This window comes from Actinomadura sp. NAK00032, assembly GCF_013364275.1.
Lineage (GTDB): Bacteria > Actinomycetota > Actinomycetes > Streptosporangiales > Streptosporangiaceae > Spirillospora.
This window is the reverse complement of sequence record NZ_CP054932.1, coordinates 2,375,733-2,431,459: the sequence shown is the minus strand read 5'-3', so window position 1 is coordinate 2,431,459 and position 55,727 is coordinate 2,375,733. Positions and strand designations below refer to the sequence as shown.

General features: G+C 72.4%; 53 protein-coding genes and 2 pseudogenes (2 of these 55 cut by a window edge). 20 read left to right on the top strand and 35 right to left on the bottom strand.

Annotation, left to right across the window (positions count from 1 at the left end; translation table 11 throughout):
- Positions 1 to 1,838 carry the 3' portion of an endonuclease/exonuclease/phosphatase family protein gene (locus HUT06_RS11380; protein ID WP_254715118.1) on the top strand. It extends 34 nt beyond the left edge of the window, so the window shows 1,838 of its 1,872 coding nt (coding positions 35-1,872); the start codon falls outside the window, past its left edge; its stop codon occupies positions 1,836 to 1,838.
- 128 nt (positions 1,839 to 1,966) lie between these two features.
- A complete protein-coding gene (locus HUT06_RS11375) occupies positions 1,967 to 2,152 on the top strand; it encodes a hypothetical protein (RefSeq protein WP_138640502.1) in 186 nt (61 codons plus the stop codon).
- A gap of 260 nt (positions 2,153 to 2,412) precedes the next feature.
- Here HUT06_RS11375 and HUT06_RS11370 read toward each other — a convergent pair whose 3' ends face one another.
- From HUT06_RS11370 to HUT06_RS11355, 4 genes are all read right to left on the bottom strand, one after another.
- Positions 2,413 to 2,955, bottom strand: coding sequence for a Clp protease N-terminal domain-containing protein (locus tag HUT06_RS11370; protein ID WP_176195691.1), 543 nt, complete (start codon positions 2,953 to 2,955; stop codon positions 2,413 to 2,415).
- A complete protein-coding gene (locus tag HUT06_RS11365) occupies positions 2,952 to 3,179 on the bottom strand; it encodes a helix-turn-helix domain-containing protein (RefSeq protein ID WP_176195690.1) in 228 nt (75 codons plus the stop codon). Before HUT06_RS11365 ends, HUT06_RS11370 begins: the two co-directional genes overlap by 4 nt.
- Positions 3,180 to 3,245: 66 nt before the next feature.
- Positions 3,246 to 5,741: a hypothetical protein gene (locus HUT06_RS11360; protein WP_176195689.1), complete on the bottom strand. Its 2,496-nt coding sequence runs from the start codon at positions 5,739 to 5,741 to the stop codon at positions 3,246 to 3,248.
- A gap of 111 nt (positions 5,742 to 5,852) precedes the next feature.
- Complete coding sequence (locus HUT06_RS11355; RefSeq protein ID WP_176195688.1) at positions 5,853 to 6,425, bottom strand: DUF1707 domain-containing protein; 573 nt, start codon at positions 6,423 to 6,425, stop codon at positions 5,853 to 5,855.
- Between the two features lie 205 nt (positions 6,426 to 6,630).
- On the opposite strand from HUT06_RS11355, the gene HUT06_RS11350 reads away from it, so the two are divergent.
- Together HUT06_RS11350 and HUT06_RS11345 are read left to right on the top strand one after the other, a co-directional pair.
- Positions 6,631 to 7,215 carry a Uma2 family endonuclease gene (locus tag HUT06_RS11350; protein WP_176195687.1) on the top strand — a complete coding sequence of 195 codons (585 nt, stop codon included), beginning with the start codon at positions 6,631 to 6,633 and terminating at the stop codon, positions 7,213 to 7,215.
- A gap of 2 nt (positions 7,216 to 7,217) precedes the next feature.
- On the top strand, positions 7,218 to 7,913 hold the full coding sequence (locus tag HUT06_RS11345) for a cupin domain-containing protein (protein WP_254715117.1): 696 nt from the start codon (positions 7,218 to 7,220) through the stop codon (positions 7,911 to 7,913).
- An 8-nt stretch (positions 7,914 to 7,921) separates the two neighbouring features.
- On the opposite strand, the gene HUT06_RS11340 is transcribed toward HUT06_RS11345, so the two are convergent.
- The 14 genes from HUT06_RS11340 to HUT06_RS11275 form a co-directional block, all read right to left on the bottom strand.
- Positions 7,922 to 8,926: a sugar phosphate isomerase/epimerase gene (locus HUT06_RS11340; RefSeq protein WP_176195686.1), complete on the bottom strand. Its 1,005-nt coding sequence runs from the start codon at positions 8,924 to 8,926 to the stop codon at positions 7,922 to 7,924.
- Between the two features lie 2 nt (positions 8,927 to 8,928).
- A complete protein-coding gene (locus HUT06_RS11335; protein ID WP_176195685.1) occupies positions 8,929 to 10,068 on the bottom strand; it encodes a Gfo/Idh/MocA family protein in 1,140 nt (379 codons plus the stop codon).
- A 103-nt stretch (positions 10,069 to 10,171) separates the two neighbouring features.
- Positions 10,172 to 11,233 (bottom strand): ABC transporter substrate-binding protein, encoded by a 1,062-nt coding sequence (locus HUT06_RS11330; RefSeq protein WP_176195684.1) that lies wholly within the window; start codon positions 11,231 to 11,233, stop codon positions 10,172 to 10,174.
- 88 nt (positions 11,234 to 11,321) lie between these two features.
- Positions 11,322 to 12,344, bottom strand: coding sequence for an ABC transporter permease (locus HUT06_RS11325; RefSeq protein ID WP_254715116.1), 1,023 nt, complete (start codon positions 12,342 to 12,344; stop codon positions 11,322 to 11,324).
- 101 nt (positions 12,345 to 12,445) lie between these two features.
- On the bottom strand, positions 12,446 to 13,954 hold the full coding sequence (locus tag HUT06_RS11320; protein WP_176195683.1) for a sugar ABC transporter ATP-binding protein: 1,509 nt from the start codon (positions 13,952 to 13,954) through the stop codon (positions 12,446 to 12,448).
- A 12-nt stretch (positions 13,955 to 13,966) separates the two neighbouring features.
- Positions 13,967 to 15,154: an ROK family transcriptional regulator gene (locus tag HUT06_RS11315; RefSeq protein ID WP_217711282.1), complete on the bottom strand. Its 1,188-nt coding sequence runs from the start codon at positions 15,152 to 15,154 to the stop codon at positions 13,967 to 13,969.
- Positions 15,155 to 15,405: 251 nt separating this feature from the next.
- Positions 15,406 to 16,005 (bottom strand): ATP/GTP-binding protein, encoded by a 600-nt coding sequence (locus HUT06_RS11310; protein WP_138641007.1) that lies wholly within the window; start codon positions 16,003 to 16,005, stop codon positions 15,406 to 15,408.
- A complete protein-coding gene (locus HUT06_RS11305; RefSeq protein ID WP_176195682.1) occupies positions 15,986 to 16,375 on the bottom strand; it encodes a DUF742 domain-containing protein in 390 nt (129 codons plus the stop codon). The genes HUT06_RS11310 and HUT06_RS11305 overlap by 20 nt, the downstream gene beginning before the upstream one ends.
- A 1-nt stretch (position 16,376) precedes the next feature.
- Positions 16,377 to 16,823: a roadblock/LC7 domain-containing protein gene (locus HUT06_RS11300; protein WP_176195681.1), complete on the bottom strand. Its 447-nt coding sequence runs from the start codon at positions 16,821 to 16,823 to the stop codon at positions 16,377 to 16,379.
- Positions 16,820 to 19,468: a nitrate- and nitrite sensing domain-containing protein gene (locus tag HUT06_RS11295; RefSeq protein WP_176195680.1), complete on the bottom strand. Its 2,649-nt coding sequence runs from the start codon at positions 19,466 to 19,468 to the stop codon at positions 16,820 to 16,822. Before HUT06_RS11295 ends, HUT06_RS11300 begins: the two co-directional genes overlap by 4 nt.
- Positions 19,469 to 19,605: 137 nt before the next feature.
- Positions 19,606 to 20,244, bottom strand: a complete 639-nt coding sequence (locus tag HUT06_RS11290) for an ATP/GTP-binding protein (RefSeq protein WP_176195679.1) — start codon at positions 20,242 to 20,244, stop codon at positions 19,606 to 19,608.
- Positions 20,225 to 20,605, bottom strand: coding sequence for a DUF742 domain-containing protein (locus HUT06_RS11285; protein WP_176195678.1), 381 nt, complete (start codon positions 20,603 to 20,605; stop codon positions 20,225 to 20,227). The genes HUT06_RS11290 and HUT06_RS11285 overlap by 20 nt, the downstream gene beginning before the upstream one ends.
- 13 nt (positions 20,606 to 20,618) lie before the next feature.
- On the bottom strand, positions 20,619 to 21,074 hold the full coding sequence (locus HUT06_RS11280; RefSeq protein WP_254715115.1) for a roadblock/LC7 domain-containing protein: 456 nt from the start codon (positions 21,072 to 21,074) through the stop codon (positions 20,619 to 20,621).
- On the bottom strand, positions 21,071 to 23,599 hold the full coding sequence (locus HUT06_RS11275; protein ID WP_176195677.1) for a sensor histidine kinase: 2,529 nt from the start codon (positions 23,597 to 23,599) through the stop codon (positions 21,071 to 21,073). The genes HUT06_RS11280 and HUT06_RS11275 overlap by 4 nt, the downstream gene beginning before the upstream one ends.
- Positions 23,600 to 23,976: 377 nt before the next feature.
- Here HUT06_RS11275 and HUT06_RS11270 point away from each other — a divergent pair, with 377 nt between their 5' ends.
- A complete protein-coding gene (locus tag HUT06_RS11270) occupies positions 23,977 to 24,819 on the top strand; it encodes a sirohydrochlorin chelatase (RefSeq protein ID WP_176195676.1) in 843 nt (280 codons plus the stop codon).
- A 218-nt stretch (positions 24,820 to 25,037) separates the two neighbouring features.
- Here the strand turns inward: HUT06_RS11270 and HUT06_RS11265 are convergent, their stop codons facing one another.
- The gene (locus tag HUT06_RS11265) at positions 25,038 to 25,835 is read right to left on the bottom strand and encodes an enoyl-CoA hydratase/isomerase family protein (RefSeq protein ID WP_176195675.1); all 798 of its coding nucleotides are present in this window, start codon (positions 25,833 to 25,835) and stop codon (positions 25,038 to 25,040) included.
- Positions 25,836 to 25,839: 4 nt separating this feature from the next.
- Entirely contained in the window at positions 25,840 to 26,742 is a 903-nt protein-coding gene (locus tag HUT06_RS11260) for an SDR family oxidoreductase (protein WP_176195674.1), read from the bottom strand.
- 212 nt (positions 26,743 to 26,954) lie between these two features.
- Here HUT06_RS11260 and HUT06_RS11255 point away from each other — a divergent pair, with 212 nt between their 5' ends.
- Entirely contained in the window at positions 26,955 to 28,022 is a 1,068-nt protein-coding gene (locus tag HUT06_RS11255) for a dihydrodipicolinate reductase (protein WP_176195673.1), read from the top strand.
- Between the two features lie 3 nt (positions 28,023 to 28,025).
- On the opposite strand, the gene HUT06_RS11250 is transcribed toward HUT06_RS11255, so the two are convergent.
- Positions 28,026 to 28,709 (bottom strand): DedA family protein, encoded by a 684-nt coding sequence (locus HUT06_RS11250; RefSeq protein ID WP_176195672.1) that lies wholly within the window; start codon positions 28,707 to 28,709, stop codon positions 28,026 to 28,028.
- Between the two features lie 147 nt (positions 28,710 to 28,856).
- Between HUT06_RS11250 and HUT06_RS11245 the strand changes: the two genes are divergently transcribed.
- The 6 genes from HUT06_RS11245 (at position 28,857) to HUT06_RS11220 (ending at position 36,487) form a co-directional block, all read left to right on the top strand.
- A complete protein-coding gene (locus tag HUT06_RS11245; protein WP_176195671.1) occupies positions 28,857 to 29,765 on the top strand; it encodes a glutathione S-transferase family protein in 909 nt (302 codons plus the stop codon).
- 60 nt (positions 29,766 to 29,825) lie between these two features.
- Complete coding sequence (locus HUT06_RS11240; RefSeq protein WP_176195670.1) at positions 29,826 to 30,497, top strand: AIM24 family protein; 672 nt, start codon at positions 29,826 to 29,828, stop codon at positions 30,495 to 30,497.
- Between the two features lie 319 nt (positions 30,498 to 30,816).
- Positions 30,817 to 34,524 carry a multifunctional oxoglutarate decarboxylase/oxoglutarate dehydrogenase thiamine pyrophosphate-binding subunit/dihydrolipoyllysine-residue succinyltransferase subunit gene (locus HUT06_RS11235; RefSeq protein WP_176195669.1) on the top strand — a complete coding sequence of 1,236 codons (3,708 nt, stop codon included), beginning with the start codon at positions 30,817 to 30,819 and terminating at the stop codon, positions 34,522 to 34,524.
- Positions 34,525 to 34,666: 142 nt separating this feature from the next.
- Complete coding sequence (locus tag HUT06_RS11230; protein WP_138638061.1) at positions 34,667 to 34,846, top strand: DUF6104 family protein; 180 nt, start codon at positions 34,667 to 34,669, stop codon at positions 34,844 to 34,846.
- Positions 34,847 to 34,934: 88 nt separating this feature from the next.
- A complete protein-coding gene (locus HUT06_RS11225) occupies positions 34,935 to 35,759 on the top strand; it encodes a DUF4097 family beta strand repeat-containing protein (protein ID WP_176195668.1) in 825 nt (274 codons plus the stop codon).
- Between the two features lie 5 nt (positions 35,760 to 35,764).
- Complete coding sequence (locus tag HUT06_RS11220; protein ID WP_176195667.1) at positions 35,765 to 36,487, top strand: PadR family transcriptional regulator; 723 nt, start codon at positions 35,765 to 35,767, stop codon at positions 36,485 to 36,487.
- A gap of 30 nt (positions 36,488 to 36,517) precedes the next feature.
- On the opposite strand, the gene HUT06_RS11215 is transcribed toward HUT06_RS11220, so the two are convergent.
- Positions 36,518 to 37,486, bottom strand: a complete 969-nt coding sequence (locus HUT06_RS11215; protein ID WP_176195666.1) for a zinc-binding dehydrogenase — start codon at positions 37,484 to 37,486, stop codon at positions 36,518 to 36,520.
- 86 nt (positions 37,487 to 37,572) lie between these two features.
- On the opposite strand from HUT06_RS11215, the gene HUT06_RS11210 reads away from it, so the two are divergent.
- Positions 37,573 to 38,136 (top strand): hypothetical protein, encoded by a 564-nt coding sequence (locus HUT06_RS11210; RefSeq protein WP_176195665.1) that lies wholly within the window; start codon positions 37,573 to 37,575, stop codon positions 38,134 to 38,136.
- Between the two features lie 26 nt (positions 38,137 to 38,162).
- Here HUT06_RS11210 and HUT06_RS11205 read toward each other — a convergent pair whose 3' ends face one another.
- The 7 genes from HUT06_RS11205 to HUT06_RS11175 form a co-directional block, all read right to left on the bottom strand.
- Positions 38,163 to 38,630 (bottom strand): hypothetical protein, encoded by a 468-nt coding sequence (locus tag HUT06_RS11205; protein WP_176195664.1) that lies wholly within the window; start codon positions 38,628 to 38,630, stop codon positions 38,163 to 38,165.
- A gap of 286 nt (positions 38,631 to 38,916) precedes the next feature.
- Positions 38,917 to 39,303, bottom strand: coding sequence for a hypothetical protein (locus HUT06_RS11200; protein ID WP_176195663.1), 387 nt, complete (start codon positions 39,301 to 39,303; stop codon positions 38,917 to 38,919).
- A 41-nt stretch (positions 39,304 to 39,344) separates the two neighbouring features.
- Positions 39,345 to 39,899 carry a hypothetical protein gene (locus HUT06_RS11195; protein WP_176195662.1) on the bottom strand — a complete coding sequence of 185 codons (555 nt, stop codon included), beginning with the start codon at positions 39,897 to 39,899 and terminating at the stop codon, positions 39,345 to 39,347.
- Entirely contained in the window at positions 39,896 to 40,471 is a 576-nt protein-coding gene (locus HUT06_RS11190) for a MauE/DoxX family redox-associated membrane protein (protein WP_368407026.1), read from the bottom strand. Before HUT06_RS11190 ends, HUT06_RS11195 begins: the two co-directional genes overlap by 4 nt.
- A gap of 258 nt (positions 40,472 to 40,729) precedes the next feature.
- Positions 40,730 to 41,482, bottom strand: a complete 753-nt coding sequence (locus HUT06_RS11185; RefSeq protein WP_176201292.1) for an amino acid ABC transporter ATP-binding protein — start codon at positions 41,480 to 41,482, stop codon at positions 40,730 to 40,732.
- 94 nt (positions 41,483 to 41,576) lie between these two features.
- A complete protein-coding gene (locus HUT06_RS11180) occupies positions 41,577 to 42,491 on the bottom strand; it encodes an amino acid ABC transporter permease (RefSeq protein ID WP_176195660.1) in 915 nt (304 codons plus the stop codon).
- A 3-nt stretch (positions 42,492 to 42,494) separates the two neighbouring features.
- A complete protein-coding gene (locus HUT06_RS11175) occupies positions 42,495 to 43,406 on the bottom strand; it encodes an ABC transporter substrate-binding protein (RefSeq protein WP_176195659.1) in 912 nt (303 codons plus the stop codon).
- A 358-nt stretch (positions 43,407 to 43,764) separates the two neighbouring features.
- Between HUT06_RS11175 and HUT06_RS11170 the strand changes: the two genes are divergently transcribed.
- From HUT06_RS11170 to HUT06_RS11160, 3 genes are all read left to right on the top strand, one after another.
- Positions 43,765 to 44,955 carry an NADP-dependent malic enzyme gene (locus HUT06_RS11170; RefSeq protein WP_176195658.1) on the top strand — a complete coding sequence of 397 codons (1,191 nt, stop codon included), beginning with the start codon at positions 43,765 to 43,767 and terminating at the stop codon, positions 44,953 to 44,955.
- A 366-nt stretch (positions 44,956 to 45,321) separates the two neighbouring features.
- Positions 45,322 to 46,092, top strand: a complete 771-nt coding sequence (locus HUT06_RS11165; RefSeq protein ID WP_254715114.1) for a protein-L-isoaspartate O-methyltransferase — start codon at positions 45,322 to 45,324, stop codon at positions 46,090 to 46,092.
- Between the two features lie 107 nt (positions 46,093 to 46,199).
- Positions 46,200 to 46,724, top strand: a complete 525-nt coding sequence (locus tag HUT06_RS11160) for a GNAT family N-acetyltransferase (protein ID WP_176195657.1) — start codon at positions 46,200 to 46,202, stop codon at positions 46,722 to 46,724.
- Between the two features lie 63 nt (positions 46,725 to 46,787).
- Here the strand turns inward: HUT06_RS11160 and HUT06_RS11155 are convergent, their stop codons facing one another.
- The gene (locus HUT06_RS11155; protein WP_176195656.1) at positions 46,788 to 46,997 is read right to left on the bottom strand and encodes a hypothetical protein; all 210 of its coding nucleotides are present in this window, start codon (positions 46,995 to 46,997) and stop codon (positions 46,788 to 46,790) included.
- A gap of 283 nt (positions 46,998 to 47,280) precedes the next feature.
- Here HUT06_RS11155 and HUT06_RS11150 point away from each other — a divergent pair, with 283 nt between their 5' ends.
- From HUT06_RS11150 to HUT06_RS11140, 3 genes and pseudogenes are all read left to right on the top strand, one after another.
- Positions 47,281 to 48,135, top strand: coding sequence for a helix-turn-helix transcriptional regulator (locus HUT06_RS11150; RefSeq protein ID WP_176195655.1), 855 nt, complete (start codon positions 47,281 to 47,283; stop codon positions 48,133 to 48,135).
- Positions 48,132 to 48,380, top strand: coding sequence for a DUF397 domain-containing protein (locus tag HUT06_RS11145; RefSeq protein ID WP_176195654.1), 249 nt, complete (start codon positions 48,132 to 48,134; stop codon positions 48,378 to 48,380). Before HUT06_RS11150 ends, HUT06_RS11145 begins: the two co-directional genes overlap by 4 nt.
- Before the next feature lie 79 nt (positions 48,381 to 48,459).
- Positions 48,460 to 49,138: pseudogene (locus HUT06_RS11140) on the top strand (transposase family protein); the annotation flags it as partial.
- Positions 49,139 to 49,731: 593 nt separating this feature from the next.
- Here HUT06_RS11140 and HUT06_RS11135 read toward each other — a convergent pair.
- Positions 49,732 to 50,549, bottom strand: a protein-coding gene (locus tag HUT06_RS11135) for an IS5 family transposase (protein WP_176195653.1) whose coding sequence is annotated in 2 segments (ribosomal slippage) — positions 49,732 to 50,207 and positions 50,207 to 50,549 — 819 coding nt in all. Because the reading frame shifts where the segments join, the coding sequence is not laid out codon by codon here.
- Between the two features lie 187 nt (positions 50,550 to 50,736).
- On the opposite strand from HUT06_RS11135, the pseudogene HUT06_RS11130 reads away from it, so the two are divergent.
- A pseudogene (locus HUT06_RS11130) lies at positions 50,737 to 51,506 on the top strand (transposase family protein).
- Positions 51,507 to 51,512: 6 nt separating this feature from the next.
- On the opposite strand, the gene HUT06_RS11125 reads toward HUT06_RS11130, so the two are convergent.
- The 4 genes from HUT06_RS11125 to HUT06_RS11110 all read right to left on the bottom strand — a co-directional run.
- Positions 51,513 to 52,874 (bottom strand): HNH endonuclease signature motif containing protein, encoded by a 1,362-nt coding sequence (locus tag HUT06_RS11125; protein ID WP_176195652.1) that lies wholly within the window; start codon positions 52,872 to 52,874, stop codon positions 51,513 to 51,515.
- Positions 52,875 to 53,754: 880 nt separating this feature from the next.
- Positions 53,755 to 54,408: a response regulator transcription factor gene (locus tag HUT06_RS11120; RefSeq protein WP_176195651.1), complete on the bottom strand. Its 654-nt coding sequence runs from the start codon at positions 54,406 to 54,408 to the stop codon at positions 53,755 to 53,757.
- Positions 54,405 to 55,541 carry a sensor histidine kinase gene (locus HUT06_RS11115; protein WP_176195650.1) on the bottom strand — a complete coding sequence of 379 codons (1,137 nt, stop codon included), beginning with the start codon at positions 55,539 to 55,541 and terminating at the stop codon, positions 54,405 to 54,407. Before HUT06_RS11115 ends, HUT06_RS11120 begins: the two co-directional genes overlap by 4 nt.
- On the bottom strand, positions 55,538 to 55,727 hold the final stretch of the coding sequence (locus HUT06_RS11110) for a metal transporter (protein WP_176195649.1). Its footprint extends 332 nt past the window's final position; the window shows 190 of its 522 coding nt (coding positions 333-522); the start codon falls outside the window, past its right edge — the gene reads right to left on this strand; it ends in the stop codon at positions 55,538 to 55,540. Before HUT06_RS11110 ends, HUT06_RS11115 begins: the two co-directional genes overlap by 4 nt.

Genomic DNA, 55,727 nt, shown 5'->3' with positions numbered 1-55,727 from the left:
CGGCGCTCGCCGCGCCCGTCGCCCTCGCGTCCCCCGCTTCCGCCGCCCCCCGTCCCGCCCGCATCCACGACATCCAGGGCGCCGCGCACGTCTCGCCGCTGAACGGCGCCGGAGTCGCCCGGGTCCCCGGCGTCGTGACGGCGGTGACGATGAACGGGTTCTGGATGCAGGACCCGCATCCCGACCGCAGCGCGGCGACGTCCGAGGGAATCTACGTCTTCACCCGCACCCGGCCCGGCGCCGCCGTCGGCGACGCGGTCCGGGTGGACGGCAGGGTCAGCGAGTTCCGCCCGGACGGCGCGTCCTCCGGGGGCCTCACCCGCACCGAGATCGACGCCACCGCGGTCGCCGTCACCGCGCACGGGGCGCCGCTGCCGCCGCCGGTCGTCGTCGGCGGCCCGCACGGCCGCCGGGCGCCCGGCGCCGTGATCGACGGCGGGCACGGCAACGTGGAGCGGGGCGGCCGGTTCGACCCGCGCCGCGAGGCTCTCGACTTCTACGAGGCGCTCGAAGGCATGCGGATCGCGATCGGCGACGCCGTCGCGGTCGGCCCGTCCCGCTACGGCGAACTGCCCGTGCTGCCCGCCAACGGCGCCGGCGCCGGGGTGCGGACGGCGCGCGGCGGCATCCTGCTGCGCGACCGCGACGCCAACCCCGAGCGGATCATCCTGGACGACGCGCTCGCCCCGCTGCCCGGCATGAACGTCGGCGACCGGCTGCCCGGGGTGAACGTCGGCGTCCTCGACTACTCCTACGGCGACTACAAGCTGCTGCTCACCGCGACCCCGAAGCGCGCGGCGGGCACGCTGGCCCGGGAGGCGACGCGCCCGCAGCGGCCCGGCGAGATGGCCGTCGCGACCGCCGCGCTCGACGGGCTGCACCCCGACGCGCCGCCCGCCCGCTTCGCCGCGCTCGCCGACGACATCGTGCACGGCCTGCGCTCCCCCGACCTCATCGCGGTCAGCGGGGTCGGCGACAACAGCGGCACCGAGGACGACGGCACCACCGCCACCGACCAGACCGTCGCGCAGCTCGTCACCGCGGTCAGCGCGGCGGGCGGCCCCGCCTACGACTGGCGCTCGGTGGACCCGCGCGACAACGCCGACGGCGGCGCGGACGGCGACAACGAGCGGTCCGGGTTCCTGTTCCGCACCGACCGCGGGCTGGCGTTCGTCGACCGCCCCAAGCCCGGCGAGCCGATCCCGGAAGCGCCGTCCGACCGGCCCGACCCGGCCGTCACCGCGGTCAGGGCCGTGCCGCGCGGCGGCACCGCCGGGCTGACGCTGAGCCCCGGCCGGATCGCGCCCCGCGACGCCGCCTGGGCGGGCACGCAGAAGCCGCTCGCCGGGGAGCTGACCTGGCGCGGCCACCGGTTCATCGTGATCGCGAACCGGTGGTACCCGAGCACCGGCGACGACCAGCCGCTGTTCGGCCGCCGGCAGCCGCCGTCCCGGCCCACCGAGTGGCGCCGCTTCGCGCAGGCCCGCACGGTGACGGGCTTCGTGAGGTCGGTCCGCAAGGTGGACGCGAACGCGCGCGTGATCGTCGCGGGCGACCTCAACGACCGCGGGACGTCCACGCCGCTGCGCACCCTCACCACCGGCGCCTGGCGCACTCCCGGCGCCGGGCTCGCCGACCTGCCCGCCGAGCTGCCGGCGGGCGACCGCTACACCGCGGTGACCGGCGGCAACTCCGAGGACCTCGACCACATCCTGCTGAGCGCGTCGCTGCGCAAGCGCAAGCACGAGTTCGACATCGTGCACCGCAACGCGGAGTTCGCGGACCGGGCGGGCGAGCGCGACCCGACGGTGGTCCGCATCGACATGTCCGGGAAGTAGCCGCCTCCCATTTTGGGAGATACCGAAACGATCGTCGCGGCATGTCCCTGAACACCGCCGGTGTTATTCCGCGGCCCGGCCGGGCACCGAGGGTTCGTCACACCCCCCACCGGGAGGAGACACCCTCCATGGCGACCCGTTACAGGCCGCACATCAGCCTGCTCGGCCTCATCTACATCATCATCGGCGTGTTCATCGCCTGGGACCGCGGCTACATCGACGAGAGCCTGGTCCAGCGCGTCGTCAGCGCGCTGCTGGCCGTCTTCCTGTGGGTCCTCGTCCTGCTCGGCGTCGACTTCCACATCGACTTCTGAGCCCTCCGGCCGGGCACGGGCCGTCCCAAGTCCCCCGCCACGGGACGGCCCGTGTCCCTGGAGACAGCTGCACATCGCGCCACGGTCATAGACCGCGCAGCGCCCAGGAGGTTACTTTCCGCCCATGACGAAAAAAGACTGCAGTTGCGGACACGGCGGCGGATGCTCGTGCGCGAAGGGCTGCTCCTGCGGCTGCAACGGCTAACCCCGAGCAGGCGCGGCCAGTAGGCGCGGCGAGCAGGCGCGGCCGGCAGGCGCGGCTAGGCCGCCCGGCGGAGATCCGCCCACAGCGCGTTCCGGTCGACGCCGAGATCCCGGAGGACGGCCACCGCGCCGCCGGCGCCGTCGGCCAGCAGGCCCCACAGCAGGTCGTCCGGACCGGCGTGTGCCCGGCGCGCGCGGCGCGCGGCCCAGAACGCCACCTCGACGGCCTTGCGGGCGCTCTCGTCCAGCACGATCGCGGTGCCCGGCCCTGCCAGGGTGACCCGGAGCGGACGCAGCGGTGCGCGCCGCAGCGTCCACAGCGCCGGGTCGTCCGGCCGGGCCGCGGTGGCCTCGCCCACGCGGCGCCGCACCTCGTCGAGATCGATGCCGAGGGTCGCGAGCAGCGCGCGGTCCCGGCCGGGACGCGCGCCTGCGGCCGCCCTGACGTCGCCGGGCGCGGCGCCGACCGGGCGGGTCTCGGCGAGCGCCGCGAGCAGGAACGCGTCGCTCAGGCTCGCGCGCTCCGCCTCCACCGCCAGCCGGCCGGCGCGCACGACCGTGCGCCGCGCGTCCGGTGCGAACCTGTCGAGCATGGTCATCGCCTCTCCCCGCTCAGCCGTGCGGCGTGCTTCTTGTGGACGGACTGGCGCCGCACGCCGAGCGCGGCGGCGACGGCCTGCCACGACCATCCCCGCGCACGCGCGTTGCGGACGTGCAGCGCCTCCAGCTCGTCGGTGAGCCTGCGCAGCGCCGCCACGGCGGCGAGGCCCACGGCGGGATCGGCGCTGTCGGCGGCCTCCGCCAACTCCCTCACGGACGTCATGGCGTCAGCCTAGGCTGACATCCAAGATTTGTCAGCCCAGGCTGACACATCGCCCGGAGACGGCCGCTACTTCGGGACGGGCGTGCGCCAGAGCGTGGGGGCGCCCTCGTCGGTGCCCGTCGCGAGGAGGTTCGCGCCCATCACGGTCAGCGCGGTGAGCCGCTGCTCGCCCTGGCCGCTCAGCCCGGCGACGCCGAGGCGGCGCCAGGTCGTCCCGTCCGGGGAGGTGAGGACGGCGGCGTCGCCACCGGTGTCGGCGGTCACGACGAATCCCCGCGGGGTCGCGGTGACGGCGGCGGCGGTCAGGCCGGGGCCGAGGTTGCGCTGCGTCCACGTCGCCCCGGCGTCGGTGGAGACCAGCGCGGTCGCGGACGCGGAGAGCGCCACGAGGGTGCGGCCGTGCGCGGCCACGTCGGTGAGCGGCGCGGTGAAGGCGGGCGGCGCCTTGACGGCCGTCCACTTCACGCCGTCCGGGGACGTCCAGATCGCGGGCGCCTTGCCGCGCGCGCCGACCGCCACGTAGGCCCCGTCCGCCGCCGCGACGTCGGCCGGGACGCCGTCGAGCACCGCGCGGCTCCAGGCGCGGAGGTCGGCGGAGCGCCACGCCGTGCGCGGGCCCACCGCGACATATCCGGACGGGCCCGCTGCGACGGCGACCGGCACCGGCCCGGCGGGGAACGCGGCCTTCTGCCACGCCTGGCCGTCCTGCGAGGTCAGTACGAGCGGGGCGGCGACGGCGCCGGCGGTGCGGCCCACGGCCGCCCAGCCGCGGCTCCCGTGCACGGCGTCCGTCAGCCACCGGCCGGCGGGGACCTGGGCCCGCGCCCAGCGCAGGCCGTCCGGGGCCGTCCAGATCGCGGCGGCGCCGTTGGTGCTGCCCACCGCGACCGCCGTCGCGGGGCCCGCGGCGAGCGCCCTGACCGACCGCTCCGCGTGGACGGCGCCGGGCACGGCGTCCAGGTCGACGCCGTGCAGGTAGGCGTCGTCGCCCTGCCGGCCGGTGATCGCCAGCGCGCCGCCGGCGGCGACCGTCAGGCCGCTGCCGCGCACCGGCGCCGGGATGGTGCCGCCCGGCCGCCAGGTGCGGCCGTCGGTGCTGCGCAGGATCGTGTGGGCGCCCTTCGCGCCGCGCACGATCGCGGCGAGCCCGTCCGGCGTGCCGCCGAACCGCTCGACGCCACCGCCGCCGAACCGGCTCACCGCCTGCCACTTGAGGCCGTCCGGCGAGGTGAACAGGACCCCGAACCGGGTGGTCCTGCGGCGCTTCTTCCTGCCGGTCGTCTGCCTGCCCTCGCGGACGGCCGCGAACCCGCCGGGGCCCGCCGTCAGGCCCTTCGCGGCCCCGTAGGAGCCCTGTGCCTGCGGGACGGTCGCGGCGGCCCACGTCCGGCCGCCGTCGGCGGACCGCCACAGCCCTTCGACGACCACCGTCCGGGTGACCTTCCTGCGGCCCCGCTTCTTGACGACCTTCTTCGCCGTCGTGCCGTGCGCCACGACGACGCCGCCGGACGCCGCCACGCCGTCGAGGCGGGTGGCGGCCGGGGCGGTGCCGCGCTGCCAGGCCCGCCCGTCGGCGGAGGTCCAGGTGACCGCGCGTCCCTTCGCCGCGCCCACGGCCAGGAAGCCCTGGGCGGTGCGGGCCAGGCCGGTCACCTGGTCGGCCGGGGTGAAGGCGGTGCCCGCCGGGTGGCGGGTCCAGGTCTTGGCGTCCTTGCTCGTCCACGCGACCGCGGCGCCGGCGGGCGTCCGGCCGAGCGCCGCCCAGTGCCCGGCCGCGCCGGCGATGAGGCGCGGCGCCTCGCCGGGCGGGGGCGCGGCGCCGTCCGGCGTGCGGATCTCGGCGAGCGCCCAGGCGCGGCCCGCGTCGGTGGAGGTCAGGAAGCGGGCACGGGCGGCGGGCGCGCCGGTGCCCTCGGTGCCGGCGGCGACGATCGTCGCTCCGGCGGAGGCGACCGCGGTGAGGTCCTGGACGAGGCCGTCGGACGCCGCGGCCGGGTCGAGGGCGAACAGCCCGTCGGCGGCGACGGGGCCGGGGATGCCCGGCTCGGCGGGCGCGTCCGCGCGCTGCTCCACCACGACGATCGTCCCGGCGGCGACCAGCACGAGCGCCACCCCGACCGCCGCGCGCACCCGCAGCCGGCGCCACAGCACCGGCTTCTGCGCCGGGGGCCGGGCGGGCTTCGGAGGGCCGGCGACCAGCACGTCCCCGGGGTCGGGCTTGGCGGACTTGGCGGACTTGGCGGGCTCGGCGGGTTTGGCGGCTCGCGCGGGCTTCGCGGGCTTCGGCTTGGCCGCCTTGGGCTTGGGCGCCTTGGCCCCGGGCCTCGGTTCGGCGGGCGCCGCCGGCTTCGCGCGCTCGCGGGGCGGGGCACCGTGCCCCCAGGTCAGCCCGGCGGCCCGCCAGGCCTCGTAGGCGCGCTGCCAGGGCGACAGGGCCGCCGGGAGGTCGGCGATGTCGCCGGCGACGCCGAACGTCAGCCGGCGGCGGACCTGGCGGGAGCCCGCCGGCTCCTCCTCGGCCGTCCGCGGGGCCTCGTCCTGCTCCGGGGTCCTCGCCGTCACACGCGCTCCTTCACGGTCCTGTCGGACCACCATCAAATCGCGCCACGGGACGCCGTGTACTGACATCCGCGTGAACGGCGGCCTATGGGGCCGCTGGAGCGTTCTATCACTTCAGAGCCGACGTATCAGACCTTTCACCCGGATAGCCCCCTTGTACGCATAACCCCGGACATGGACGACCGGTGCGCCGGCCGGCGGCTCGCCGTGCACCTCGGTGGAGACCCCGGCACCGTCCGCTTCCACGCGGATACCGGGCGGCACGGTGATCTCGACCGTGGACTTGTAGGCGAGCACCCGCAGCGTCGTGACCTGGGCGTCCAGCTCGGCGGCCTGGAGGTCGAGCGTTCCGCTCCCCTTGTAGACGACGGTCGTGAACCGTTCGGGCAGCCGCCACCGCCCGGCCCGCGTGACCGAGGTCTTGTAGGCGACCTGGAACCGGCCGGCGGGCGCGGTGCCGGGGCCGGGCGCTGTGCCGGGGCCGGGCACGGCGTCGCGGGCGGACGGCAGGTCGGCGGCCACAGCGCCCAGCTCGGCGTGGGTGCGCGCGGCGAGCACGCGGGTCATGCGCTCGTCCAGCTCGGACTCGTCGAGGCGCCCCTCGGCGAAGGCGGTGTGCAGCCGGACGAGCATGTCGTCGCGGTCGCGGTCCGAGGCGCGCAGTGCGGGACGCTGTTCGACGCTCATCGCATCTCTCCTTCGAGGCCGGCCCTCCGCAGCCTGCACCTTCCAGTCGGGGGAAGGTCAAACGCGATACATCGTAACTCGCCGCCGCGCGGCGATCGAGACATTCGGCCGCATCCCGACGCGCGATCATGGTTACGGCCGCTTCGGACGTCCGTCCGCTAAATTCGGAACCGCCCGTAGATCGAGGAGAGGGGGGAGACGGTCCATGGGCGTCACGCTCGGCCGCGCGCACGGCCCGTACACGCTCTACGATCTCGACGCCCTGCCCGAGGAGGGCCGCCGCTACGAGCTCGCCGACGGCTGGCTGCACGAGCTGCCCGGCGACCTGTGGCACGACCACGCCGCCGAGCAGCTGAAGACCGTGCTGAAGGACGCGGCGCGCCAGGCCGACGCCGACGTCCACGTCGCCGGCGCCCCGCAGGACGTGACGACGCCGGCCGGCATCCGCAAGCCCGACGTCTTCGCCGTGGCCCGCGACGTCGCCCGCACCGCCCTGGAGCGCCGGACCCGCACCTACTACGGCCCCGACCTGATCCTGGTCGCCGAGGTCGTCACGCCGCGGACGGTCAACGAGCAGATCGACCGCGTCCGCAAGGTCGAGGAGTACGCCGCGACGGGCATCCCGCACTACTGGCTGGTCGACCTGGAGCCGCGCCCGACCATCACGCTGCTCGAACTCAGGGACGAGCGGTACGAGGTGGCGGGCAGGGCCCGCTCGGGCGAGGTCCTCGCCGTCGACCGGCCCTACCCCATCGCCTTCGACCCGGCCCGCCTCTCCGAAATGGACTGACCGTGCTGCTGATCACGACGCTGGACGCCTGGCAGGCCGCGGCCGGGCCGCGGTTCGTCCTCTCCGACGCGGGGGCGGTGTGGGCACCGCAAGAGGCCGCGCTCGCCGTCGCCGACGACGCCTTCCCCGGCGGCGGCCAGGTCGTCGCGGTCGAGCTCGACCCCGAGCCCGGCGCGGTGCCCGGCCGCGGCACGGTCGACAAGACGGCCGCGGCCCGCGTCCGCTACCTGCGGCGCGGCCCGGACGGGCGGCACGTGGCGCTGCTCGACCGGCCCGCCACCGCCGCCGCGCTCGGCCTGCTGCCGCATCCGGAGGGCGGCTGGTACCGGGAGACGTGGCGGTCGGGCGTCTCCCTCGCCCCGGACGGCTACCCCGGCGAGCGCGCGAGCGCGACCGGCATCTACTTCCTGCTGCCGCCCGGCGAGGAGTCGATGTGGCACGCCGTGCGGTCCGCCGAGGTGTGGCTGTGGCACCGGGGCGGGCCGCTGGCGCTGCTGCTCGGCGGCGACGGCGAGCGCCCGTCCGGCGCCCCGGAGACCGTCGTGCTCGGCGACGGCCTGGCGGACGGGCAGATCCCCCAGGCCGTCGTGCCGCCCGGCGTCTGGCAGGCCGCGCGCCCCGCCGGGGACGAGGAGGTCCTCGTCAGCTGCGTGGTCTCCCCCGGCTTCGACTTCGCCGACTTCCGCGCCCTGCCGTAACCGCCCGCTCAGTCCGACGAGAACGCGGCGTCGAACGCGCCCTCCGGCGGCGTCATGGCGTTCAGGGCGCGGACGAACTCCAGCGCCTCGGGCGCGCCCTGGAGGCGGTCCATGCCCGCGTCCTCCCACTCGACCGAGATCGGGCCGCCGTAGCCGATCGAGTTGAGGGCGCGGAACACGTCCTCCCAGGGCACGTCGCCGCGGCCGGTGGAGATGAAGTCCCAGCCGCGCCGCATGTCCGCCCACGGCAGGTGCGACGACAGCCGCCCGCGCCGGCCGTCGCCCGTACGGACCTTGGTGTCCTTGCAGTCGACGTGGTAGATGCGGTCGCGGAAGTCGAACAGGAACCCGACCGGGTCGAGCTCCTGCCACACGAAGTGCGACGGGTCGAAGTTCAGCCCGAACGCGGGGCGGTGCCCGATCGCCTCCAGCGTCCGGACGGTCGTCCAGTAGTCGTAGGCGATCTCGCTCGGGTGGACCTCGTGCGCGAACCGGACGCCCACCTCGTCGAACACGTCCAGGATCGGGTTCCAGCGCTCGGCGAAGTCGGCGTAGCCGCGCTCCACCATGGCGTCGGGGGTGGGCGGGAACATCGCGACCGTGTGCCAGATCGACGAGCCCGTGAAGCCGACGACGGTGTCCACGCCGAGCTTGGCGGCCGCCCGCGCGGTGTCCTTGATCTCCTCGGCGGCGCGCCGCCGGACGCCCTCGGGCTCCCCGTCGCCCCAGATCCGCTCGGGCAGGATCGCCTGGTGCCGCTCGTCGGGGTGGTCGCAGACGGCCTGCCCGACGAGGTGGTTGGAGATCGCCCACACCTTCAGGTCGTGCTTGGCGAGCGTCTCCAGCTTGCGCGGGACGTAGGAGTCGTCGGCGAGGGCCTTGTCGACCTCGAAGTGGTCGCCCCAGCAGGCGATCTCCAGGCCCTCGTAGCCCCAGCCGGACGCCAGCCGGCAGACCTCCTCGAACGGCAGGTCCGCCCACTGGCCGGTGAACAGGGTGATCGGTCGTGCCATGGTCATGCGCTCCCTTCGACGTCGACCCAGCGGCGGGACGCCGCGCTGCCGGCGACCGCGGCGAGGACGCGCTGCACCTGCAGCCCGTCGGCGAACGACGGCCGCGGGTCGGTGCCGTCCGCGATGGCGGTGAGCAGGTCGGCCATCTGGTGGGTGAAGGTGTGCTCGTAGCCGAGCATGTGGCCGGGCGGCCACCAGTGCCCGGCGTACGGGTGGACGGGCTCGGTGACGACGATCCGGCGGAACCCGGCGGTCGCGTCGTCCTCCGCCCGGTCGTAGAACCACAGTTCGTTGAGCGACTCGAGGTCGAACGACAGCGCGCCGGCGGAGCCGCTGACCTCGATGCGCAGCGAGTTCTTGCGCCCGGTGGCGAACCGGGTGGCCTCGAACGAGGCGAGCGCGCCGCCGTCGGTGCGCCCGATGAACAGGGCCGCGTCGTCCACGGTGACCCGCGCGGTGCCGCCGCCCGGCACGGGGCGCTCCGGGACGAAGGTGTCCGTCAGCGCCGACACGCCGACGAGCGACTGCCCGGTGATGAACTGCGCGGTGTCGATGATGTGCGCGCCGATGTCGCCGAGCGCGCCGGACCCGGCCTTGTCGCGGTCCATCCGCCAGGTGAACGGCGACGCCGGGTCGGCGAGCCAGTCCTGGAGGTACTGGGCGCGGACGTGCCGGACGGTCCCGACGCGCCCCTCGTCCACCAGCCGCCGGGCGAGGGTGACCGCCGGGACGCGCCGGTAGTTGAACCCGACCATCGACCGGATCCCGCGCTCGCGCGCCCGGTCGGCGGCCGCCGCCATCGCCTCGGCCTCGGCGACGGAGTTGGCGAGCGGCTTCTCGCACAGCACGTGCTTGCCCGCCTCCAGCGCGGCGACCGCGATCTCGGCGTGCATGTCGCCCGGCGTGCAGATGTCGACGAGCTGGACGTCGTCGCGGCGGAGCAGCTCCTTCCAGTCGGTCTCGACCGACGCCCAGCCGAGCGTCGCGGCGGCGGCGCGGGCGCGGTCGGCGGAGCGTCCGGCCAGGGCGGTCATGACGGGCGTCAGCGGCGGCCCGAAGAACGGCCCGACGCTGCGCCACGCCTGGGAGTGGGCGCGTCCCATGAACGCGTGCCCGACCATCCCGACTCCGACGGTCGTCATGTTCAGCTCACCTCTCTGTGTCGTCTTCCGGGGCGGCCCCCGGCCCCCCGGGGCCGGGGCGCCCGCCCCGGCTCCGGGGCGGGCGCGCCGGCGCCCCCGTCGCTCAGGACTCGAAGCCGAGCGGCATGTACGTGTCGACGTTGGCCTTGGTGACGGTCTCGGACGCCAGCGTGATCGACTGCGGCACCTGCAGCTCCACCAGGTCGGTCATGCCCTTGCCCTGCGCGATGAGCCGGCCCAGCTTGATCGCGGACGCGGCCATCGTCGGCGGGTAGGTGACGGTCGCCTCCAGCACGCCGCCCGCCTTGATCTCCCGCATCGCGTTGGCGGATCCGGCGCCGCCGACCATGAAGAACTCCTTGCGGCCGGACTGCTTGATCGCGGCGAGCACGCCGACGCCCTGGTCGTCGTCGTGGTTCCACAGCGCGTCGATCTTCTTGTGCGCCTGGAGCAGGTTGGCGGCGACCTGGTTGCCGGACTCGACGGTGAACTTGGCGTCCTGCTTCGCGGTGACGCTGAAGCCGTAGGACTTGAGGGCGTCCGCGAAGCCCTTGCTGCGGTCCTGCGTCAGCGGCAGGGTCGCGATGCCCTGGATCTCCACGATCACCGGGTTGGAGACGCCCTTGTCCTTGAGCTTCTTGCCGATGTAGTTCCCGGCGGAGACGCCCATGCCGTAGTTGTCGCCGCCGACCCACGTCCGGTAGGACAGCTTGTCGGGGAAGACGCGGTCGAGGCTGACGACCGGGATGCCGGCGTCCATCGCCTTGCGCGCGACCTGGTTCAGCTGCTCGCCGTCGTTCGGCAGGATCACCAGGACGTTCACCTTCGCCCGGATCAGCGACTCGACGGCGGAGATCTGCTGGTTGATGTCGTTGGTCGGCTCGACCGGCTTGAACGTCACGTCCTTGTACTTCTTGGCCTGCGCCTCGGCGTTCTTGGCGATCGCCGCGATCCAGCCGTGGTCGGCGGCCGGCGCGGAGAACCCGACGGTGACCTGCTTGCCCGGCTTGTCGTTGTCGCCGGCGAGCGACCCGGCCTGCGCCGCGGGCGCCGCGTCGCTCTTCTCGCTGTTGCTGGTGCAGGCGGCGGCGAGGCCGCCGGCCGCGACGACGGCGCCGGAGAACAGGACGCCTCTGCGGGTGGGACGAGGGCTCTGATCACGCATGACGTGCTCCTGGTGAAGGGATGGGGCGTCCCCCGCCGCGCGCCTCCCCGCGGCGCGCGGCGCTGGACATGGGGGTGGTGGACGGGGGTCAGGTGGGCGAGCGGAGCCCGCGGCGCTGCAGCAGCACGGCGATCACGATGATCACGCCCTTGGCGATGAGCTGGTCGCTGGTCTGCAGGCCGTTCAGGATGAACAGGTTGGTGATGAGGGTGAAGATCAGCACGCCGAGGATCGACCCGACGACGGTGCCGCGGCCACCGGTGAGCAGCGTCCCGCCGATGATGACGGCGGCGATCGCGTCGAGCTCGTAGAGGTCGCCGTGGGTGCTGGAGCCGGTGGTGGTGCGGGCCATGATGATGAGCGCCGCGATGCCGCAGCAGAACCCGGACAGCGCGTACAGCAGCAGGGTGTGCCGCCGGACGTCGATGCCGGCGAGCCGCGCCGCCTCCGGGTTGCCGCCGACCGCGAACGTCCGGCGGCCGAACGTGGTGCGGTTGAGCAGCAGCCACCCGGCGACCGCGACGGCCGCGAAGATGTAGACGACGAGGGGCAGCCCGAGCACCTTCGTGGTGGACAGCGCCTCGATGGCGTCGTTCTCGGGCCGGACGAGCTGGGTCTTGCGGTCCGACATCCGCTGCGCGAGGCCCCGCGCGGCGACGAGCATCGCGAGCGTCGCGATGAACGGGACCATCCGCCCGTAGGAGATGAGCAGCCCGGTCACGACGCCCGAGCCCGTCCCGACGAGGATCGCGCACAGCGCCATCACGGCCGGCCCGTAGGACTGCGTCGCGACGGTGGTCGCCCACACCGACGCGAGCGCCATCACCGACCCGACGGACAGGTCGATCCCGCCGCCGATGATCACGAAGGTCTGGCCGACGGTGATCACGCCGATGGTGGCGGCGAGCGCGAGGATGCCGACGACGTTCCCGGACGTGCCGAAGTTGTCCGGCTCGGTCACCAGGCCGACGGCCGCGAGCAGGACCAGCGCGGCGGCCAGCCCGAGATGGTGCATCTCCCGGGTCCCGGCGCCGCCGCCGCGCGCGAACGGCCGCCACGGCCCGCCGCCGCCCGGCTTCTTCGCGACGGGCGCCGAACCGCGCTCGTCCACTCCCGAGCCGGTCCGGGGGGTCCGGGGGGTCGTCCCCCCAGAGTGACCCGAGCCGGTCCGGGGGGACTGGGGGGTCGTCCCCCCAGAATGAGCCGTATCGGTCACAGGGCGCTCCCTTCCATGATCATGTTGAGCACGGCGGCCTCGTCGAGGTCGCGGGCGTCGCCGGTGTGCACGACCCGCCCCTCCCGGACGACGAGGACCCGGTCGGCGAGCCCCAGCACCTCGGGGACCTCGCTGGACACCAGCAGCACCCCGATCCCGCGGCCGGCCAGCTCGCGGATCACCGCGTACAGCTCGGCGCGGGCGCCGACGTCGACGCCGCGAGTCGGCTCGTCCAGGATCAGCAGCCGCAGCCCGGTCGCGCCGAGCAGCCAGCGGGCGAGGACGACCTTCTGCTGGTTGCCGCCCGACAGCGTCACCACGGGCCGCCGCGGGTCGGGCGGCCGGATGTCGAGCGACTCGATCTGGCGGCGGACGTCCGCCAGCTCGCGGCGGCGGTTGAGCCAGCCGAAGGAGGCGTACCGCGACAGCCCGGCGACGCTGACGTTCCCGGCGACGGACTCGTTCAGCAGCAGCGCCTGGCTCTTGCGCTCCTCCGGCGCCATGCCCATGCCGCGCCGCACCGCCGCGCCGGTGTCGCCGGGGCGGACGGGCCGGCCGTCCACCAGCACCCGCCCGCGCGCGGGCCGCCGGGCGCCGTAGACGGTCTCCAGGATCTCCGAGCGCCCGGACCCGACAAGCCCGGCCAGCCCGACGATCTCGCCGGCGTGCACGGTGAGCGAGACGTCCTCGAACGCGCCGGGCAGCGTGAGCCCCTCGACGCGCAGCACCTCGGCCCGCTCGCCCTCCTGCTCGGGCCGCTCCGGGAAGACGTACTCGACGTCCCGGCCGGTCATCAGCGAGACGATCCGGTCGGTCTCGGTGGTCTTGGCGGGCAGGCCGCCCGCCACGGCCTTGCCGTCCTTGAGGACGGTCACCCGGTCGCCGATCTCGCGGATCTCCTCCAGCCGGTGGGAGATGTACACGACGGCGACGCCGGCGGCGGTCAGCTCGCGGATGATGCGGAACAGGTTGCCGACCTCGTCGTGCGCGAGCGCGGCGGACGGCTCGTCCATCACGATGAGCCGCGCCTCGTGCGACAGGGCGCGGGCCATGCTGACGACCTGCTTGCCCGCCGCGGGCAGCCGCCCGACCTCGCGGCGCGGCGGGATCTCGCCGTGCCCGAGCCGGCCGAGCAGCTCGCGCGCCGCCCGCTCGGCGTCCCCGCGCCGGGTGAACCCGAACCGGGCCTTCTCGTGCCCGAGGAAGATGTTCTCGGCGACCGACAGCCCGTCGACCAGGTCGAGCTCCTGGTAGATGGTCGCGATGCCGGCCCGCATCGCGGCGGTCGGCCCGGCCAGCCGCACCGGCTCGCCGGCGAAGACGATCTCGCCCTCGTCCGGCTGGTGCGCGCCGGCGAGCACCTTGATCAGGGTGGACTTCCCGGCGCCGTTCTGCCCGAGCAGGCAGTGCACCTCGCCCGGGCGGACGTCGAGGTCGACGCCGCCCAGCGCGCGGACGCCGGGGAACTGCTTGACGATGCCGCGCATGAGCAGCAGCGGTTCCATTGGGGGGCCTCCTCAGGACGCGGAGAAGACGTGGTCGCTGATGAGCCGCGCGCCGCCGACCACGCCCGCCGCGGCGGCGAGTTCGGACAGCACGATCGGCAGGTTGCCGGTCGCGAGCGGCGCGGACCGGCGGTAGACGACGCTGCGGATCTCGGCGAGCAGCGTGTGGCCGAGCCCGGCGACACCGCCCGCGATGATCACCAGCCCGGGGTTGAAGAAGCTGACCAGCCCGGCGAGGACCTGCCCGACGTGCCGGCCGCCCTCCCGGATGATGCGCACCGCCGCCGGGTCGCCCGCGGCGGCCGCCTCGCCGACGTGCTCGGCGGTCAGCTCGCCGCGCGCCTCCAGCAGCGCCGCGAGCGCGGGCGACTCCCCCGACCGGGCCGCCGCCTCGGCGTCCCGGGCGAGGGCGGCGCCGCCGAAGTAGGCCTCCAGGCAGCCCGCGTTCCCGCACGCGCACATCGGCCCGTCGTCGTCGACGCGGATGTGCCCGATGTCCCCGGCGCTGCCGGACACGCCCCGGTAGATGGCGCCGTCCACCACGATGCCGCAGCCGATGCCGGTGCCGATCTTGACGAGCAGGAAGTCGTCCACCGACCGGGCGAGCCCGGCGTGCAGCTCGCCGAGCGCCATCAGGTTCACGTCGTTGTCGACGAGCACCGGGCAGCCGAGCTCCTGGCCGATCGCGTCGCGGACCGGGAACCGGTCCCAGCCCGGCATGATCGGCGGGACGACCGGCATCCCGTCGCGGAAGCTGACCGGGCCCGGCACGCCGATGCCCGTCCCGTGCACCTGCGGGATGAGGCCCTCGTCCCGCAGCTTGCCGAGCAGGTCGAGCGCCCGGTCCAGGACCACGGTGGCGCCCTGCCGGACGTCGCACTGCTCGCTGACGTGGCCGAGCACCTCCATCGTCCCGTCGGTGACGGCGACGTCGATCGAGGTGGCGCCGATGTCGAAGGCGACGAACCGCAGGCTCGGCGACAGCCGCACGATCCCGGACCGCCGCCCGCCGCGCGACGCGGCGAGCCCGGCGCCCTCGACGAGCCCGAGCTCCACGAGCCGGTCCAGCTCCACGGCCAGCTTCGACCGCGACAGCCGGACGACGTCGCCGAGCTCGGCGCGCGACCGCGGCCCCTCGTCCCGCAGCAGCCGCAGCAGCCGTGCCTGATGCACGTTCTGCGGGCGAGCCGACATGCGCATCACGCCGTCCTCTCGGGGATCCCCGGGGCGGTGTGACCCCGGTCTCATGGCCGAGACCGTAACCCGCTTTCGCCGCTTTGAGAAGACCTTTTCCCTAGATCATCCAAACTTTCCCCACTCAGAGGACAAAGTCACGGACAAGCAACGGCCCGCACCCCCCGCGCCGAAGCACGGAGAGCACGGGCCGTCAGCGACGTGCTACAGCGGTGCGGCTACACGCACCACTTACGCGTACCGCCTACGCGTACCGCCTACGCGTACTGCCTGCCGCTCATGGTGCGCATGATGTGCTCGACCAGGGTGATCAGCACGCGCTTGGCGTCCTCGCGGTCGCGCACGTCGCAGTTGATGACGGGCACGTCGGCGGGGAGGTCGAGCGCGTCCCGGACCTGGTCGGGCGAGTGGGCGCCGGCGCCGTCGAAGCGGTTGACGCCGATGATGAACGGGACGCCGCGCCGTTCGAAGTAGTCGACCGAGGCGAAGCAGTCGGCCAGCCGGCGGGTGTCGACCAGCACGACGGCGCCGAGGGCGCCCTTGGCCAGTTCGTCCCACATGAACCAGAAGCGGTCCTGGCCGGGGGTGCCGAAGACGAACAGCACGAGGCCGTTGGGCAGCGTGATGCGGCCGAAGTCCATCGCCACGGTCGTCGTCGTCTTGGACGCGACGGCCGTGGTGTCGTCGATCCCGATGCTCTTCTCGGTCAGCGCCTCCTCGGTGCGCAGCGGGCGGATCTCGCTGACCGCGCTCACCAGGGTGGTCTTGCCGACGCCGAAACCACCGGCCACGAGGATCTTCACCGTCAGCGCGGACTCGCCCTGCTGGGCCGCCGCGTCAGAGCGCACGGATTCCATCGATCACTTCCTTGAGTACGCGCTCGCCGGGGAACTGCGCCACCGGCGCGGGACGCCGGACCTGAATCAGCGAGTGGTCGAGCAGGTCACCGAGCAGGACACGGACCACCCCGAGGGGGAGTTCCAGATCCGACGCTATCTCGGCGACCGACAACGGGGTGCGGCAAAGCTCCAGGATCATGTCATGTTCGGGCTCGGGGGCCCACGGCGCCGCGGGCGGCGCGCCGTCCGCGGGCTCCGCCGGGTCCGCGACGGCGATCAGCGCGACGAGGTCGAAGTCGTCGCCGTCGTAGTGCGTCCGGCCTCCGGTGACCGCGTACGGGCGGACCACGGGCCCCGCAGCGTCGTCGTACCAGGCCGTGCCGCCCACCTCACACGCCGCCCGGCTCGGCCGCGGCCACCCGCGGGTCGGCGGACAGGTGCTGCCCGACCCGGGTGACCAGCATCGCCATCTCGTAGGCGATGATCCCGAGGTCGGCGTCGGCGGCGGCCAGCACGGCCAGGCACGCGCCGCGCCCGGCGGCGGTGACGAACAGGAACGACGACTCCATCTCCACGATGGTCTGCCGGACGGGGCCGCCGCCGAACGACTCCCCGGCCCCGCGCGCGAGGCTCTGGAAGCTGGCGGCCACCGCGGCGAGGTGGTCGGACTCCTCGCCGGCGAGGCCCCGGGACGCGGCCATCTTCAGCCCGTCGCTGGACAGCACCACCGCGTTCTGCACCGCGGCGACCCGCTGGACCAGGCTGTCGAGCAGCCAGTTCAGGTCACCGCCGGCTCCGCCCGGGACCTCCGCGCCGGAGTGCTGGGCTCGTGTCATGGGGTGTCGTCCTCCTGGTCGCCTGGATTGCGGTCGCCCGGGTTGGGCTCGGCCCGCGCCTCCGCGTCGGCCGCGTCCTGCCTGCCACGCCGCCATCCGGCCTGCATGGCGGACATCATCGATCGCATCGCCTCGGGCGAGCGCGCGTCGTCGTCCGGGGCCGGGTCCGGCGGAACGGTCCCGCCGCCGGGCGGCGCGGGCTCGCCCATGGGGACGGGCGCGGACAGCGGCATCCCCCCGGCCGGCTCGGGCTCGGGCGCGGGCGGCGGCGCCGGGGGCGGGGCCTGGCCCTGGGCGGCGAGGTGCTCGTCCACCCGCTGCTTGAGCTGGGGCGCGAGATGGGTCTGCCGCCTGCGCTTGGGCAGCTCGCCCTCCTTCGGCGGCGCCTCGGCGGGCGCGGCCGCCGGCGGCGGGGCGGGCCGCGGCTCGGGCCGGGGCGGCGCCGCGGGCCGGGCGGGCGGGGCGGGCGGCTGCGGCTCGGCGACCAGCCGGACGACGCCGCCGGCCTCGACCGCCGGCCGCGCGGACGCCGACAGCGCCGCCGGCTGCTCCGGCAGCGCCCGCATCGGCCCGGTGGTGCGGCGCGCGGGCGGTTCCGCGTCGGCGTGCTCGACGATGAGGGCGCCGGGGATCAGCGCGATCGCGGTCGTCCCGCCGTACGGGGACGGGCGGAGCGTCACCGTGATGTCGTGCCGCTGCGCCAGCCGCGCCACGACGAACAGGCCGAGCTGGGCGCTGTCGGACGGGTCGAACTCCGGCGGGTTCGCGAGCCGCTCGTTGGCGGCGCGCAGCGCCTCCTCGGTCATGCCGAGCCCGCGGTCCTCGATCTCGATCGCGAACCCGCTCGGCACCGGCTGCCCGCTGACCCGCACCGGCGACTGCGGCGGCGAGAACGTGGTGGCGTTCTCCACCACCTCGGCGAGCAGGTGGATGACGTCGGCGACGGCGGAGCCGAGCAGCGCGATGCGCGGCAGCGGCTGCACCCGGACGCGCGGGTAGTCCTCGACCTCGGCGACGGCGCCGCGCACCACGTCCACCAGCGGGACGGGCCGCCGCCAGCCGCGCCCGGCGGACTTGCCGGCCAGGATGACCAGGCCCTCGGCGTGCCGCCGCATGCGGGTCGCGAGATGGTCGAGGCGGAACAGGTCCGACAGCTCCGACGGGTCCTCGGTACGCCGCTCCATGCTGTCGAGCAGGCTGAGCTGGCGGTGCAGCAGCGCCTGGTTGCGGCGCGCGAGGTTGACGAACACCTCGCTGATGCCGCGCCGCGCCGCGACCTCGCCCTCGGCGGCCTCCAGCACCGCCGCGCGGGCGCGGTCGAACGACTCGGCGATCTGCCGGACCTCGGTGATCCGGTAGTCGATGTCGGGTTCCGGCTCCGGTTCGGCGGGGCGCCCGGCGATGATCTGCGCGGCGAGCCTGGGCAGCCGCTCGGTGGTGAAGTTCACGACGCCGTCCGCGAGCGTGCGGCACTCGCGCACCAGCCGGCGGGACACGCGGATCGCGATGACCAGCGACAGCACGATCGCCGCGAGCCCGAGGCCGCCGGCGAGGCCGAGCCGGGTGAACGCGCCGACCGCGATGTGCCGGCCGCGGGCGACGACCTCGTCGAGGATCTGGTTCTCCAGCTCGTACAGCTCGCCGTCGGCGGTGTTGGCCAGCGACCGCCACACGGCGGGCTCGATGACGGTGACGCCCCGCGCGGTGCGGGTCTGCTGCTGCCGCCCGTGCGCCTGCGTCGCGGACGTCCCGGCGGTGCCGTGGGTGCCCTGGGTCCGCGTGCCCTGAGTACCCGTGCCCTGAGTCCCGGTGCCCCGGGTGGTGGACGTGCGGGTCCGGCGCGCGGCGGCCTGCGGCGGCTCGGCGCCCGCGATGACCTGGTCCTCCAGCTTCATCATCTGCATGAAGGCCGGGGACGACATCAGCTTCTCGTAGCGGGCCCGGCCGTCGGCCGGCAGGTCGCGGGCGTTGACCTCGTGCATCGTGTGGTGCGCGCCGACGAACTTGGCGAACTGGGTGCGCTCGGCGGCCGTGATGCGACCCGCGGCGAGCGCCCCCGTCAGCAGGGCGTCCTCACGGGACATGAACTCGCGGGCCATGCCGAACGAGGTCAGCGTGCGGACGCTCGCGGTGATGGACCCGTCCCCCGGCGTGGTCGAGCTGTAGATGGCGTAGCAGGCGTCGATGAGCTCGCTGTACTCGCGCAGGACGTGGGCGCGGCCGCCGGTGCGCTCGTCCACGCCGCGGCGCAGCGACGGCAGCGCGTTGAGCTTGGCGGAGAGCTGGTCCATGCGCCGGCCGACCTCGGGCAGGATCGAGTCCCGCAGCCCGTCGTCGCGGACGCCGGCGCGGAACTCCTCGCCCGCCTCGTCGGTCGACTTGCGCTGGGTCCGCATCGCGCCCGCGTCCGCGCGCGCGCCGCCCAGCTCGGTCATCGACAGCCGGCGCTCCTTCTGCAGCGCGTTGATGAGCCGCTGCGTGGGCAGCACCGTCTTCTGCTGGAACTCCCGGCTCTGCAGGAGCTGGTGCGCGTCGCCGTAGGTGATGCCGGTGAGGAAGCCCCACAGCGAGGCGAGCGCCAGCAGCGGCACGAGGACCAGCAGGATGATCCTCGCCCGGATGGAGGAGAAACCGCGGGCCTTCACCGCTGGCGGACCCTGCTCACTGGCTCGTCCTCCTGCACTGGATCGTCCGGGCTTGGGGGGCTTGGCATTGGGGGGCGGGGCGGTACATGCGGGGGAAACCTCCCGATGCGTGGAGTACGGGGGTGTGCGGGAGCCTACTACGTCGCGGCTTCACGATGATCGGGCAACCGATCACCGGCCGCGGGCTCCCCGGGGTCGGGCCAGGTCAGCACGTGCTCCATCAGCGCGACGAGCACCTCCTTCGACGACTCGCGGCGGCGGACGTCGCACGGCAGCACCGGGACGCCGGGGTCGAGGTCGAGCGCGATCGCGACGTCCTCGGCGCGGTGCGTCCGGATCCCGCCGAAGCAGTTCACCGCGACGACGAACGGGATGCCGCGCCGCTCGAAGTAGTCGACGGCCGGGAAGCTGCCGGCCAGCCGCCGGGTGTCGGCGATGACCACGGCGCCGATCGCGCCGGCCGCCAGCTCGTCCCACATGAACCAGAACCGCTCCTGGCCGGGCGTGCCGAACAGGTAGAGCAGCAGCTGGTCGGAGAGCGTGATGCGGCCGAAGTCCATGGCGACGGTCGTGGTCGTCTTGGCGCCGACGCCGGACACGTCGTCCACCCCGGCGCCGCGGTCGGTCAGCGGCTCCTCGGTGTGCAGCGGCCGGATCTCGCTGATCGAGCCGACCATGGTGGTCTTGCCGGCACCGAACCCGCCGGCGATGAGGATCTTGGTCGTGATCGGCGGCCGGACCGCCGGGACCGTTCCCTCAGAGTGCGCGGAGGCCATTGAGCACCTCCCTCAGCACGCCGCTCGGCGGGCGGCGGCCCGCCGCGGACCGCTCCTCGGCGACCACCGCGACGAGCCCCTCGTCCCGCAGGTCGCCGAGCAGCACCCGGACGACGCCGATCGGCAGCCCGAGGTCGCTCGCGAGGTCGACGACCGGGACGGGCGCGGCGCAGCGGCGCAGCACCCGCGCGTGGTCGGGGCTGTAGCGCAGCCGGTCGCCGGCCGGGACGCCGGTGGCGGCGACCACCGCGATCAGCTCGAAGCCGGGGCCGGCGGGGCGGGTCCGGCCCCGGGTCCGCGCGTACGGGCGCACGACCGGGCCGGCGTCCCGGTCCAGCCACCGCTCTGCCGACGGGTCCATCGGTCGGCGGTCCTCAGTAGACCCGTGGCGCGGGCCCCCCGGCGCCGCCGAAGTCCGTGCCGGCCGCGTCCGCGCCGAACCGCGGGCCCGCCTGCAGATGCTGGCCGACGCGCTTGACCAGCACCGCCATCTCGTAGGCGACGAGGCCGGCGTCGGCCTCGGCCTCGGCGAGCACCGCGAGGCAGGTGCCGTCGCCCGCGGCGGTCACGAACAGCAGCAGCGCGTCCATCTCGATGATGGTCTGCCGGACGTTGCCGCCGGCGAAGTGCCGGCCCGCGCCGCGCGCGAGGCTCTGCACCCCGGACGCCAGCGCGGACAGGTGCTCGGCGTCCTCGCGGGCCAGCTCGTTCGAGGCGGCCACGGCCAGCCCGTCCCGGGACAGGATCACCGCCTGCCGCACCGTCGTCACCCGCTCGGCGAAGTCGTTGAGCAGCCAGTTCAGTTCACCGGTCGCGGTGTTGTGCATCATCGGGTTTCCTCATCCCCCACATCCGTCGCGCGGCCGCGCCGCCAACCCTGCTGAATCGATGCCATCAGCGAGCGCGCCTCCTCCGGGGAGCGTGCGACGCCCCCGGACGCGCCCGCCCCTGCCTGCGCCGCCGGGCGCGGCGCCGGGCGCTCGCGCAGCTGCGGTGCCAGGTTCTTCTGCCTGACCCGGCGGGGCAGCCCCTTGTGGGTCCCCGCGGGCCGCCAGTCGTCGCCGCCGGTGTCCGCGCCGCCGGCAGTGCCGTCTTCCCTGCCGTCCACCGCGCCGTCTTCCCTGCCGACTTCCGTGCCGACTTCCCTGCCGACTTCCGTGCCGGCCTCGTCCGACCAGGGATTCGGGGCGGGACGCGGCGGGGCCGCGAGCACCGGCCGCCCCGGATCGCCCCACGGGCCGGTGAGCCTGGGCAGCGCCGGCGGCGCCTCCACCGGCCCGGCGCCCTCCACCGGCCCGGCGCCCTCCACCGGCCCGGCGTCCGCCGGCGGCGCGTCGCGCAGCGGGACGACGGCCTCGGACCGCGGCGCCGGCACCAGGGCCGCGCCCACCGCGCCGTCGGTGACGGTGTCGAGCGGCGAGCCGGCCTCCGGCGCGCCCGCCGCCAGCTGCTCCGCCGGGACCACCAGCTCGTGCGGCAGCAGGACGATCGCCGTCACGCCGCCGTACGGGGACCGCTGCAGCGTCACCGCGATGCCGTGCCGGGCCGCGAGCCGCGCGACGACGAACAGGCCCAGCTGGTCGGTGTCGACGAGGTCGAACTCGGGCGGGTCGGCGAGCCGCCGGTTGGCCTCGGCGAGCAGCTCGGGACGGACGCCGAGCCCGCGGTCCTCGATCTCGACGGCGAACCCGGTGCCGACCCGCTCGGCCTTGACCCGCACCTCGGTGCTGGGCGGGGAGAACGCCGCCGCGTTCTCGATCAGCTCGGCGAGCAGGTGGACGACGTCGGTGACGGCGGCGCCGACCAGGCCGTCCTCGGAGTCGGTGAGCACGGTGGCGCGGGTGTAGTCCTCGATCTCCGACACGGCGGCGCGCAGCACGTCGGCGAACCGCACGGGCCGCCGCCAGCCGCGGCCGGGCGTCGCGCCGGACAGGATGATCAGGCTCTCCGCGTGTCGCCGCATCCGGGTGGTGAGGTGGTCGATGCGGAACAGGTCTTCCAGGTCGTCGGCCTCGGCGCGGCTCTCCAGGCCGTCCAGCATCGTGAGCTGGCGGTGCAGCAGCGACTGGTTGCGGCGGGCGATGTTGAGGAAGATGCGGCTGACGCCGGCGCGCAGCTCGGCCTGGCCGACGGCGGCGTCGACCGCCGTCCGCTGGACTTTGGAGAACGCGCCGGCGAGCCGGGAGATCTCGGTGGTACCGCCCGCGGGCAGGGCGGGCGCCTCGGCGGCGACGTCCACGCTCTCGTTGCGGCCGAGCCGCGCGACGACGCCGGGCAGCCGCCGCTCGGCCAGCTCCTCGGCGGAGCCGTGCAGGCCGACCAGCTCGCGGACGAACCCGCGCGCGAACCGCAGCGACAGCAGCACCGAGGCGGCGATCGCCAGCAGGCCGAGGCCGCCGACGGCGCCGAGCCGCACGTAGGCGTCGCGGCCGCGCCGGTCGGCCTGCTCGGCGGCGCCCTTGGAGCCGGCGAGCACCATCCCGCTGACGGCGGCCACGAGCGGGTCGGCGGTGCGGCGCCACTCCGCCTCCCCGACGGGCAGCGGCTTGCGCGGGTCCGCGGCGGCGATGCGGTCCTCGATGGCCTTGAAGTCCTGGTAGCGGCGGGACGCGAAGACCGGCGCGGTCCCGGTGCGGTAGACGACCGGGTCGAGCAGCGTGCGCTGCTTGATCCACTGCCAGCGCTGCTCGCCGGTCATCTCGACGAACAGCCGGTGCTCGGCGGGCGTCAGCCGGCCCTTGGTGACGAGCGCGGAGGCGATCAGCGCGTTCTCGCGCTGCAGCAGCTCCATGCCGCGGGCGGCGTGCCGGGTGGCCAGCATCCAGTTGTAGAGGCCGGAGTCGTCGATGACCACCAGGCCGTCGTAGAGCCGGTGCAGGTCGTCGACCATCGTGCTGTAGCCGTTGACCGCCGTCAGCCGGTCGACGAGCCGCCCGTCGACGGCGGAGCGCAGGCCGCCCAGCCCGCCGAGCGCCCGCAGGACGTCGGTGACGCGGCTCTTCATCTCCTCGTCGGTGGCGCCCCGCGCCGCGTCCGACGTGGCCTCATGACGGAAGTGCTCGACGGCCTTGTCGACGCGCGTGCGCTGGGCGACGAGCGTGACGGGCACGCCGGGCGTGGAGCGCGGAGTGCTCAGGAAGACGGCCGAGGACTGGCGCTCCTTGCCCAGTTCCACCAGGAGGCCCTGGCCGCTCGGCCCGAACACGCGGTCGAGCGTGTGGTACTTGCGCTGGGCGAGCGCGTCCCGTCCGGTGACGCTCGCGGCGTACCCCCACAGCGCCACCAGCGAGAGCAGCGGCACGAGCAGCAGCGCCGTCACCTTCGAGCGGATCGAGCGCGTACGGGGGGATTTCATGGGACCTCGACCGTTCCGTCGTGGCGGGTCCCTGGATCATAAAGGCGGCCCGCGACGAGACCGCAACCCCTTTGGCGCCTTTCGGACGCATTGGCACCATTCCGTGTCACCTGCGGCGATGCCCGCGGCGGGAGTGATCTTGTCGCGGCTTCCGCAAGCAGATAGCGGCAAATCCGGACAATTTACTTCATTTCCCCCTGTTGCTCGCGGACATTGCGCCATACTCTGCTTCTTCATCACCGCACGCGCCACCACGCTCGCGCCACCACCGTTCGCGTCGCGCCGGCACGGAAAGGAGATCCGCGATCCATACAGGCAACGACGGAGGCCGGGACGGGAGGACGGCTCCGGGCCCGGAGGGCGTTACGATGCCCGCCGTGAGTCCCGAAAGCCAGGCATCCGACGCACTGCCGTCGCGACGGCGCCGCACCCCCCGCGGCGGCCGGCACCGCGGCGACGAGTCCTTCCTGCTGCCCCCCGCTTCCCCCACGCTCATCCTGGCCGTGCCCGGGCACGCCCGGCAGGCCGGCGCCGAGGTCGGCGCCGAGCTGGCCCGGCTCGTCGAGATAGAGCACACCGGCCAGCCCGCCTACGTCGGGCACCTGGACGGCGCCGAGGCCCCGCTGCACGGCGTGCTCGCCGGGCTGCGCCAGGAGCAGGACGAGCTGGCGGCCGTCGTGGTCCCGCTGTCCACCGGCCCCGACCCGGCGCTCGACCACGCCGTGCAGGCCGCGGTGGCGGCCGCGCCGGTGCGCGCCGTCGCCGCCGAGCCGCTCGGCCCGCACCCGCTGATCGCCGAGGCGCTGCACGACCGGCTCGCCGACGCGGGCCTCGCCCGCGCCGACCGCATCCGGCTGATGACGATGGTGACCGCCGCGTCCGGCGTCATCGTCGCGACGCCGGGCGACGCGACCGCCGTCCGGCAGGCCGAGGTCACCAGCGTGCTGCTGGCCTCCCGGCTGGCCGCGCCGGTCTTCACCGCCTCCCTGAACGACGAGGCGTCGGTCAAGGCCGCCGCGGACCAGCTGCGCATGGCGGGCGCCACGTCGATCGCCCTCGCCCCGCACCTGATCGGCACCGAGCCGGAGGCGGCCCTCACCGCCCCCGCCGCGGCCGCCGTCGGCGCCGCCCACTCCGCTCCCCTGGGCGCGCACCCGGCCCTAGCCCGCCTAACCGCCCTCCGCTACGTAGAAGCCCTCTCCACCGCCCTGGCCGACTAGCCACGGGCGGGCAGCCGGAGGGCACCCAGGCCACGGGCGGGGCGGCCGAAGAAGCACCCCGGCCACGGGCCGGGCGGCCGGAGGGCGCCCAGCGCCCGGAGGCCGCCCGGCCCGCCGGCCGAGAGGCCGTTTCACGAGACGCGCCAGCGGCTCGGGAAACGGCCTCTCGTCCGTTGACGGGGGTTCCAGGGGGTCGCCCCCCCTGGGCAAACAGGGAGTCAACAGTTCTTGAAGTTCGGCGGGCGCTTTTGGAGTGTCGCCGTCATGCCCTCCGCGAGGTCCTCGCTGAAGAAGGCGAGCGTCTGGACGGCCGTCTCCGCCATGAGCTGGCGGCGGAGGCCGGGGGCGTCCAGGGACGCGTTGAGCAGTTCCTTCGTGCGGCGCAGGCCGTACGGGGACTTGGTGAGCAGTTCGTCGGCGAGCGTCTGCGCGGCCGCCTGGTCGCCGCCCTCGGGGGTGATCTCGGTGATCAGGCCGAGTTCGTCGGCGCGGGTCACGTCCAGGCGCTGGGCGCGGTAGGACAGCTCCGCGGCCTTGGCCGGGCCGATCATCCGGGGCAGCAGCCAGGACAGGCCGCAGTCGCCGGCCGACAGGCCGAGGTTCGTGAACGGGATGACGAACCGGGTGGTCGGGTCGGCGACGCGCAGGTCGCTGGCCAGCGCCCAGGACACGCCCATGCCCGCGACCGGGCCGTGCAGCGCCGCGATCACCGGCTGCGGGATCTCCCGCAGCCGCGCGGTCACCTCGGCGCCGCGCGCGATGCCCCGGTAGAGCCGCTGCACGCGGCCCTCGGCGGTCTCGCCGCCCGGGTCGCCGCCCTGGATGTCCATGCCCGAGCAGAACCCGCGGCCCTCGCCGGTGAGCACGACCACGTGGGTGGACGGGTCGCGCGCCAGCTCGTTGAGGGCGTCGAGCATCTCCTCGGTGAGGGCGCCGTCGACGGCGTTCAGGCGCTCCGGCCGGGACAGGGTGATGGTGACCACCCCGTCCCGCCGGTCGAGCTTGATCCCGCCCAACGGCTCAGGAGGTGAGCTGCTGGATCAGGGGGCCCATCTGCTCGCCCACGTTCCTGAACACCGTCAGCGGCTCGTTGGCGCTGATCGCCGCCCAGTTGTCCCGGACGTCCTCCACCGACAGCGTGCTGTTCTGGCCGTAGCCGGGGCCCTCCGCGACGAAGATCTTCGCGATCCGGCCGCCGCCGACCGTGTAGACCTCGCCGGAGTCCTCGTTGGACTCGTGCACCAGCCACGCGACGAGCGGCGTCACCTGGTCGACGCCGAGCTTGTCGGCGAAGTCGGCGGGCAGCAGGTCCTCGGTCATCCGGGTCCACGCGACCGGGGCGATCGCGTTGGCCTTGATGTTGTACTTCGCGCCCTCCTGGGCGAGGGTCTTGGTGAACCCGACCAGGCCCATCTTGGCGGTGGAGTAGTTGGCCTGGCCGAAGTTGCCGAACAGGCCCGCCGGGGACGAGGTGTTCACGATCCGGCCGAAGCCCTGCTCGCGCAGGTGCGGCCAGGCGGCGCTGGAGACCAGGAACGAGCCGCGCAGGTGGACGGCGATGACCGCGTCGAACTCCTCGACGGACATGTTCTTGAACGACTTGTCGCGCAGGATGCCGGCGTTGTTGACGACGATGTCGACCTTGCCGAACGCGTCCAGCGCGCTCTGGATCACGGCCTGCGCGCCCTCGGGGGTCGCGACGTTGTCGGGGTTCGCGACGGCCTCGCCGCCGTTCTTCTTGATCTCGTCCACGACCTCCTGGGCGGGGCCCGCGGAGGCGCCGACACCGGACCGGTCGCCGCCGAGGTCGTTCACGACGACCTTGGCGCCGCGCGCGGCGAGCTCCAGGGCGTGCTGCCGCCCGAGACCGTGGCCGGCCCCGGTCACGACCGCGACCCGGCCGTCGTAGCGCAGTTCCGACATTCGCATCTCCCTCACATCGAGACCTGGCCACCAGACAACCATCCGGGGCCACCGAGTGGTACCACTAAACCGAATCTCGCTCGGCCGCGCCGCACCGGGGTCCTCCCCGCGTACGATGGAGCCAGAGGGAAGTTGCGCTGAATGCCGCAATCCGCCGGAGTCACCGCGTAGTCTCCAGCGGAGCCGCGAGGAGCAACGGAGGTCCCGACCCGATGATCGCCGCCGCCGCGCCGGGCACCGGCCGCCGCCCCTACCGCGTCGTGCAATGGGCGACGGGCGCCATCGGACGCAGCGCGATCAGGGGCGTCCTCGACCGCGACGACATGGAGCTCGCCGGCGTCTGGGTGCACAGCCCCGCCAAGGACGGCGCCGACGCCGGGGCCCTCGCCGGGCGCGCCCCGATCGGGATCGCCGCGACCCGCGACATCGCCGACATCCTCGCGCTGGACGCCGACTGCGTCATCTACGCCCCGAGCCCCGTGCACGACCGGTTCACCGAGCTCGACACGATCTGCGCGCTGCTGGCGTCCGGCAAGAACCTGGTCTCCCTCAGCGGGCTGGTCTACCCCCGCGCGCACGGCCCCCAGTTCGCCGGCGAGCTGGAGCAGGCGTGCAAGCGGGGCGGGACGTCCGTGCACGGCAGCGGGGTGAGCGGCGGCTTCATGGCCGACGTCATGCCGCTCGTGCTGTCGCGGCTGTCCCGGCGCATCACCCACGTGTACGCCCGCGAGTGCTCCGACTTCGCCCGGCACCCGTCCTGGCGGATGGTCCACGAGATGCTCGGCTTCGGCAAGACCGAGGAGGCCTACCAGCGCGCGCTGCGGCCGAACCGGGCGGCGATGCGCGCGCAGTTCGCCGAGAGCCTGCACCTCGTCGCGGCCGGGCTCGGCGTCGACCTCGACGAGATCGACGTGGACGTCGACTACCGGCTCGCCGGCACCGACCTCGCCACCGCCGCCGGGCCGATCCCGCACGGCACCGTCGCCGCGGCCCGCTGGACGTTCAGCGGCCTCGCCGCCGGCCGCCCCGTGATCACCGTCGAGGTGGTGCACAAGGCCGACGCCGCCCGCATGTCGGACGAGTGGGGCCGCCCCGGCTACTCGCTCCGCGTGGACGGCCGCCCCGCGCTGACACTGGCGGTCGACCAGGACTGGGCCTCCGACGTGATCTCCGCCGCGTCCGCGCACGCGCTGAACTCCGTCCCGGCCGTGTGCGCCGCCGAGCCCGGGATCCGCACCTACCTCGACCTGCCGATGATCAGCGGCCGGATGCACATCTGAGCCCTACGGCAGCGTCCGCGCGGGCTCGGCCGCCGCGGCGTCCGCCGCATCCTCCGCCGCCTCGGCCGCGGCCTCCTCGCGCGCCTCCTTGCGGCGCTTGCGGACGCTCCACACCGCCAGCCCGACGACGGCCGCCACCGCGAGCCCGATCGCGAGGCCCCGGCCCGCCTGCTTCGCCGCGTGCTCGAACGCCGCGCCCGCGAAGTAGCCGCCGAGCGTGAACGTCACCACCCAGGTCACGCCGCCGATGACGTTGAACACCAGGAACTTCGGATACGGCAGCCGCGAGCTGCCCGCCAGCGCCGGCATCAGCGCCCGCAGCAGCGCGGTGAACCGCCCGATGAACACCGCGAACGCGCCCCGGCGGCGGATCAGCTCCTGCGCGCCGTGGACCTTGGCCCGATGTTTGCGCATGACCTTGACGTCCAGCAGCCGCGGCCCGTACCGGCGGCCGATCTCGTAGCCGACCGAGTCGCCCGCGACCGCCGCGACGACCGCGATGACGAGCAGCACCGGCAGCGACAGCACGTCCTGGCTGGCGAGCACCCCGCCGACGACGATCGCGGTCTCGCCGGGGAACACGAACCCGACGAACAGCGCCGCCTCGGCGAACACCAGCGCCGCGATGATCAGGTACACCGTCGCGGGCGGCAGCCCGTCCACCAGGGCGTTGAATTGTTCGAGCATGGACCCCCGCCATCTCGTCTGCGCCTGGACAGGTCGCGGCCGTTTCGCTCCGGCCACCGACGGTTATGGTAGCCGCGGGGACCCGTCCCCGGACCGGCCGCGAGGACGAGATCCGGACCGGCCCATCGGCTTTTCGGAGGAGGCGCCGTGAGCGTGCAGGAGGTCGAGGGAGGCCGGTTCGTCCGGCAGTCCAACCGGTTCACCGACCGGATCACCGCGGACGGCTCGTCCGGCTACCCCGCCGAGGCCGGCCGGTACCGGCTGTTCGTCTCCTACGCGTGCCCGTGGGCGCAGCGCACCCTGATCGTCCGCCGCCTCCTCGGCCTGGAGGACGCGATCAGCGTCGCCGTCGTCGACCCCATCCGGGACGAGCGGGGCTGGCGGTTCCCCGACCCCGACCCCGTCACCGGCGCGGTGTTCCTCTCCGAGCTCTACCTCGCCCGCGACCCGTCCTTCCAGGGCCGCTACACCGTCCCCTGCGTCTGGGACACCGAGACCGAGCGCCTGGTCACCAACGACTTCCCGAACATCACCACCACGTTCGAGACCGAGTTCACCGCGCTGCACCGCCCCGGCGCGCCGGACCTGTACCCCGAGGCGCTCCGCCCGCGGATCGACGAGCTGAACGACCTCGTCTACAGGACGGTCAACAACGGCGTCTACAAGGCGGGCTTCGCCACGTCCCAGGACGCCTACGAGGAGGCGTTCGACGCCCTCTTCGGCACCCTCGACCAACTCGAAGAGCGCCTCTCCACCAGCCGCTACCTGCTCGGCGACGCCGTCACCGAGGCCGACGTCCGCCTGTACCCGACCCTGGCCCGGTTCGACGCCGTCTACCACGGCCACTTCAAGTGCAACCTGCGCCGCGTCGCCGACTACCCGAACCTGTGGGGCTACGCGCGCGACCTTTACTCGATCCCCGCCTTCGGCGAGACGACGAACTTCGACCACATCAAGCGCCACTACTACGTGACGCAGCGCAACATCAACCCGTCCGGCGTGGTCCCCAAGGGCCCGGCCATCGACTGGACGACCCCCCACGACCGGAACCGCTGACCTCACCACCTCGTTATGCTGGCGGATCTCCACCAATCCGCACGAAAGGCATGCCCGACCATGCGCAGCCAGTTCTTCGGCAACCTCGACCAGGGCCAGCAGCTTCCCGGCCACTTCGCCCTCCAGAACTCCAAGATGCTCCGGATCCACCTGAACGGGGACGTCCTGGCCCGGCAGGGCTCCATGGTCGCGTTCCAGGGCCAGATGGAGTTCGACTACGAGGGCGCCGGCGGCATCGGCAAGTTCATGAAGAAGGCCCTGACCGGCGAGGGCGTCCCGCTGATGCGCGTCAAGGGCCAGGGCCTGCTGTTCGCCGCGAACGACGCCGACGACATCCACCTGTTCTACCTGGAGAACGAGGGCATCACCGTCAACGGCAAGAACATCCTCGCCTACGACTCGCACCTGCAGTCCGACATCCAGCGCGTCCAGGGCGCGGGCATCGCCGCCGGCGGCCTGTTCAACACCACGCTGCAGGGCACCGGCTGGGTGGCGCTCACCACACACGGCACGCCCGTCATGCTCGACTGCGGCCGCGCCCCCACGTTCGCCGACGGCCAGTCCGCCGTGGCGTGGAGCACCAGCCTCCAGGTGGGCGTCAACCGCACCTTCAAGGCCGGCGCCCTGATCGGCCGGGGCAGCGGCGAGGCGATGCAGCTCGCCTACCAGGGCCAGGGCTTCGTCCTGATCCAGGCCAGCGAGGGCCCCACGGTGGCCCCCCACACGCACTGACAACCCACATAACCCGCACTGACAACGCACGAACCCAAGCCACCACAGCACCACGCGGCAACCCGCAAGCAGACCGTCCGTAAGCTGAGCCGGCAGCGACCTGAGCGTTGCGATCGCGTGCGAAGCCAGGTCCAAGCGAAGCGAGGACCTGATCGCGAAGCGAGCCGCAAGGCGAGCCGAAGCGATGCAGCGATCGCCGCAGTGCCCGTGGAAGGGAGGCGCCCCAGGCGCCGACCGCCGAGGGCAATGCAATAAACACGGTAGCCTGGGGTGCGTCTCAGAACTCACCTGCGAGCTGCGGAAGAGGGCGATCTCCGCCGTGTCGACAGAGTCGTCGCAAACAAGTGCCGACCCCAAGATCACAGATTTCGGCGCCAACGAGTGGCTGGTCGACGAGCTGTACCAGAAGTACCTCGAAGACCCGAACTCCGTTGACGAAGCCTGGTGGAACTTCTTCGCGGACTACCAGCCGGACAGCCGGCCGTCGTCCGCGACCCCCGCGTCCCCCCAGGCGCCGACCGACAGCGCGGCCCGGGCGGCCGCGAACGGCACTCCGGCCGCTCCGCCGACACCGCAGCGCCCGGTGGCACCGCCGAAGGCACCCGCGAAGCCGGCGCCGAAGGCGGCGGAGAAGCCTGCTCCGCCGCCGGTGCCGGCGGGCGCGGAGGAGGTCCGGCTGCGCGGTGTCGCGGCCCGGACGGCCACCAACATGGAGGCCAGCCTCGGCGTGCCGACGGCGACGAGCGTGCGGGCCGTCCCGGCGAAGCTGCTGATCGACAACCGCATCGTCATCAACAACCACCTGAAGCGCGGGCGGGGCGGCAAGGTCTCGTTCACGCACCTGATCGGGTACGCGATCGTCAAGGCGCTCGCCGCGATGCCGGAGATGAACGCCGCGTTCACCGAGGTGGACGGCAAGCCGGTGCTCGTCCGGCCGGAGCACGTGAACTTCGGGCTGGCGATCGACCTGCAGAAGAGCGACGGCTCGCGGCAGCTCGTGGTGCCGAGCATCAAGGCCGCCGAGACGCTGGACTTCCGCCAGTTCTGGGCCGCCTACGAGGAGATCGTCCGCAAGGCCCGCGGCGGCAAGCTCACCCTGGAGGACTTCCAGGGCACGACGATCAGCCTGACGAACCCGGGCACGATCGGCACGGTCCACTCGGTGCCGCGGCTGATGCCCGGCCAGGGCACGATCATCGGCGTGGGCGCGATGGAGTACCCCGCGGAGTTCGCCGGCGCGTCCGGCGAGACGCTGTCGCGCATGGGGATCAGCAAGGTCATGACGCTGACCTCCACCTACGACCACCGGATCATCCAGGGCGCGCAGTCCGGCGACTTCCTGCGCCGGATCCACGAGCTGCTGCTCGGCGAGGACGGCTTCTACGACGAGATCTTCGAGGCGCTGCGCATCCCGTACGAGCCGGTGCGCTGGGTCAAGGACATCTCCGCCACCCACGAGGACGACGTCGCCAAGGTCGCCCGCGTGCACGAGCTGATCCACGCCTACCGGGTCCGCGGCCACCTGATGGCCGACACCGACCCGCTGGAGTACAAGCAGCGCCGGCACCCCGACCTCGACATCCTCAAGCACGGCCTCACCCTGTGGGACCTGGAGCGCGAGTTCGCGACGGGCGGGTTCGGCGGCAAGCCGACGATGAAGCTGCGCGACATCCTCGGCGTGCTGCGGATGGCGTACTGCCGGACGGTCGGCATCGAGTACATGCACATCCAGGACCCGGAGGAGCGCGCCTGGATCCAGGAGCGCGTGGAGGTCCCGCACGACAAGCCGTCGCGCGAGGAGCAGCTGCACGTGCTGCGCCGGCTGAACAGCGCCGAGGCGTTCGAGACGTTCCTGCAGACGAAGTTCGTCGGGCAGAAGCGCTTCTCGCTGGAGGGCGGCGAGTCGGTCATACCGCTGCTGGACTCGGTGATCTCGTCGGCGGCGAAGGACAGCCTGGACGAGGTCGTCATCGGGATGGCGCACCGCGGCCGGCTGAACGTCCTGGCCAACATCGTCGGCAAGTCCTACGGGCAGATCTTCGGCGAGTTCGAGGGCAACCTCGACCCGCGCAGCGCGCAGGGCTCCGGCGACGTGAAGTACCACCTCGGCGCGTCCGGCGACTTCATGGCGAGCGACGGCTCCAAGATCCACACCGAGCTGGTCGCGAACCCGTCCCACCTGGAGACGGTCGACCCGGTGCTGGAGGGCGTCGTCCGCGCCAAGCAGGACGTGCTGGACGTCGGCGAGGCCGGCTTCACCGTGCTGCCGGTGCTGATCCACGGCGACGCCGCGTTCGCCGGGCAGGGCGTGGTGGCCGAGACGCTGAACCTGTCGCAGCTGCGCGGCTACCGCACCGGCGGCACCGTGCACGTCATCATCAACAACCAGGTCGGCTTCACCACCGCGCCGGAGTACTCGCGCTCCAGCGTCTACGCGACCGACGTCGCGCGGATGATCCAGGCGCCGATCTTCCACGTCAACGGGGACGACCCGGAGGCGTGCGCGCGGGTGGCGCGGCTGGCGTTCGAGTACCGGCAGACGTTCAAGAAGGACGTCGTCGTCGACATGGTCTGCTACCGGCGGCGCGGCCACAACGAGGGCGAGAACCCCTCGTTCACGCAGCCGCTGATGTACGACCTGATCGACGCGAAGCGCTCGGTGCGCAAGCTCTACACCGAGGCGCTGATCGGCCGCGGCGACATCACGGTCGAGGAGGCCGAGCAGGCGCTCCGCGACTACCAGGAGCAGCTGGAGCGGGCCTTCACCGAGACCCGCGAGGCGGTGAAGAAGCCCCTGGAGCCGGGCTCGGTCGTGAAGCCGGACGTCGAGGAGCGCATCCCGATCGACCACGGCAAGGCCGGCACGGCGATCCCGCCGGAGACCGTCAAGCGGCTCATCGAGACGCAGGTCAGCCTGCCGGAGGGCTTCACCCCGCACCCGCGGCTCCAGCCGATCCTGCAGCGCCGCGCCCAGATGATCGAGGACGACGCGATCGACTGGGCGACCGGCGAGCTGCTGGCGATGGGCTCGCTGCTGATCGACGGCCGCCCGGTGCGGCTCGTCGGGCAGGACACCCGGCGCGGCACGTTCGGCCAGCGGCACGCGGTGCTCGTCGACCGCAGGACCGGCGAGGAGTACACGCCGCTCAAGCAGTTCGGGCAGGGCGTGTCGAAGTTCTACGTGCACGACTCGCTGCTCAGCGAGTACGCGGCGATGGGCTTCGAGTACGGCTACTCGATGACCCGCCCGGACGCGCTGGTCTGCTGGGAGGCCCAGTTCGGCGACTTCGCCAACGGCGCCCAGTCGGTGGTGGACGAGTACATCTCGTCCGGCGAGCAGAAGTGGGGCCAGCACTCCGGCGTCGTGCTGCTGCTGCCGCACGGCTACGAGGGCCAGGGGCCCGACCACTCGTCCGCGCGGATCGAGCGGTACCTGCAGCTGTGCGCGCAGGACAACATGACCGTGGTGTACCCGACCACGCCGGCGAACTACTTCCACCTGCTGCGCTGGCAGGTGCTGTCGGGCCGGAACAAGCCGCTGATCGTGTTCACGCCGAAGTCGCTGCTGCGGCTGAAGGCGGCGACCTCCCCGGTCGAGGAGATCACTGACGGCGTGTTCCAGCCGGTGATCCCGGAGAGCGACCCGGCGGTCGACCCGGCGGGCGTGAAGCGGGTGCTGCTCACCACCGGCAAGATCTACTACGACGTGGTGAAGGCCCGGCAGTCGGCGGGCGCGAACGACACCGCGGTCGTGCGGGTCGAGCGGCTGTACCCGCCGCCGGTCGACGAGATCAAGGCGGAGCTGGCCAAGTACCCGGCCGGCACCGAGGTCGTGTGGGTGCAGGACGAGCCCGCGAACATGGGCGCCTGGCCGTTCATGGCGCTGAAGCTGCCGCACCACATCGAGGGGCTGAAGATGTCGCGGGTGTCGCGCCCGGCGTCCTCGTCCCCGGCCGTGGGGTCGGCGAAGCTGCACCAGGCGGAGCAGGAGTCGCTCCTGGCGCGGCTGTTCGGCGAGCACAAGTAGGCGTACGAGCGGAAGTAGGCGCGAGCGGAAGTAGACCTACGAGCGAAGCAGGCGTAAGGGCGTAGACCCGAGGGCTCCGGTGCACCGCGCCGGAGCCCTCGGCGTCCCGATGGCGGAACGCGCAGAAAGAAGACCACCTGCCATGTACTTCACCGATCGCGGCATCGAGGAGCTGACGGACCGGCGCGGCGCGGAGGAGGTCAGCCTGACGTGGCTGGCCGAGCGCCTCCGCGAGTTCGTGGACCTGAACCCGGAGTTCGAGACCCCGGTGGACCGCCTCGCCACCTGGCTCGCCCGATTGGACGACGATGACGACGACTGACCCGCGCACCGTACGCGATATGTCTTGACTTTCCAGCGACGCGACATATCGTGTTTACTGACGGTGGAGCCGGACGAAGGGCATCGCGATGTCACGCTGGACGATCGAGGAACCGACCACCCTGGACTTCGACGGCGTGGTCGCGCTGCGCATCACTCTCATCGCGGGCAGCGTCTCGGTGCTCGCCTCCGACGAGCGCCCGTCCATCATGGTCGGCGACGTCGAGGGCCCGCCGCTGGTGGTCACGCATGAGGCCGGGATGCTGACCGTCACCCACGAGAAGCTGTGGGAGGGCGTGCTGACCTGGCTGCGCACCCACAAGGCGCGCGCCGCGATCACGGTGACCGTCCCGCACGACTGCCCGGTCTCGCTGAACCTCGTGTCCGCGGACGCCGTGGTGACCGGCATGACGACCCGCACGTCCATCAAGAGCGCCTCCGGCGACGTCACGCTGGACGGTGTGGCCGGCGCGATCGACGCCAACACCGTGTCCGGCGTGATCGAGGCCCAGGGCCTAGACGGGACGGTCTCCTTCACCTCCGTCTCCGGCGACCTGTCCCTCGCCGGCGCCACCGTCGACCGGCTCGGCGCCCGCACGGTCAGCGGCCGCATCGCCGCCGACCTCGACCTCGGCGCCGACAGCGCGATCGACGTGAACACGGTGTCCGGCGAGGTGGCGCTGCGCGTCCCCGAGTCCGCCGGCGCGCAGGTCACGCTCAGCTCCGCCGCCGGCCGGATCGAGACGTCCTTCCCCGAACTCGGCCGGCAGGACCGCACGATCGCGCAGAGCGTGTCCGGCAAGCTCGGCGACGGCGCCGGCCGGCTCACGGTCAACACCGTCTCCGGCGCCGTCACCCTGCTCGGCCGCGACGACGACCCGGAGATCACCACCGGCCCCCGAATGGAGAAGTGAGACGCGTGAGCCCCGTTTTCGGGCACGGTCGGCTGCGGCTGTACCTGCTGAAGCTGCTGGAGGAGAGCCCGCGGCACGGCTACGAGGTGATCCGGCTGCTGCAGGACCGGTTCCTCGGGGTCTACTCGCCCTCCCCCGGCACGATCTACCCGCGGCTGGCCCGGCTGGAGTCCGAGGGGCTGGTCACCCACGAGGTCGTCAAGGGCAAGAAGGTGTACTCGCTGACCGACAAGGGCCGCGAGGAGCTGGAGCGCCGGATGGACGAGCTGGCCGAGCTGGAGGAGGAGATCTCCGCCTCGGCGCAGGAGTTCGCCCGCGGCGTGCAGGAGGACGTCCGGCAGACCGTCCGGTCGCTGCGCGAGGAGCTGACGCAGGCCGCGCGGACGATGCGCGACCAGGGCAAGACCACGTCCAAGGAGGCGTGGAAGGAGACCACCGAGCGCCAGAAGGACGAGTGGAAGCGCCAGAAGGACTACTGGCGCGAGCAGAAGCAGGCGTGGAAGGAGGAGTGGCGGCAGAACTGGGACGACGCCTGGAAGACGGCGATCGGCACCCGCGAGGACGTCGCCCGCCTGAAGCTGGAGCGCCTGCTCCGCACATTCGTCGAGGACGTCCGCAAGTCGGCGAAGAAGGCCCGGCTGGACGACGACGGGCTCGCCGCCGCGCAGGCCGTCCTGGACGAGGCGCGCGAGCGGCTGCGCGACGAGGTGTTCCGCAAGAAGCCGTGACCGGGGCGGGCCCCGGCCACGGCTCCCGCCTCACGGCGTGAAGACGATCTTGCCGAAGAGGTCGCCCTCCGCCATGGCGGCGAACCCCTCGCGGGCCCGGTTCAGCGGCAGCGTCCGGTCGATCAGCGGCTTCGTGCCGGTCTTGACCAGGAACCGGGCGAGCCGCTCCAGCTGCGCCCGCGTCCCCATGGTGGAGCCGACCACCGACAGCTGCAGGAAGAACACCCGGTTCAGCTCCGCCGGCGGCACCTGGCCGCTGGTGGCGCCGGACACCACGATCCGGCCGCCGGGCCGCAGCGACTTCAGCGAGTGCGACCAGGTCGCCTGCCCGACGGTCTCGATGACGGCGTCGACCCGCTCCGGCAGCCGTGCGCCGGACTCGAACGCGGCGTCCGCGCCGAGTTCTTGAGCGCGCTTGCGCTTGGCCTCGCTGCGGCTCGTCGCGTAGACCCGGAGCCCGGCGGCCGACGCCAGCGCGATCGCCGCCGACGCCACGCCGCCGCCGGCGCCCTGCACCAGCACCGACGCCCCGGGCTGCAGCTCCGCCTTGTCGAACAGCATCCGGTAGGCGGTGAGCCAGGCCGTCGGCAGGCAGGCCGCCTCCTCGAACGACAGCTCGGCGGGCTTGGGCACGAGGTTGCGGCGCGGCACCGCGACCTTCTCCGCGAGCGTGCCCGGGTGGACCTCCGACAGCAGCGACCGCTTGGGGTCGAGGGTCTCGTCGCCGCCGCCCCGGTCCGGGTCGCCGATCACCGCGTGGACGATGACCTCGTTGCCGTCCTCGTCCACCCCGGCGGCGTCGCAGCCGAGGATCATCGGGAGCTTGTCGGCGGGCAGGCCGACGCCCTTCAGCGACCACAGGTCGTGGTGGTTGAGCGCGGCGGCCTTCACCGTGACGGTCGTCCAGCCGTCCGGTACCTCGGGATCGGGCCGCTCCCCCAGCGTCAGCCCGTTCAGCGGATTGTCTGCGTCGATCTGCGTGGCCGTGACAGCGAACATGAACCGACACTAACCGTGCCGGGGTCCGGTGCGGCGGGCGGGGCCGTCCCCTATCGGCGGCACCGGTTCTCGGGGACAATGCCCCCATGCGCATGCGAGCGCTTCTCCTCGCCGGCCTGCTGCTCGCGGCGGCGGCCTGCGCGGAGCCGGCCGGCGGTGGAACGGAGCGTCCCATGGGCACGGAACCACCCGGCACACTCGCCAACCCCCGCGTCATGAACTGCGCGAACCGGAACGCCTGGTTCCCGGAGGAGACCGCGGGCCCCTACCGGGCCGGGCCGGACGACCTCGTCGCCGGAGACCTGGTCATCCCGGGGCTGCGCGCCTGGGCGGACGCCGACCCGGCCGGGTTCGGGCACGACGGCCGGTACAAGGCGGCCGTCCTGGTGCGGGCGGGGGCGACGGCCACGCTGTCGATCCCCGCCGGCCACCACGACGCGGCGGGCCTGCTCTACGCCGAGGCGACCCGGGACGCGCGCACTCCGTCCGAAGGCGACCACGCGATCACGTTCACGGCGTGCCCCGGCCACGACACCCCGTTCCCGGGGTACCTGTTCGTCCCCCGGCGGCAGCACGTCCCGCTGCTGGTGCGGTCCGGGCGCGAGCCGGCGGCCCGCGAAGACGTCTCCTTCTTCGCGGGCCGCGGCTGAGCGCTCCCGCCCGCCGGGGCGGCCGGTCAGGCGGACAGTGCCAGGGCGGCCGCGGCGGCGCCGAGCAGCACCGGCGCCGCCCGCCGCACCCGCGGTTCCCAGTCCCCGATCCGGTCCAGCAGCCAGACCGGTTCGGGCGGGCCCAGCGGGTCCGAGCGCGGCGGGACGAGCAGGACGAACACCGCGCTCGGCAGGACGAACCCCGCCGCGTACGCGACGCCCGCCCACCAGGGGACCAGGCCGAGCAGCGTCACGGCGAGGGCCGCCCAGGTGAGCGAGGTGACCCGGAACGTCGTCACGACGAGGCCGGTGTCCAGCCCCCACAGGAACGCGCCCCGCGTCGGGCCGAGGCGGTAGAAGTACTGCTGCGGGGTCTGCCGCCGCCACATGGGCGTGCGCAGCCCGAACACCCCGCTGTCGACGGCGACGCAGGCGAGCAGGACGCCCGCCGCCACGAGCTGCGCGACCGTACCCGGTCGCGATCCCAGCGTCACCGCGCCCACCAGGTGGACCGCCGCGTAGAAGGCGGTCGCGGAGATGGTGAAGCCGGTGCCGAGCGCGGCGAACGCGCGGCGCTGGGCGGGCTCGTCGGAGGCTCTCCCCTGGACCAGGGGTCGGAGGTACCCGATGAAGGAGATGCCTCAAAGACTGAACAGCTGGGCGAAACCGGCACAGGCGAGGAGCAGCATCAGTGCCGACAGGAGCACGGTGTGCATGGTGGACACCCCTGGTCAGGCCACGCGCGGGCGTGGCCTGACGTCGGTCGAGGTCGGATCGGTGTCAGCAGCTGTTGGCCCGGACGACCCAGCCCGCGGAGCAGTAGAACGGTCCGCTGCCGCAGCTGGAGCCGCCGGTGCACTCCCCGCAGGCGTACTTGCGGGAGCCGCTGCAGCAGTACCAGACCCGCATCGTGCCCTTCCGGCAGTACGGGTTGCCGGTCGAGCTGATCGGGCAGTTGGGGTTGCCGAAGTAGAGGTTGCAGCACCGCCACTTCACGGCGGCCTCGCCGGGTTGCTGCAGGGCCGTCACGCCGGCGGCGACGCCGACGGCGCCCATGCCGACCCGGCCCGCCCAGCCGAGGAATCCGCGGCGGTCGGAGCGGGGCTCCGCCGCCTCCCCGTGCTTCGTGTGTCCTGCGTGTCCTTGGGTTCTTCGCCGTCCGAGCATCTGACTCACACCTCTCCGTACCGCGGGTGGCAGGTCGCAGGTCAGCCGTGGGCCGCCTGCCGGACCTTCTTGCCGTCCCCCTCGAGCGGCGGCAGTGCGGCGAACATCTGCCGGGACGAGGGGACGCTGTGCGCCTTCACCATGCGGCCGTCCTCGACGAGGACGGCGGCGGGCGTGGCGTCGATGCCGAGCCGGTTGACGACGTGCTCGTCCTCGTCGAGCACCACCCGCTCGCCTCTCAGGTCGAACAGGTCGATGAACTCGGCGGCGTCGCCGAGCACGGGCACGACGACGATCCACAGGCCGGGCGGCCTGACCCGGCCCTGGAGCGCCGCGGCCAGCGTGAAGCAGGTCCGGCACTTGTTCGACAGGAACAGCACGGTCGCGCGGCCGGCCGTGTCCAGTTCGGCCGGCAGGCCGGCGGCGCTCGGGACCGTTCCGGCGGCGTCGCCGAGATCGATCAGCACCGGGCTGTCCTCGATCTCCAGGTATTCGCGTATCTGCTTCAGCTGGTGGAACATCTCGACCAGCGCGGAGAATGCGATGAAGACCAGGGCGGCGAGCACGCAAACGAGGATGAGAAGTGCCAGGGTCATCCGAGTGTCAGCTCCTTTTCGCGCACGGGATCGGCGACTCCGATTCCGCTGGATTCGGCGAATGCGGCGCGGTCTCCCCGCAGCGTCCGCAAAGCGCGGGCGGCCGCGGGGAGGAGTATTCCGGTGAACGCGGCCAGCAGGACCGCGAGGCCGGCGAGCCCTTCCTCCGCGGTCCAGCCGGGCGGCTGCGCCTGGGCCAGGCCGGCCGCCGCCAGCCAGACCGGCAGCAGGACGAGCTGGCGGCGCCCGAGCGTCCCGGCGCCGCCCGCGCCGAAGCAGTTGCAGCGGATGCGTTCCCGCAGCGTGAGGGCGCGCAGGCCGGCGGCGGCGAACCCGGCGGCGAACGCGACGACCAGCAGCCGGGGCCACGGCGTTCCGGGGAGCGCCAGCAGCAGGGCGGCGGTGCCGGCCTCGCCGGCGATCACGGCGGCGGCGAGCGGACCGGCCGCTCCCCCGGCGCCGAGTTTCTCCAGGACATCACGGAAAGCCGCGAAAGCGGGCACCTTGGTGAGCGACGAATAGGCGAATACGGCGGCCAGCAGAATCTGCGCAGTTGCTCCGGCGAACGACACGATCGTCAACACGGTCTCCCGCAGTTCAATGGAACTCGGCAGGGGGTGAAAACCGTCGGGAACGGGGGTCCATTGATCATGACCCACAAGATTCCGCGCGGGAACAGTGATCGTCCGGCCCGATGTGGCCACAGAAAAAAGGGCGGCCCCCTTGAAAGGGGACCGCCCGTGGTGCAGGGGCTGCCGCGCGGTGCCGGGGCTGCCGCGCGTGCCGGGGCTGCCGCGTGGTGCGGAGGCCGCCGGGTGGTGGTGGGGCCGCTACAGGACCTTCGAGAGGAAGTCGCGGGTCCGGGGGTGCTGCGGGTTCGCCAGCACCTCGCGGGGCGTGCCCTTCTCGACCACGACGCCGCCGTCCATGAAGACCAGCGAGTCGCCGACCTCGCGGGCGAAGCCCATCTCGTGGGTGACGACGACCATGGTCATGCCGTCCAGCGCGAGCTGCTTCATGACCTCCAAGACCTCGCCGACCAGCTCCGGGTCGAGCGCCGACGTCGGCTCGTCGAACAGCATCAGCGCCGGCTCCATGGCGAGCGCCCGCGCGATCGCCACCCGCTGCTGCTGCCCGCCGGACAGCTGCGCCGGGTAGTTCTGCGCCTTGTCGCTCAGGCCGACGCGCTCCAGCAGCGCCAGCGCCCGCTGCCGGACCTGCTCCTTCGGCTGCTTCTTGACCCACATCGGCGCGCCCATGACGTTCTCCAGGGCGGTCTTGTGGGGGAAGAGGTTGAACCGCTGGAAGACCATGCCGATCTCGCGGCGCTGCGCGGCGACCTCGCGGTCGCGCAGCTCGTAGAGCTTGCCGCCGTGCTGCCGGTAGCCGACCAGGTGGCCGTTCACCCACAGCCGCCCGGCGTTGATCTTCTCCAGGTGGTTGATGCAGCGCAGGAACGTGGACTTGCCCGACCCGGACGGCCCGACGACGCACATCACCTCGCCCTGCCGCACCTCCAGGTCGATGCCCTGCAGCACCTCCAGGCGGCCGAACGACTTGTGCACGTTCTCGGCCTTCACCATCAGGCCGCCGCTCTCGGGCGCGGACGCCCGCGCGGGCTCCTTGGAGAGCGGGTCGCTCACGATGTCCTCACCTCCGCTCACTGGCCACCTCCACTCACTGGCCGCCGCCTCCGCCCCGGAAGCGGATCCGTCCCCCGCGCGGCGCCGACCCCTTGCCGACCCCTCGGCTGAAGTAGCGCTCAAGGTAGTACTGCCCCACCATGAGGACCGAGGAGAGCAGCAGGTACCACAGGCACGCCATCACCAGCATGGGGATGATCTTGTAGGTGCTGGCGTAGATGGTCTGCGCGGTGAAGGTCAGCTCGGAGAACGGGACCGCCGCGACCAGCGAGGTGTTCTTCATCATGGAGAGCACCTCGTTGCCGGTCGGCGGCACGATGACCCGCATGGCCTGCGGCAGCACGATGCGGCCCATCGTCTGCGTCCGGGACATGCCGAGCGCGCTCGCCGCCTCCTGCTGCCCCTCGTCCACCGACAGGATCCCGGCCCGGATGATCTCCGCCATGTAGGCGGCCTCGTTGAGGATCAGCCCGAGGCCCGCGGCCAGCATCGGCGTGACGAGCGCCTGCGTCTTCCAGGTGTGGAACTCGGGGCCGAACGGGATGCCGATCCCGACCGTGGGGAACAGCGTCCCGATCGCGCCCCAGATGAGCAGCTGCGTGTAGAGCGGCGTCCCGCGGAAGAACCACAGGTAGAACCAGGCCGCGCCGCTCAGCAGCGGGTTCGCGGACAGCCGCATCAGGGCGAGGATCGTGCCCAGCACCATGCCGCCGACCATCGCGGCGGCGGTGAGCAGCAGCGTGTTGCGCACGCCCTTGAGGACGGCCTCCGAGGTGATGTACTTGCGCTGCTCCGACCACTCCAGCGCGTCGCTGGTCAGCAGGAAGTGGACGAACATCGCCACCAGCACGAGGACCACAGCCGCCGCCACCCAGCGGCCCGGGTGCCGGACGGGGACGGCCTTGATGGCTTCGGGCCGTCCCCGGTCGGCGTCGGTGTCGACGGTCATCGATCAGCTCTGCGCGGCGTTGACCGCCGGGTCGGTGATCGCGCCGCTCTCCACACCGGCGTCCGTCAGGATCTTCTTGTAGGTGCCGTCGGTGATCAGCGCCTTGACGGCGCCCTGCACGGCGTCCTTGAACTGGCCGGACTGCTTGCTGAGCGCGAACCCGTACGGCGCGGTGTCGTAGACCTGGCCGATGATCTCCAGCTTGCCGGTCTTCTTGACCGCGTCGCCGACGATCGGCGAGTCGGCCGCCATCGCGTCGACCTTGCCCGCGACCAGGTCGTTGTTGACCTCGGTCTGCTCCTTGCGGATCACCGACTTGATCGCCGGCTTGCCCGCGTCGGTGCACTTCTTGCTGCGCGCCTTCAGGTCGTCGACCTGGATGGTGCCCTGCTGGACGCCGATGCTCTTGCCGCAGGCGTCGTCGGGGTTGACGCCCTTGGGGTTGCCGGTCAGCGTGGCCCAGGCCGTCCCCGCCGAGTAGTAGGTGACGAAGTCGACGGCCTTCTCCCGCTCCTTGGTGTCGGTGAAGGAGGAGACGCCGATCTCGTACTTGCCCGACTGGATGCCCGGGATGATCGTGTCGAAGCCCGCGTTGTGGTACTCGGTCTTCAGCCCGAGCTTGGCCGCGACGGCGTTGAACAGGTCCACCTCCCAGCCGACGATCTTCTGCGAGGCCGGGTCGACCGACTCGTTCGGCGGGTAGGCGGCGTTGATGCCGACCGCGATCTTGCCGTCGCTCTTGATGGCGTCGGGGACCATGGCGGCGAGCTTGCTGTCCGCGCTCGTGTTCGCGGCGGCACCGCCGCCCGAGTCGCCGGAGTCGTCACTGTCGCCGCAAGCGGACAGGGCGAGCGCGCCGCCCAGCACGAGCGCGCTCGCCGCGACAAGGCGACGGCGCAGAGAACCGGTGGTCACTGGTCCCCCTTCAGATCGTTTCGTCGGATCCGTACAGATCCGAAGGTCAGGTGCACAGTTTGGCGCACAACCTCCCTGATCTGGATAAAGGGTCCGAAACAATCACGCAACGAGGTAGCGGTCGAAAGGCGCGCCTACCTCCGCTTCACCCACCGTGTGCTACCAGGCCGCTACATGTGGCGACCGTCACGTGACGGTCAACACCTACCCCGGTCACCGGGCGGCCCGCACCCCGTGTGGCACAATCGGACAACGGGTGACCCCCGTACGTCGCGAGATGACCACCCTGGTGAGGCCACCAAACACCACCACCGCGGCGGCATCGCAAGAAAGCCAACTTTCACTGACAGGGGTCGCTGTGGCTGCTGAGCCCATTCCCACCGAACCGCCCTCACTGGAGGACGATCCGGCGTTTCCGCTGCATCGCGGCGGAAAGCTGGAGATGCGGTCGACCATCCCCGTCCGCAACAAGGACGACCTATCGCTGGCCTACACCCCGGGCGTCGCCCGGGTGTGCACCGCCATCGCCGACAATCCCGACCTGGCCTACGACTACACCTGGACGTCCAAGGTCGTCGCCGTCGTCACCGACGGCACCGCCGTGCTCGGCCTCGGCGACATCGGCCCCGCCGCGTCCATGCCGGTCATGGAGGGCAAGTCCCTGCTGTTCAAGGAGTTCGCCGACGTCGACTCGGTGCCGATCGCGCTGAGCTGCACCGGCGTCGACGAGATCGTCGACACGGTGATCCGGATGGCGCCGAGCTTCGGCGGCATCAACCTGGAGGACATCAGCGCCCCCCGCTGCTTCGAGATCGAGGACCGGCTCCGCGCCGCCCTCGACATCCCGGTCTTCCACGACGACCAGCACGGCACCGCGATCGTCGCGCTCGCCGCGCTGAAGAACGCGGCCCGCTTCGTCGGCAAGCCCCTGTCGGAGCTGCGCGCGGTCGTCGCCGGCGCCGGCGCGTCCGGCATCGCCGTCTCCAAGATGCTGATCGAGGGCGGCATCGGCGACATCGCGCTGTCCGACAGCAAGGGCCTCATCCACGAGGGCCGCGACGGCCTGAACCCGGTGAAGGAGCGCATCGCCGCGATCACGAACCGGTCGCACCTGAAGGGCTCCACCGAGGAGGCGCTGCGCGGCGCCGACGTGTTCATCGGCCTGTCCGGCAGCACCGTCCACGAGTCCTGCGTCGCCACGATGTCGGAGAACGCGATCGTCTTCGCCCTCTCCAACCCGACCCCCGAGGTCCACCCGGAGGTCGCCCGCCGGCACGCCAAGGTCGTCGCGACCGGCCGCAGCGACTTCCCGAACCAGATCAACAACGTGCTGGCGTTCCCGGGCATCTTCCGCGGCGCGCTGGACGTCCGCGCCCACAGCATCACCGAGGGCATGAAGCTGGCCGCGGCGAACGCCCTGGCCGACATCGTCGGCGACGACCTGACCGCCGACTACATCATCCCGAACCCCTTCGACGACCGGGTCGCCCCGGCCGTCACCGCCGCGGTCGCCGACCAGGCCCGCCGCGAGGCCGTCAACCGAATCTGACCGCCCGGCCCGTGCTCCCGCACCGGAGCACGGGCCACCGGCCCGTCATACGGTGGGACTGCCATCACGGTCGCCCCTCAACCCTCGACAGCACCAAGATCGCCAGCCTCCGTGTCGTGCCGAATCATGGGATCAGTGTGAGACCAGAGGCTCAGGCACTGACCGGACCCCATACCGTCGCATGACTAGTTTGCAACGACCTCGCTGATAGTCACACTGCGTTGGCCATGCGGTGCTTACCGTTATCTCGACTGACGAATCGGTGAGGTGATTTATGGGTAAGCACGGCAAACCGGTCCAGTGCACGGGCTGCAACGGGTCAGGGAAGCAGGACCAGTGGGACGACGGGAAGAAGAAAGAGGTGACGTGTCCGCTCTGCAACGGTTCGGGGCAGGCGTGAACAGGGCCGACTTCATTCCCGAGCGAATCTGGATACGCCCCGAGGGCGAGCAACTCCGGCCGCTCGACCGCACGGACGATCCGGAGCTGTGGGCGGAGCACGTCGCGGACGAGGAGTCGGTGGTCACCCAGGTCAGCCGGGACGCGAACGGCATGCTCTGGCCGACCTCCTCGTCCTCGGCCCTCCACACCATGCGGCAGATGATCGAGGCCGCAGAGCTGGAGCCGGACCTGAACGTGCTGGAGATCGGCACCGGCACCGGCTACAACGCGGCGCTCATGGCCGACCTCGGCGTCCGCGTCACCACGGTGGAGATCGACCCGGAGCTGGCCGCCGCCGCATCGGCCGCCCTGGAACGGACGGGCTTCGCCGACCGGGTCACCGTCGTCAACTGCGACGGCGAGGACGGCGCCCCCGAGCAAGCGCCCTTCGACCGCGTGATCGTGACGGCTGCAGCTCGCACGATCCCGTACACATGGATCGAGCAGACTAGCGACGGCGGCCGCCTCGTGATCCCCTACTCGGGCCCTGAATGCGCGGGGGCGCTCCTGGTGCTCGACGTCGCAGAAGGGACTGCGACCGGACGCGCGGTAGGCGACGCGTTCTTCATGCCGCTACGGGGTCAGAAGCAGCCGCAATCGGTCCTCCGGGCAGAGCGCGCACCCGACGCACTTCGCAGGCTCCGCATCACCGTCACCCGGACAGGCCAGAACGTCGCCCTGGCCCCCACCGCGTAGATCGTTCACGGCGTGCCCGCGTCCTTACTCCCCCTCACCCGCGCGAACAGCCAGGGCGCCACACCACCGCCGGGCGGTAAGGGACGGCGCGTGGCAGGCTGCAGATCATGGAGCTGAGAACCCCGCGACTGCTGCTACGCGAGTTCCGCGCCGGTGACCACGCCGCCGTACACGCCTTCGCGGGCGACGCCGAAGTGACCCGCTACACCGACTGGGGCCCCAACAGCACCCAGGACACCGCCGCATTCCTGGCCGAGGTCGTGCAGGACGCCGACGCTCTCCCCCGCCACCGGTTCGGGCTCGCCGTGGTCGAGCAGGAGCAGGGCACGCTCATAGGATCGATCGAACTCCAAGTCACCGACACGTCCCACCGGCGCGCGGAAATGGGCTACGTCCTAGACCGCCAGTGGTGGGGACGCGGGTACGCCGGCGAAGCCGCCGCTGCCCTGCTCACCTTCGGCTTCGACGACCTGGGCCTGCACAAGATCACGGCCACCTGCGACCCCGGCAACGCCGCGTCGGCCCGTGTCCTGACCAAGATCGGCATGCGGCGCGAGGGCCATCTCCGCGACCACCTGCACCTGCGGGGCCGGTGGCACGACCGCCTGCTCTATGCGGCCCTGCCCCAATAGCCAGCACCCCCTGGACGAAGACCGACCCCGGAACCCGCGAGATTCCGGGGTCTACTCGTCTCCTCACTGCCCTGGCGACAGCCAGACCAGTCCTGTGGCCGTCCGCCGTGACGCGCTCTCCGGGGTGAGCCACCGCCCGAACCCCCGCCCGCTCAGCGGCACGGTGGCGGCGGAGCCGTCCGGCAGGGCGATCCCGTAGGCCAGGATCTCCTCGACGACCGCTTCGTCCTCACCGGACTCGTCCCTCACCAGCGCGAACAGCCGGGGCGCCACCCCACCCCGAGTTCTACGGCCCACTCCGCCACCTCCGCGTGGTAGACAGGCGTTAGTTCGGATTCGTGGACGTCATCCATCCGGATACCCCCTTCCGAGCCCCGGGCCGGGACGGCTCCGCCTCCACGCGATGATCCGTCCCGGCCCGCTCTTTGCTCGATCGCGACCACAGACTGTGACACATGGTCTACAGTTTGCATACTCGCACCCGATCCGAAGTTGAACAAGTTGTTCACCAAGATTCTTGCGAGAAGGTGTCCCAGAGCGAGGAAGGGAGTCCGACATGGCCGAACGGCAACGGGCGACACTGCGCTCCCAGTGGCTCGGACAGCAACTGCGCGAGTTGCGGGACGACAGCGGCCTGATGCTCAAGGAGGTCGCCGAGTACCTCCAGCGCGATCCGGGAACCGTCAGCCGGTTCGAGTCGGGCTTCTACCCGATCCGCCGCCCCGATCTGATGGCCCTGCTCGACCTGTACGGCGTCTCGGACCGGCAGCGACGCGACGCACTCATGACCCTCAGCCAGGACGTCTGGCAGAAGGGCTGGTGGGACGGCTACGCCGCCGACGTCGTGGGCTCACTGATCGACTACGCCTGGCTGGAGTCACGAGCCGACCTCATCCGCTCCTTCGCCGCCATAGTCGTCCCCGGCCTACTTCAGACCCCTGAGTACGCCGAAACCGTGATCCGTATCAACGACACCGATGCGACTCCTGAACAGATCAGTCGCTGGCACGAGTTGCGCATGGACCGCCAGCAGGTACTGGCAGGCGACGCTCCACCTCGCCTATCGGTCGTCTTGGACGAAGCAGTACTGCGCCGTCAGATCGGCGATCCACAGACCATGGCGGACCAACTCAGCCACCTCATTCGTTGTTCTGCCAGGTCCGCGGTGGACATCCGCGTGCTGCCCTTTCGCACCAGGACTCCGGTGAGTACCTATGGCAGCTTCGAGATCTTCGAGCTGCCCGAGCCCTTCCCGCGGGTCGCGTACACAGAGACGATGGCAGGCACCATCTACGTTGAATCACCCGAGAGCGAGCGGTTCTCACGGACGTACGCTGGACACGAGTCCCTGGCCCTCGGGCCGGCCGAGTCAGTCAATCTGATCTCGGCGATAGCAGAGGAATGGCGATGAGCGAATCACACCCCTCAGAAGCACTTACGCCTCAGCAGCGCGCCGACGTCGCATGGCACATCAGCAGCTTCAGCCCCAACAACGGCGGCAACTGCGTCGAAGCCGGGCCGCTGGCGGACGGCACCGACCGAGTCGCCGTCCGCCACAGCCACCGCCCCGACGCCGAAACCATCATCTACACCCGCGCCGAATGGGAAGCCTTCCTCGCCGGCGTCCGCAACAACGAATTCGACTTCTTCCACTAAAGGCTGCCCCGTAACGAGGGGCGACCAAGATCGTTGATCTCGCTGTCGAGCAGGTGATCAGGCCGATCGGGACGAGCGGGTGCCGGGGTTCACCGGCCTGTCGGTGCGGCAGTTCCGCCGTCTGGTGCGGATCGTTGCAGGTCGCGGCGGCGAGGAGATCGGCTCCGGGCGACGCTGGAGTCTGCCGCTGGCCGACTGGGTGCTGCTGATCGCGGTGTACTACCGCACCAACCTGACGCTGCGGTAGGTCGCACTGCTGTTCGGGTGTCGAAGTCGGCTGCGCATCGGCTGGTTGACCACCTGGCGCCGCTGCCGGCACTGGCCCGGTCACCCACCAGCATGCCCCGGACGCGGTGCTGATCGTGGACGGGACACTCGTGCCCGTTCACGACCGGACGATCAGCGCCTCGTCCAAGAACTACCGGTACTCGGTGAACATGCAGGTCGTCATCGACACCAATACCCGGCTGGTGGTCGCGGCGGGCGTCCGGTGCGGGGCAACCACAACGACTGCACGGCCTACCGCGATTCGGGCGCGGCTCGGGCGTGCCGGGGTGCGCACGTGATGGCCGACGGCGGCTACCAAGGAAACCGTCAAGTCATCATGCCCTACCGGCGCCCCTCAACTGCCCGCCTGGCAGCACCAGCTCAACACCGTCCGCAAACAGGTTCGGGCCCGCGTCAAGCACGCCTTCGCGCACATGAAGTGGTGGAACATCCGGCGCAACTGCCGCCGCAAACGCGACGGCGTCCACCACACCACCCGCGGCACCGCCCTCATGCGCAACCTGACAATGGTCGGCTGCCCCGGCCTGGACCGACAGGTCACCGGCAGCACACTCGACCGCGCTCCTCCACCATTACGGGACAGCCTTTAGTGTCCTGCGCCTGGAATCTGTTGTAGGTGTCTCGTGGGTGGCCAGTTGTCGCAGACCGGCTGCGGCGCCGGGCGGGGTCTGTTCCGATGTGAGGGTGGCCGCTTCCCGGGCGTTGTCCGGCAGGATCAAGGGTGGACGTCCGGGCCGGGGCTCATCGGCCGGTCCTGCTGGCCCGCGCTCGGTGAACCTGTCGCGCTACTCCGCCGCCGTTGGCGGTGAGACGCCCAGCTCGGCGGCAACGGGCGTGTGGAGCGCACCCGGGCTAGGCGCATGCCGACACGATCCGGCACCGCAACGCTCACGGCTGCGACCAGGCCGCCGCCCGCGCCCCACGCTCCAACTCCGCCCGCTCGGGCGCGGTCACCGAAAGGCACCTCTGTCGTCCCGCCCCCGCCACCGACCCAGCACAGATATGCACCACGGATATCAATCGCAGAACACCAGGTGCGAAAAGTGGTCACTAAGAGTGTGTCTCATGTGGGGAGTTTGGCGAGTTTCTTGTAGCAGGTGATGGTGGCTGCGAGGACGAGGAAGGCGTTGAACAGGTGGCCGTGGCGTTCATAGCGGATGGTCAGGCGCCGATAGCCGAACAGCCAGGCCAGCGTACGTTCGATCTTCCAGCGGTGGCGGCCCAGCCGCTCGCCGGACTCGACGCCGGCCCGGGCGATGCGCGGCACGACCCCGCGCCCGCGCAGCCAGGCGAGGTGCTCGGCGGAGTTGTAGGCCTTGTCGGCGCGGAGTTTGGCGGGCCGCCGCCGGCGTGGTCCGCGTCGTGACCGGATCGGCGGCAACGCCATCAGCAGCGGTTTGAGCGCCTGGCTGTCGTGGACGTTGGCGGCCGATACCGCCACCACCAACGGCAGCCCGCCAGCGTCGGAAAGCACGTGGAGTTTGCTGCCCTTCTTGCCCCGGTCGACCGGATTAGGGCCGGTCAGCGTGCCCCCCTTTTGGCCCGGACGGCGGCCGCGTCCACGATCGCCGACGCCCAGTCCACCTGCCCGCGCGCCCCGAGTTCGTCCAGCACGGCATGGTGCAACCGCGGCCACAACCCCGCGGCCGTCCAGGCGGTGAACCGCCGATGCGCCGTCGGCACCTTCACCCCGAACTCACCCGGCAGATGCCGCCACGCGCACCCGCTGGTCAGCACGTACACGATCGCGGTGAACACCGCCCGATCGTCCACCGGCGCCGTCCCGCCACCCTGCCGGCGCGGCGTGAACTCCGGGACCAACGGCTCGACGATCGCCCACAACTCATCCGGCACCAACCGGAGCGCAAGATCCGACGACACGATCCCCGATCATGCCGCACCACCCATCAAATCCACGTGAGACACGCCCTAAGCCTTTTCAGCGGCGGTTGAGGCGCCGATCACAGCATGATCGCGGACGGGGTGGCGGGCCTCGAACGTCAAGAAACCCCTGGTAGGACGGCTGGTCTCTCACAACGTCCCGTCCCCACCAGAGGCTTTCACAGCTTTGTACCGCGCTTCGCTGCCGTTGTCGCGCCGGACCCTGGCCTACGCCACCGGTGTCGTCCGCCGTCACCGGCAGGCCATCGACAGCGAAGGCCGGTGCCCCGCCCCCAGGCCTGCAGGCCCTCATGACCCTGGTCTACCTGCGCAAAGGCGAAACCTACGCCGAACTGGGCGCGGGGTTTGCTGTATCGACCACCATGCCTGACGCTACGTCAACGAGACCGCCGGCGCGCTGGCCGCCCGGTCGCCCAAGCTCGGGTCCGCGCTGGCCAAAGTGGTCAAGGACGGCCTGCCGTACCTGGTTCTGGACGGCATCTTGATCTCGATCGACCGGGTCGCCGTCGACCGGCCGTACTACTCGGGAAAGCATCGCCGCCACTGCATGAACTTCCAGGTCATCGCGGCCCCGGACAGGACCCTGCGGTAGGTGTCGGGACCGCTGCGCGGCGCGGTCCACGACCTGACCACGGCCCGGAACTGGGGGCATCATCCGGGCGCTGGCCGCCGCCGGGCTGCTCGTGCTGGCCGACAAGGCCTATGAGGGCGCCGGTGCGCACATCCTCACGCCCTACAGAGGACGCGGCAAGCCCGAGTCGCAGAAGGGACGCCAACCGCGCACAGGCCAAGCTGCGCGGACCCGGCGAACGCGCGAACGCGCAGCTCAAGTCATGGAGAATTCTGCGGAAGCTGCGCTGCTGCCCCTACCACGCCAGCCGCATCGCCAAGGCAATCCACCACATCCTGCAACTCTGTAAAACCGCAGCACGCTGAAAAGGCTCACTCTCTCCGGTTGTGGCTGCTGGTGTTCGGGGGGTGGCGTTTGGCAGTGGCTTTGTGGGGTGCGCGACGGGGATGGCGGGGGCCGGCTCGGACGTGGTGTGTGGTGGTGGTCCAGAGGTCGTTGGCTGAGGGTTGCCGCACCGGCGGTGTGTGGGTGCCGGGTGGGCCGTCGGGTGACAGGACGCGGTAGGCGTAGCGGCCGGCATGGTCGTGAAGAATGGCGATTTGCTGGGGGTTGGTGTGCTTGAAGCGGTTGTGCCATCCGCAGGTGAGGGTGAGTTGGTCGATGTCGGTGGGGCTGTGGCCGAGGGCCCAGCCGTGGACGTGGTCGACTTCGCACAGCGTCCCGGGCACCTCGCACCCCGCGACGGCGCAGGTCGCGTAGAGGGCTTCCAGGACTTGGCGTTGTGCGGCGGTGGCGAACCTGACCCGATGCCCTAGGTAGAGCGGGGTGTTGCCGTGTCCCAGGATCAGGGGTGAGACTCCGGCGTTCAGGGCGATGCGCCGGGCCTGTTCTGCGGGGATGGGGGTGCCGTCGGTGAGCCGTGCCGGTGCGGTGCCGCCGGTGAGGGTGTCCAGGTCGCAGATGACGGTGACCTTGGTGGCCTTGTGCCCGCCCGCCAGCACGCTGGTCAATGCCGCTGCGGTGCGTTCGGACAGGTCGCGGTGGTCGTCGGTTCCGGCGGGTTTGGCCAGCGGCCCCAGGGTGCCGTCCCAGATGGCGGCGTCTTCGGCGTTGAGCCAGCCTTTGATGTAGCGGCCGCCGTCCAGGGACCGGGTCGAGTCGATCCAGGATTGCTCGTATCCTCGCGCGGCGTCCTCGGGGGCCTGCTCGTGCCCGTCGCGTTCGGCGATGAGGTCGGTGATCTTGTTGCCGAACGCGGCGACCTTGCCCGCGGAGAATCCTTGCCCGGCCAGGTCGAGGAGGATGTGTTCGGCGGCGGCGCAGTCGGTGTCGTCCAGGCGTGCGACGGCGGCGCTGATGGTGGCGGCGTATCCGTAGGACAGTTCCCCGTCGATGAGGCGGCGGGTGACCTCGGGGAGGCGGTGGCGCTGGCGGGCCAGGTGCAGGCGTTCCCTGGCGCGGGCTTCGCGCATGCCCAGCCGGGTCCGCAACCATGCCAGCGTGGAGGGCAGCCCCCACCGGCGCATCTCCCCGGAGGCATCGACGCGGGCGATCCGAGCGGCCAGTGCGCTTTCGTGCTGGTCGGTGGCGCGGGCGAGGGTCTCGGCCTGGGCGAGGCAGGCGGCCGCAGAGGCGGGCGCTTCGCGGTGGGCGAGTTCGGCCGCGATCGCCGCCGCCATGTCCACCAGCTCCTCGGTGGACATCGACGCGGTGTCGATCCGGCTCGAACACATGACTCAATGTTATCGAACAGTCACGCAAGATCACCCTGATTTCACCAAAGAATCTTGTCGTCTTTACCGCCGAGCCGATTCGGGGAATATTTCGCCCATCCGGGCGCCGTAAACGGACCGGATCACCCAGCCGCGGTCTTTCGGGGCCGAAGGCCCCGGGTCCAGGGCAGCGGCCACGCACCGACCTGCAGCCGAACCACCACACCCACGCCACCGAGCCCAGCCGAAGTGACTCCAGCCCACCACGACCGCAACGTCCACACCGACCCGCAGGGGCCACCGCAACCGGGCACCCGCAGCAACCACACTAATCCGGTAAAAGACCGCCGCAACCGGGACCAACAACAGAAACCCCGCTGATGTTCTACATTTGATATCCGTGGTGTGAATTTGTGCTAGGCCGGGGGCGGGACGACCGCAGGGGCCTTTTTCGGTGACCGCGCCCGAGCGGGCGGCGTTGGAGCGTGGGGCGCGGGCGGCGGCGTGGTCGCGGGCGTATGCGTTGCGGTGCCGGATCGTGCCGGCATGCGCCCAGCCCAGCCCGGGTGCGCTCCACACGCCTGTGGCCGCCGAGCTGGGCGTCTCACCGCCAACGGCGGCCAAGCGGCACAACCGGTTCATCGAGGCATCGAGAGCGGGCCAGCAGGACCGGCCGATGAGCCCGGCCGATGAGCCCGGCCGATGAGCCCGGCCGATGAGCCCGGCCGATGAGGCGCGGCCCGGACGTCCACCCCCGATCCTGCCGGACATGGCCCGGCAAGCGGCCATCCTCACGTCGGAACAGACCCCGCCCGGCGCCGCAGCCGGTCTGCGACAACCTGGCCACACACAAGACCCTCGCCTGATGCCTACAACGGATTCCAGGCGCCGAACAGGTGGGTTAGGACGGGTCTACCAGGCGGTTCTCCCATGCCCAGGTGACGATGCCGACGCGGTTGCGCACTCCCAGCTTCGCCTGGATGCCTGACAGGTGGCTCTTGACGGTGCTGAGCGAGATGAACAGCTCTGCGGCTATCTCCTGGTTGGTGCGGCCGTGGGCGAGGGCGCGGACGACTTCCAGTTCGCGGTCCGACAGGGGTGGCTGGACGGTGCGCGGTGGTGCCGAGGCGGCCGTCAGGTGCTGCAGCAGGCGGACGGTGACGGAGGGCGAGACCAGTGCCTCACCGTTGTGGGCGGCGCGGACCGCCTCGACGAGGAGTGCGGGTCCGGCGTCCTTGAGGATGAAGCCCGCCGCGCCGCCGCGCAGTGCGCCGTAGACGTACTCGTCCAGGTCGAAGGTCGTGACCACGACGACGCGCATCGGGTCGGAGACCTTCGGGCCTGCGAGTGCTCGGGTCACTTCGATGCCGTCGAGCCGGGGCATCCTGATGTCGACCAGGCACACGTCCGGACGCAGTCTGCGTGCCAGAGCGACTGCCTCGGCCCCGTCCGACGCCTCCGCCACGACCGTGATGTCGGGTTGGTCCTCCAGGATCAGACGCAGCCCGCGGCGGACCATCGCCTGGTCGTCGGCGAGTAGAACCGAGATGGTCACCGGGGCTCCCCCGTGGGCAGGCTCGCTCGCACTGACCAGCCGCTGCCCGGGCTCGGCCCCGCCTGCAGTGAGCCGCCGAGCGACTCGACGCGTTCGCGCATGCCGATCAGGCCGTAGCCGCGATGGGAGTGGCGGGCCACGGGTGCGGGGGCGTCGTCGGCGACCTCGATGGTGACGGCCCTTGCGCACTGCTCGACGGTGACCGTGACCGTTCGGGCCTTGGGGGCGTGCCGCAGGACGTTCGTCAACGCCTCTTGCGCGACGCGGTACACGGTGGTGGTCACCTCCGGTGGCCAGTTGTTCTCGTCCGGCATGGTCAACGTGACCTTGGGGCCCTGGCGGCGGAAGCGGTCGATGAGTGCGCCGAGGCCCTCCGGTCCGGGGGTCGCCGGTGCCGCGTCGCCCGTGTCGCGGAGCAGGCCGACCACCCGTCTCATCGCAGCCAGGGCGTCGGTGCCCGCGACCTCCATCTCGCTGAGGTACTCGCTCACCTGCTCCGGGTCGCGTCGCGCGACCACCTGGGCGCCCTGCGCCTGGAGCACCATGCCCGTGATGTGGTGTGCCACGACGTCGTGCAGTTCACGGGCCAGTTCCAGGCGCTCCTCCCGCCGGACCAGTTCTGCGGTCGCATGCGCCCGCGCGTCCAGGATCCGGAGCGAGAGCCCGACGCCGACTGCGGCCAGCCAGATCGGGCCGTCCAGCACCGTCACCGCCGCGAGTTCGGCGAACGGCGGCCCGGCGGCCAGCTGACCGGCGGTGATCAGCACTGGGCCGGCCGCCGCGATGACGGCGGCCGGTGCCGGTGGGAGGGTCCGGAGGGCGGAGGCGGTCAGCACTGCCAGCCCCAGCGCCAGCGCCGGGTTGGGTTCGGCGGGAAGGTCGGAGCTGCTCAGGCGGGTGGTCGCGATGGCCGCCGCCGCGAGGACGAGCCCCGCGACCGCCGGCCAGAGCGGGCGGCGCAGCCCGGCCAGGGCCGTGAGGCACACCGCCGCCGCGAAGGCGCAGCCCGGCGCCCAGTACCAGCTTCCCCAGCTCTGCGCGATGGCGGTGGCCTGCACGGTGATCGCCGTGAGGAACGCGGCGCCGAGCCCGGTCACGGAGACGCCCCGGACCCATCCCCCCGGAACGGTCATGTCGGCCAGGTTATCGGCGTGTCGGACGGCGGGACGGGCGCGATCGCGCGCAGCAGCACCCCGGCGGCGAGCCCGCCGACGATCAAGATCGTGGCCAGTGCCGTCACTGCGGAGACGCCGGAGACCCAGCCGAGGGCGATCACGGCGACGCCGCCCACCGCGATGCAGGCGGCCGACGGCGCCGGC

What these genes read in the sequence shown, in the direction of transcription:
- HUT06_RS11375 (WP_138640502.1), top strand. Translation starts at nt 1,967, where the DNA reads ATGGCGACCCGTTACAGGCCGCACATCAGCCTGCTCGGCCTCATCTAC.
- HUT06_RS11370 (WP_176195691.1), bottom strand. Translation starts at nt 2,955, where the DNA reads ATGACCATGCTCGACAGGTTCGCACCGGACGCGCGGCGCACGGTCGTG.
- HUT06_RS11365 (WP_176195690.1), bottom strand. Translation starts at nt 3,179, where the DNA reads ATGACGTCCGTGAGGGAGTTGGCGGAGGCCGCCGACAGCGCCGATCCC.
- HUT06_RS11355 (WP_176195688.1), bottom strand. Translation starts at nt 6,425, where the DNA reads ATGAGCGTCGAACAGCGTCCCGCACTGCGCGCCTCGGACCGCGACCGC.
- HUT06_RS11350 (WP_176195687.1), top strand. Translation starts at nt 6,631, where the DNA reads ATGGGCGTCACGCTCGGCCGCGCGCACGGCCCGTACACGCTCTACGAT.
- HUT06_RS11340 (WP_176195686.1), bottom strand. Translation starts at nt 8,926, where the DNA reads ATGGCACGACCGATCACCCTGTTCACCGGCCAGTGGGCGGACCTGCCG.
- HUT06_RS11335 (WP_176195685.1), bottom strand. Translation starts at nt 10,068, where the DNA reads ATGACGACCGTCGGAGTCGGGATGGTCGGGCACGCGTTCATGGGACGC.
- HUT06_RS11330 (WP_176195684.1), bottom strand. Translation starts at nt 11,233, where the DNA reads ATGCGTGATCAGAGCCCTCGTCCCACCCGCAGAGGCGTCCTGTTCTCC.
- HUT06_RS11320 (WP_176195683.1), bottom strand. Translation starts at nt 13,954, where the DNA reads ATGGAACCGCTGCTGCTCATGCGCGGCATCGTCAAGCAGTTCCCCGGC.
- HUT06_RS11315 (WP_217711282.1), bottom strand. Translation starts at nt 15,154, where the DNA reads ATGCGCATGTCGGCTCGCCCGCAGAACGTGCATCAGGCACGGCTGCTG.
- HUT06_RS11310 (WP_138641007.1), bottom strand. Translation starts at nt 16,005, where the DNA reads ATGGAATCCGTGCGCTCTGACGCGGCGGCCCAGCAGGGCGAGTCCGCG.
- HUT06_RS11300 (WP_176195681.1), bottom strand. Translation starts at nt 16,823, where the DNA reads ATGACACGAGCCCAGCACTCCGGCGCGGAGGTCCCGGGCGGAGCCGGC.
- HUT06_RS11290 (WP_176195679.1), bottom strand. Translation starts at nt 20,244, where the DNA reads ATGGCCTCCGCGCACTCTGAGGGAACGGTCCCGGCGGTCCGGCCGCCG.
- HUT06_RS11285 (WP_176195678.1), bottom strand. Translation starts at nt 20,605, where the DNA reads ATGGACCCGTCGGCAGAGCGGTGGCTGGACCGGGACGCCGGCCCGGTC.
- HUT06_RS11280 (WP_254715115.1), bottom strand. Translation starts at nt 21,074, where the DNA reads ATGATGCACAACACCGCGACCGGTGAACTGAACTGGCTGCTCAACGAC.
- HUT06_RS11275 (WP_176195677.1), bottom strand. Translation starts at nt 23,599, where the DNA reads ATGAAATCCCCCCGTACGCGCTCGATCCGCTCGAAGGTGACGGCGCTG.
- HUT06_RS11260 (WP_176195674.1), bottom strand. Translation starts at nt 26,742, where the DNA reads ATGTCGGAACTGCGCTACGACGGCCGGGTCGCGGTCGTGACCGGGGCC.
- HUT06_RS11255 (WP_176195673.1), top strand. Translation starts at nt 26,955, where the DNA reads ATGATCGCCGCCGCCGCGCCGGGCACCGGCCGCCGCCCCTACCGCGTC.
- HUT06_RS11250 (WP_176195672.1), bottom strand. Translation starts at nt 28,709, where the DNA reads ATGCTCGAACAATTCAACGCCCTGGTGGACGGGCTGCCGCCCGCGACG.
- HUT06_RS11240 (WP_176195670.1), top strand. Translation starts at nt 29,826, where the DNA reads ATGCGCAGCCAGTTCTTCGGCAACCTCGACCAGGGCCAGCAGCTTCCC.
- HUT06_RS11230 (WP_138638061.1), top strand. Translation starts at nt 34,667, where the DNA reads ATGTACTTCACCGATCGCGGCATCGAGGAGCTGACGGACCGGCGCGGC.
- HUT06_RS11225 (WP_176195668.1), top strand. Translation starts at nt 34,935, where the DNA reads ATGTCACGCTGGACGATCGAGGAACCGACCACCCTGGACTTCGACGGC.
- HUT06_RS11215 (WP_176195666.1), bottom strand. Translation starts at nt 37,486, where the DNA reads ATGTTCGCTGTCACGGCCACGCAGATCGACGCAGACAATCCGCTGAAC.
- HUT06_RS11210 (WP_176195665.1), top strand. Translation starts at nt 37,573, where the DNA reads ATGCGCATGCGAGCGCTTCTCCTCGCCGGCCTGCTGCTCGCGGCGGCG.
- HUT06_RS11200 (WP_176195663.1), bottom strand. Translation starts at nt 39,303, where the DNA reads ATGCTCGGACGGCGAAGAACCCAAGGACACGCAGGACACACGAAGCAC.
- HUT06_RS11195 (WP_176195662.1), bottom strand. Translation starts at nt 39,899, where the DNA reads ATGACCCTGGCACTTCTCATCCTCGTTTGCGTGCTCGCCGCCCTGGTC.
- HUT06_RS11185 (WP_176201292.1), bottom strand. Translation starts at nt 41,482, where the DNA reads ATGGTGAAGGCCGAGAACGTGCACAAGTCGTTCGGCCGCCTGGAGGTG.
- HUT06_RS11180 (WP_176195660.1), bottom strand. Translation starts at nt 42,491, where the DNA reads ATGACCGTCGACACCGACGCCGACCGGGGACGGCCCGAAGCCATCAAG.
- HUT06_RS11160 (WP_176195657.1), top strand. Translation starts at nt 46,200, where the DNA reads ATGGAGCTGAGAACCCCGCGACTGCTGCTACGCGAGTTCCGCGCCGGT.
- HUT06_RS11150 (WP_176195655.1), top strand. Translation starts at nt 47,281, where the DNA reads ATGGCCGAACGGCAACGGGCGACACTGCGCTCCCAGTGGCTCGGACAG.
- HUT06_RS11145 (WP_176195654.1), top strand. Translation starts at nt 48,132, where the DNA reads ATGAGCGAATCACACCCCTCAGAAGCACTTACGCCTCAGCAGCGCGCC.
- HUT06_RS11125 (WP_176195652.1), bottom strand. Translation starts at nt 52,874, where the DNA reads ATGTGTTCGAGCCGGATCGACACCGCGTCGATGTCCACCGAGGAGCTG.
- HUT06_RS11115 (WP_176195650.1), bottom strand. Translation starts at nt 55,541, where the DNA reads ATGACCGTTCCGGGGGGATGGGTCCGGGGCGTCTCCGTGACCGGGCTC.